Origin of the sequence: Sedimentitalea sp. (assembly GCF_039973035.1) — a bacterium.
In the GTDB taxonomy this organism is placed as follows: domain Bacteria; phylum Pseudomonadota; class Alphaproteobacteria; order Rhodobacterales; family Rhodobacteraceae; genus Sedimentitalea.
Window position 1 is genome coordinate 56,416 of the sequence record NZ_JBDWLR010000007.1, and the last position, 42,981, is coordinate 99,396.

At 54.0% G+C, this 42,981-nt stretch carries 34 protein-coding genes and 4 pseudogenes (1 of these 38 only partly in view); 27 read left to right on the forward strand and 11 right to left on the reverse strand.

Features of this window, described 5'->3' with window-relative positions; all coding sequences use genetic code 11:
• On the forward strand, nt 1–1,071 hold the 3' portion of the coding sequence (locus ABJO75_RS01065) for a hypothetical protein (RefSeq protein WP_348432331.1). 12 nt of this gene lie to the left of the window's left edge; the window shows 1,071 of its 1,083 coding nt (coding positions 13–1,083); its start codon lies beyond the left edge, outside the window; it ends in the stop codon at nt 1,069–1,071.
• Nucleotides 1,072–1,683 carry a hypothetical protein gene (locus ABJO75_RS01070; protein ID WP_348432332.1) on the forward strand — a complete coding sequence of 204 codons (612 nt, stop codon included), beginning with the start codon at nt 1,072–1,074 and terminating at the stop codon, nt 1,681–1,683.
• Between the two features lie 4 nt (nt 1,684–1,687).
• Here ABJO75_RS01070 and ABJO75_RS01075 read toward each other — a convergent pair whose 3' ends face one another.
• From ABJO75_RS01075 to ABJO75_RS01085, 3 genes are all read right to left on the reverse strand, one after another.
• Nucleotides 1,688–2,341 (reverse strand): glutathione S-transferase family protein, encoded by a 654-nt coding sequence (locus tag ABJO75_RS01075; RefSeq protein ID WP_348432333.1) that lies wholly within the window; start codon nt 2,339–2,341, stop codon nt 1,688–1,690.
• 1 nt (nt 2,342) lies between these two features.
• Nucleotides 2,343–3,770, reverse strand: coding sequence for a trimethylamine methyltransferase family protein (locus tag ABJO75_RS01080; protein WP_348432334.1), 1,428 nt, complete (start codon nt 3,768–3,770; stop codon nt 2,343–2,345).
• A 63-nt stretch (nt 3,771–3,833) separates the two neighbouring features.
• Nucleotides 3,834–5,432: an ABC transporter substrate-binding protein gene (locus tag ABJO75_RS01085; RefSeq protein ID WP_348432335.1), complete on the reverse strand. Its 1,599-nt coding sequence runs from the start codon at nt 5,430–5,432 to the stop codon at nt 3,834–3,836.
• 219 nt (nt 5,433–5,651) lie between these two features.
• Here ABJO75_RS01085 and ABJO75_RS01090 point away from each other — a divergent pair, with 219 nt between their 5' ends.
• The 9 genes from ABJO75_RS01090 to ABJO75_RS01130 all read left to right on the forward strand — a co-directional run bounded on the left by ABJO75_RS01090 (nt 5,652) and on the right by ABJO75_RS01130 (nt 17,102).
• Entirely contained in the window at nt 5,652–6,314 is a 663-nt protein-coding gene (locus ABJO75_RS01090) for a GntR family transcriptional regulator (protein ID WP_348286054.1), read from the forward strand.
• Between the two features lie 107 nt (nt 6,315–6,421).
• Nucleotides 6,422–7,375, forward strand: coding sequence for an ABC transporter permease (locus ABJO75_RS01095; RefSeq protein WP_348286052.1), 954 nt, complete (start codon nt 6,422–6,424; stop codon nt 7,373–7,375).
• 41 nt (nt 7,376–7,416) lie between these two features.
• Entirely contained in the window at nt 7,417–8,235 is an 819-nt protein-coding gene (locus tag ABJO75_RS01100) for an ABC transporter permease (RefSeq protein ID WP_348432336.1), read from the forward strand.
• Between the two features lies 1 nt (nt 8,236).
• Nucleotides 8,237–9,886: an ABC transporter ATP-binding protein gene (locus tag ABJO75_RS01105; protein WP_348432337.1), complete on the forward strand. Its 1,650-nt coding sequence runs from the start codon at nt 8,237–8,239 to the stop codon at nt 9,884–9,886.
• A gap of 45 nt (nt 9,887–9,931) precedes the next feature.
• Nucleotides 9,932–12,337: an FAD-dependent oxidoreductase gene (locus tag ABJO75_RS01110; RefSeq protein WP_348286047.1), complete on the forward strand. Its 2,406-nt coding sequence runs from the start codon at nt 9,932–9,934 to the stop codon at nt 12,335–12,337.
• A 109-nt stretch (nt 12,338–12,446) separates the two neighbouring features.
• A complete protein-coding gene (locus tag ABJO75_RS01115; protein WP_348432338.1) occupies nt 12,447–13,970 on the forward strand; it encodes a trimethylamine methyltransferase family protein in 1,524 nt (507 codons plus the stop codon).
• A complete protein-coding gene (locus tag ABJO75_RS01120; protein WP_348432356.1) occupies nt 13,963–14,853 on the forward strand; it encodes a DMT family transporter in 891 nt (296 codons plus the stop codon). Before ABJO75_RS01115 ends, ABJO75_RS01120 begins: the two co-directional genes overlap by 8 nt.
• Complete coding sequence (locus ABJO75_RS01125; protein ID WP_348432339.1) at nt 14,853–15,863, forward strand: succinylglutamate desuccinylase/aspartoacylase family protein; 1,011 nt, start codon at nt 14,853–14,855, stop codon at nt 15,861–15,863. The genes ABJO75_RS01120 and ABJO75_RS01125 overlap by 1 nt, the downstream gene beginning before the upstream one ends.
• A gap of 90 nt (nt 15,864–15,953) precedes the next feature.
• Nucleotides 15,954–17,102 (forward strand): aromatic ring-hydroxylating dioxygenase subunit alpha, encoded by a 1,149-nt coding sequence (locus ABJO75_RS01130; protein WP_348432340.1) that lies wholly within the window; start codon nt 15,954–15,956, stop codon nt 17,100–17,102.
• 66 nt (nt 17,103–17,168) lie between these two features.
• Here ABJO75_RS01130 and ABJO75_RS01135 read toward each other — a convergent pair.
• The 3 genes and pseudogenes from ABJO75_RS01135 to ABJO75_RS01145 form a co-directional block, all read right to left on the reverse strand.
• A pseudogene (locus ABJO75_RS01135) lies at nt 17,169–18,069 on the reverse strand (FAD-dependent oxidoreductase).
• Nucleotides 18,064–18,533, reverse strand: a pseudogene (locus ABJO75_RS01140) (alcohol dehydrogenase catalytic domain-containing protein); the annotation flags it as partial. The pseudogenes ABJO75_RS01140 and ABJO75_RS01135, both read right to left, overlap by 6 nt.
• 98 nt (nt 18,534–18,631) lie before the next feature.
• Nucleotides 18,632–19,339 (reverse strand): GntR family transcriptional regulator, encoded by a 708-nt coding sequence (locus ABJO75_RS01145; RefSeq protein WP_348412821.1) that lies wholly within the window; start codon nt 19,337–19,339, stop codon nt 18,632–18,634.
• A 71-nt stretch (nt 19,340–19,410) separates the two neighbouring features.
• Between ABJO75_RS01145 and ABJO75_RS01150 the strand changes: the two genes are divergently transcribed.
• The gene (locus tag ABJO75_RS01150) at nt 19,411–19,965 is read left to right on the forward strand and encodes a HutD family protein (RefSeq protein ID WP_348432341.1); all 555 of its coding nucleotides are present in this window, start codon (nt 19,411–19,413) and stop codon (nt 19,963–19,965) included.
• On the opposite strand, the gene ABJO75_RS01155 is transcribed toward ABJO75_RS01150, so the two are convergent.
• Complete coding sequence (locus tag ABJO75_RS01155) at nt 19,962–21,320, reverse strand: formimidoylglutamate deiminase (protein WP_348432342.1); 1,359 nt, start codon at nt 21,318–21,320, stop codon at nt 19,962–19,964. The genes ABJO75_RS01150 and ABJO75_RS01155 overlap by 4 nt on opposite strands.
• 91 nt (nt 21,321–21,411) lie before the next feature.
• Between ABJO75_RS01155 and hutI the strand changes: the two genes are divergently transcribed.
• The 6 genes and pseudogenes from hutI to ABJO75_RS01185 form a co-directional block, all read left to right on the forward strand.
• Nucleotides 21,412–22,623: an imidazolonepropionase gene (gene hutI / locus ABJO75_RS01160; protein ID WP_348432343.1), complete on the forward strand. Its 1,212-nt coding sequence runs from the start codon at nt 21,412–21,414 to the stop codon at nt 22,621–22,623.
• Nucleotides 22,620–24,158, forward strand: a complete 1,539-nt coding sequence (gene hutH, locus ABJO75_RS01165; protein WP_348432344.1) for a histidine ammonia-lyase — start codon at nt 22,620–22,622, stop codon at nt 24,156–24,158. Before hutI ends, hutH begins: the two co-directional genes overlap by 4 nt.
• The gene (gene hutG, locus ABJO75_RS01170; RefSeq protein WP_348432345.1) at nt 24,155–24,946 is read left to right on the forward strand and encodes an N-formylglutamate deformylase; all 792 of its coding nucleotides are present in this window, start codon (nt 24,155–24,157) and stop codon (nt 24,944–24,946) included. The genes hutH and hutG overlap by 4 nt, the downstream gene beginning before the upstream one ends.
• Nucleotides 24,943–26,610, forward strand: a complete 1,668-nt coding sequence (hutU, locus tag ABJO75_RS01175; protein ID WP_348432346.1) for a urocanate hydratase — start codon at nt 24,943–24,945, stop codon at nt 26,608–26,610. Before hutG ends, hutU begins: the two co-directional genes overlap by 4 nt.
• 333 nt (nt 26,611–26,943) lie before the next feature.
• Nucleotides 26,944–27,057: pseudogene (locus ABJO75_RS01180) on the forward strand (IS3 family transposase); the annotation flags it as partial.
• A 226-nt stretch (nt 27,058–27,283) separates the two neighbouring features.
• Nucleotides 27,284–27,433 (forward strand): annotated as a pseudogene (locus ABJO75_RS01185) (SDR family oxidoreductase); the annotation flags it as partial.
• Between the two features lie 31 nt (nt 27,434–27,464).
• On the opposite strand, the gene ABJO75_RS01190 reads toward ABJO75_RS01185, so the two are convergent.
• Together ABJO75_RS01190 and ABJO75_RS01195 are read right to left on the reverse strand one after the other, a co-directional pair.
• The gene (locus ABJO75_RS01190; protein WP_348432347.1) at nt 27,465–28,133 is read right to left on the reverse strand and encodes a GntR family transcriptional regulator; all 669 of its coding nucleotides are present in this window, start codon (nt 28,131–28,133) and stop codon (nt 27,465–27,467) included.
• Entirely contained in the window at nt 28,133–29,041 is a 909-nt protein-coding gene (locus ABJO75_RS01195; RefSeq protein WP_348432348.1) for a hydroxymethylglutaryl-CoA lyase, read from the reverse strand. Before ABJO75_RS01195 ends, ABJO75_RS01190 begins: the two co-directional genes overlap by 1 nt.
• An 83-nt stretch (nt 29,042–29,124) precedes the next feature.
• Here ABJO75_RS01195 and ABJO75_RS01200 point away from each other — a divergent pair, with 83 nt between their 5' ends.
• The 9 genes from ABJO75_RS01200 (at nt 29,125) to ABJO75_RS01240 (ending at nt 41,465) form a co-directional block, all read left to right on the forward strand.
• Nucleotides 29,125–30,333, forward strand: a complete 1,209-nt coding sequence (locus tag ABJO75_RS01200; protein WP_348286016.1) for a CoA transferase — start codon at nt 29,125–29,127, stop codon at nt 30,331–30,333.
• A 14-nt stretch (nt 30,334–30,347) separates the two neighbouring features.
• Nucleotides 30,348–31,289: a hypothetical protein gene (locus ABJO75_RS01205; RefSeq protein ID WP_348432349.1), complete on the forward strand. Its 942-nt coding sequence runs from the start codon at nt 30,348–30,350 to the stop codon at nt 31,287–31,289.
• A 48-nt stretch (nt 31,290–31,337) separates the two neighbouring features.
• A complete protein-coding gene (locus ABJO75_RS01210) occupies nt 31,338–33,548 on the forward strand; it encodes a hydantoinase/oxoprolinase family protein (RefSeq protein WP_348432357.1) in 2,211 nt (736 codons plus the stop codon).
• Between the two features lie 17 nt (nt 33,549–33,565).
• A complete protein-coding gene (locus ABJO75_RS01215) occupies nt 33,566–35,458 on the forward strand; it encodes a hydantoinase B/oxoprolinase family protein (RefSeq protein ID WP_348432350.1) in 1,893 nt (630 codons plus the stop codon).
• The gene (locus ABJO75_RS01220) at nt 35,458–36,093 is read left to right on the forward strand and encodes an isochorismatase family protein (protein ID WP_348286012.1); all 636 of its coding nucleotides are present in this window, start codon (nt 35,458–35,460) and stop codon (nt 36,091–36,093) included. Before ABJO75_RS01215 ends, ABJO75_RS01220 begins: the two co-directional genes overlap by 1 nt.
• A 21-nt stretch (nt 36,094–36,114) precedes the next feature.
• Nucleotides 36,115–37,200 (forward strand): sugar ABC transporter substrate-binding protein, encoded by a 1,086-nt coding sequence (locus ABJO75_RS01225; RefSeq protein ID WP_348286011.1) that lies wholly within the window; start codon nt 36,115–36,117, stop codon nt 37,198–37,200.
• On the forward strand, nt 37,197–38,774 hold the full coding sequence (locus tag ABJO75_RS01230) for a sugar ABC transporter ATP-binding protein (protein WP_348432351.1): 1,578 nt from the start codon (nt 37,197–37,199) through the stop codon (nt 38,772–38,774). The genes ABJO75_RS01225 and ABJO75_RS01230 overlap by 4 nt, the downstream gene beginning before the upstream one ends.
• 8 nt (nt 38,775–38,782) lie before the next feature.
• Nucleotides 38,783–39,832, forward strand: coding sequence for an ABC transporter permease (locus tag ABJO75_RS01235; RefSeq protein ID WP_348432352.1), 1,050 nt, complete (start codon nt 38,783–38,785; stop codon nt 39,830–39,832).
• A gap of 406 nt (nt 39,833–40,238) precedes the next feature.
• Nucleotides 40,239–41,465, forward strand: coding sequence for an MFS transporter (locus ABJO75_RS01240; protein ID WP_348286008.1), 1,227 nt, complete (start codon nt 40,239–40,241; stop codon nt 41,463–41,465).
• A gap of 278 nt (nt 41,466–41,743) precedes the next feature.
• Here the strand turns inward: ABJO75_RS01240 and ABJO75_RS01245 are convergent, their stop codons facing one another.
• Both ABJO75_RS01245 and ABJO75_RS01250 read right to left on the reverse strand, forming a co-directional pair.
• Entirely contained in the window at nt 41,744–42,382 is a 639-nt protein-coding gene (locus ABJO75_RS01245; RefSeq protein ID WP_348286007.1) for a glutathione S-transferase family protein, read from the reverse strand.
• Nucleotides 42,383–42,602: 220 nt separating this feature from the next.
• The coding region (locus ABJO75_RS01250; protein ID WP_348432354.1) for a transposase at nt 42,603–42,981 on the reverse strand (379 nt) is incomplete at its 5' end.

A 42,981-nucleotide genomic window follows, 5' to 3' on the forward strand; every position in this document is an offset into this window, starting at 1 on the left:
ACCTTGGACGAACTAGAGCCGGGCGCCCGTAATTTGCTCATAAATTGTGCTGGGGCACAGCCGGGTGACAAAGTTCTGCTTGTCGGCGAACAAGGCGAGAATTTGTATTTTGAGCCTGAGCTATGCCGTGATGTCGCGCTGATTGCAGAAAGTCTTGGCATGAGGCCCACGGTTATTCTGGCTAAGCCTGTCAAAAACGCAGCCGAATTTCCTGACAACGTGCGTCACGAAATGGAGATTGCTGATCAGATCATCTTTTTCTCGCGTCTGGGGGACCAAGTCAGGTTTTCACTGGATGCCGGAAACAAGAAAACGGTGATGACATACACTCTGGACCGCTCTTACCTCGCATCGCCGTTTGCATCTGCGGATTTCACGATGATGAAACGCATGCACGATGCTTTGTTGGATGTCGTTCTTAATGCAAAGAGCTATACGATCACGGCTGCCAACGGAACAAACCTACATGGAAAGATACATGCAATCGGGAAAGACGCAGTATCAGAGTTCGCGCTTGAACTGTTTCCAGTCATGATCTTTCCTCCGGTCAACTGCTATCAGCTGAATGGTAAGCTGGTGATTGATCATTTTGTCACGTCTAGCTCAACCAATGCCTATGAAGGCAGCACATTGGTGATGGACAGCCCGGTGATGGTAACGGTGGTCGATAGCCGGATCACTGACTTTAAGGGACCAGATGATCTGGTTGAGAAGTTCAAAGTGCAACTGATAAAGGCTGCGGCTGTGACAGGGGGCGATCCGTACCTGATCAATTCGTGGCACACTGGGATCAATCCAAATACCTACTACAAGGGCGACCCCTATGGCGACTTGGAGCTTTGGGGCACAGTTGCCTATGGATCTCCGCGATACACACACATCCACGCCGCAGGAATTGATCCCGGAGACGCGGCTTTCCATTTTATGGACGCTACCATTGCATTTGATGGTCAAGTTTTGTGGGATGAAGGACGATTTGTTTTTATAGACAGGCCGGAAATTCAAGCCATGATGAACATAGACCAACGCGCGCTGCTGAACTCGGCTGTGCGCCACAGCATCGGGATGTAGATGAGCGAAAACAAAACCAATCCAATAGCGTGGGTGGACGTCACGACACAGGATGCAGCGACTGGTGAATTGGCTGCTGCCTACGATGCGGTGAAAGGTCCGGATGGACGTGTCGAAAACCTGTATCTCGCGATGTCACAAACGCCAAAGGCGATTGTCCCTGCGGACGCGCATTATTTGGCGTTGCTACACAACCCTGACAATCCGTTGAAACCGGCGCTGGCTGAATTTATCTCAACCTACGTCGCGATCCTTTGCGGCAGCGCATATGCAGTGGCGAACCACGGCGAGAATTTCTGCCATTACATGAATGACCGTCCGCTTGCAGACAAAATGCTAGCTTCGCTGCACGACGAGACTTGGCCTGTTACGCTGCAAGACCCGGGCTTCCTCGCGGCTGTTCGTTACGCTCAGAAACTGTCTCTGACCCCACAAGACATGAACGCAAAGGATGTCGAAATCCTGCGCGATGCTGGATTTTGCGACAAGGGCATTTCCTATATCATCCAACTGGTCGCATCGTTCGCCTATTGGGCTCGGATGATCAACGGATTGGGAACGCAGCTTGGTGCAGACGTTGGCTTGACCCAAACGCCGCATCCTTCCCAGTAGCGCCTTAAGCCTTTTGTTGAAGCCGTTCACGTTCAGCGGCATGTTGGGCAACCATCCGTTGCGTCGCTGGTAGTGCGTAAATCGCGTCACGTTGACGGGCGATGTTTGGATAACGGGTAATGTCCTGATCAGGAAAGATCACATCCCAAATGGTTTGTGTCGCGAGGATGAAGTCGGGCACAGTTGGCGTGTCGCCAAAGAAATACGGCCCATTTTCCAACGCGCTTTCGAGTGTCGCAAAAACGCCTTCTAACCGTTCCATCGATGCCGCCTTGAGGCGCGCCTGATCACCTGTATCAGCAAAGTAGAATTCAGGATGGAACTGGATGATCACATCGGGCTGCAATGTGGTGGCGAGGTAGAGAAGCCATTGCAAAAACACCCCGCGTCGGGGATCACCTTGCGGTATCGACAAGCCAGAGTCCGGGTGTTTTTCCGCAACATAGAGCGCCACTGCACCGGTCTCGAAAACCGGCCCATCCGGCCCCAACAGGGCCGGTGTGCGGCAATGGGGGCTGGCAGCCAAAAATGCCGGATCAGGGGCCGCTTGGAAAAGTTCGACCCAGTGCGGGGCATAGTCGGCACCGACATGTTCAAGGATCGCATGTGCAGACATCGCATAGGTGTCCGGTGCGCAGAACAAAGTGTATTCGGTCATTTCATGAGCCTTGCATCAGTGTCAGTGTTTTCTCTTTTAGACGCGCAGACATATCAAGCGCATCAGATTCCTGCCAGTTCTCCAGCCCCTCGCGTTGGAAAAGCTCCGGTATCCACATTTCGGTCTGATACCGATCCAACGTATGTTGGTCTGTCAAAAAACTGTTATCCAAGGCAGCTCGCGTCACAACCTCGGTTGCGATGGTTTCTTTGGTGACAAGGATGCCGGCGCTGAACCTGCTTGCCATCGCGGCCATTTCATCGCACGCAACCAGCATTTCCATCGACCCCGTTCGCCCGCTGGACAGGACGCCAAGGTTATGTGTCAAAGCGGTTGATGAAACACTGGTCCCATGAAGGCTCGCGCTCACTTCGGCAAATGCTTGCGGGCCAATATCATGCGCATCGGTACAGCCCGACCCTACCCAGCTGGGAATGCCAAGATAGTCAAAAATATCTGCCGCCCCCAAGCCCGCCAAAGTATATTCTGGTGATCCAATCGCCATGTCAGCGCGACGCATGTCCATTGGCATCACGGACGACCCTGACATGACGGGCGCACCTGGCGACACCAGTTGGCTTAGTACAATCCCGGCAAGTGATTCTGCCGTTGCTTGGGTGATTGCCCCCGCCAGAGTGAGGGGGCAGGCCATGCCGGGGAAAATCGCGGGATAACATACAACGGGCAGATGCAATTGCGCGGCCATGATCAAGCGCTGGCATGTTTCCTCACCCAGCTTCATGGGCGAAATCGGGCCGATAAGATCCAGCCCAATTGGCTTGTCAGCCAGCGCGGTCATACCCCCAACCCGCTGTCCCATTTCTTCCCAGATGGCGCGGACACCATGTTCATCATGGCCTGTGAAAAAAATCGGTTTTCGGGTTGTGTTCAGCAGGGCACGCGCACTTGCCAATGCTTCATCTTCGGCACCAATGTCGCTGGGATATCCAAGCGATGCGGCCATGTCGATGTGTGGCAACGCGTCTTGAAGCCGACCATGATCAGAAATGTCTGAAAGTACGCAAGGGCGATAGATATCAGTACGCGGGTCAAGAACTTGGACACAATTTACGGCAGTGCCAAAGCGAGGCGTCTTATCATCAGTGGCAAAAGCGAGATGTCCGTCTTGGTTAAAGAACTCGATACGGCGCGGGATGGTTTCCATGGTGCGTCGGACCAATTCGGGGGGGTAATACGTCCTGTGCCCATCTTCGCGGCACCCGCCGTCTACCAGAATTTGACGCGCCTGCGGGTCGTCGACTTGCATGCCCAAATTGCCAAGTAGATCTAAAACCCCTGAGAAGATCATCTCGGCGGAATCTGCATCAATTGTTCTTAATTGGTTGCGCCGCTCATGGCGTTGAACAGGAACAGACCCTGCGCGATCTTGCGCAGCCTTGCGGCCCCGAGAATGTGCACGTCTCGCCATTGCGCGTTCCTCAAGAAAAAGAGGCCGGCATGAATGCCGGCCTCATTCACTTTGGGTTGGAGCTTAGCTGTCGATCCAAGCCGTCCGCTGTGCTTGATAGAAACCCAATGGACCAGACCCGTGTGGGGTGATGCCCTGAACTTCGTTCGCGGCAGCGTCAACAAAGTTGCGGAAGCCAAGCGTCGCGTGGCCACCGTCATCGTGCAACATCAACTGCATTTCGTCGTAAAGCTCTTTGCGTTTCGCGAAATCAAGGGTGCCACGCGCTTCAAGCAGAAGCTTTTCAAAGGTGTCATTCTTCCAGAGTGTCTCATTCCAACCGGAAGCCTTGGAAAATGCGATCGAGAAGATCAAATCCGGCACCGGGCGGGGATCCCAGCCGGATGTGATCATTGGCTTTTGGATCCAAACAGCTGACCAGAAACTGTCAGCAGGCGGATTGATTACATTCAGATCGATCCCCGCCGCTTTTGCGCTTTGCTGCAGGTGTTGTGCTGCTGCCAATGCACCTGTACCGGCGACATCCGAACCGTAGATGTCAATCGGGGTATTCTCCAAACCGGCCTTCTTGATGTGGAAGCGCGCTTTTTCTGGATCGTAGACGCGTTGTGGAATGTCGGCGTTGTAATAGGGGTCAATGGGCGAAATCGGGTGATCGTTGCCGACAGTACCCAGTCCCTTAAGGATGTTGTCCCGAATACCTTCACGATCGATTGCGTGCTTGATGGCAAGACGGAAATCAGGATTGTTTGTCGGTTCACGGTCCAGCATCATCGCGAGGTTTAGGAACGCGCCACTTGGTGCGTTGATAACGTAGGACGATCCGCTGTTTTCGATTAGCCGTGTTGCTTTTTGGTCCAGTTGCAACAGGACATTAATGTCCCCTGCAATCAACGCATTGATACGTGAGGTGTTGTCGGCAATCCCGATGAATTCCACCTCGTCAACATAGGGACCATCACTGCCCCAATAGTTGTCGTTGCGTTCAAACACATAGCGACTGCCCGGTGTAAATTCGACGACCTTGAATGGTCCCAGACCCGTGGGCTTGCCAGTGAAATCTTCCAAGCCCGCCTTAGTCATATGCACGCGCGTATCGCTCAGCACCATCGGGAAGTCCGCATTTGATGCGGCAAGATTGAAACGAACTTGATGTTCGCTCAACTTGTCCATGCTGGTGATTTGGCTCAGAAATGATTTTGCGGGCGCTTCTGAATCTTCGCGGGTGTAACGGGTGATTGCGTAAATCACATCGTCAGCGCCGAACTTTGATCCGTCGTGGAATTCCACGTCGTCGCGCAGATCGAACACCCAAGACGAAGCGTCAGCGTTGGATTCCCAACTGGTGGCCAACCATGGTTGGGCTTTTAGTTCTGCGTCCCGGTTCACCAGCACGTCATGTACGGAATATCCCATCTGGATATTCGCGGTGCTGAAGTATTTCCCGGGGTCTAAAGTGTCCTGTGCTTGGGCGGCTTCGATACCAATAGCCAACCGTCCACCTTTTTTCGGTGTGGCCGCTGAGGCCCGCTTGGCGGTCATCCCAGTGATCACACTGGCCGTCGCACCGGCTGCAGCCATCGTACCCATAAATTTCCGTCGCGAAATTTTGTTGGCTACATACTGGCCGAAAAGGTAGTCGTTGAATTCGTCGTCTGACATTCGCATTTCTCCCTTGCATGGTGATCCAGAAAGTCTGCCCTCTGACGACTTTTCTTGCCCATTTTTGGCTTGCTGTCACCTTGTGATCTCTAACTGTGATCACAGTCAAAATCCAAAAGCAAGTCCTTTGATCCGCTCGCGATGCTGGTGAAGTTGCCTTTTCACAAGAAGATGTACTAGGTTCAGCGCTTACACAAATTGAAGCAGGCACCCAGAAAAATGAATGACCCAGAGAGCACAGGGGATGATCTGTCAGAAAATCTGAGCAGTAAAATCTATTCTGGGTTGCGCATGGAACTCATTGTCGGCGACCTAAAGCCCGCCGCGAAACTATCGATCCGAAAGTTGGCGGAAAAGTTTGGTGTCAGCGCAATGCCGGTGCGCGAAGCGTTACGTCAGCTCGCTACCGAACACGCTTTGATTGGTGCCAAAAAGAAAGCGTACCGGGTTCCCGACCTTAGGTCTGCTGAAGCATCAAACCTGTTTTTTGTGCGTGCTGTTTTGGAGGGCGCTGCCGCTGAGATCGCAGCACAGCGGGTCAACAATCAAGATCTAGAAATCTTGGAGCGCTTTGCTAACGAGATGGAAATCGCGTGGCAGAAGCAGGACGCAAGTTCATTTCTTGCGAGTAACTTCCGATTGCACTCCCATGTCTATTCACTGACCGGAAACCACGCACTGCAGTCGATGATCGAGTCACTTTACGTGCGAACAGGCCCTTGGCTGGCGCATGGTATCGTCAATTTGGTCAATCCAGACAATTGGATGGGTGAGCATTTGGAGATTATTGATGCGCTGCGAAGAAGGGATGGCGCTGCGGCGCGGCGTCTTATGGAAGAAGATGCAGAATGGGGTGTGCATCTTTACAATCGGATAGGCTGAAGCAGACGGTTGGTCACTTTATCGCACATTTTACTTGCTATTTCTAAAAACTGTGATCACAGTTGGCTGATCTCCAGTGCGTGGCCGCCACTTGGAAAGGGGATCAAATGAGCCTGATGGAAATCCTTGGAAAGCGGCTTTTGATTGGTCTCGCGACTTTGATCTTCGTCTCTATTCTTGTATTCGTGGGAACAGAGATTTTGCCAGGGGATGTCGCACATGCGATCCTCGGGCAGGGGGCAACACCAGAATTGCTGGCACAAGTAAGAGACCGCTTAGGTCTAAATGAACCGATGTATGTTCGTTACTTTGTCTGGCTCACAAACTTCGTTGTGGGTGATTTTGGCACTTCACTTGCGAACGGTGCTGACATCGGTACAGAAATTGCACGCCGGGGCAAAAATACGGTCATATTGGCGACCTGCACTGCGCTTATCGCGGTCCCTTTGGCAATTACGCTTGGCCTTCTGGCCGCAACAAAGCCAGGCGGATTGGTTGATCGTGTTGTCACTTCGACATCCCTTGCACTGATTTCCTTTCCGGACTTCTTGGTCGCCGTCATTCTTGTCACGGTTTTCGCGGTCAAGCTGCATTGGCTGCCTGCGATTGCTTCAATTCGACCAAGCTATGATATCTTTGACTGGATACGTATTCTGATCCTTCCCGTTGCCGGGCTGACCTTTACGATTCTGGCACACATGGTGCGGATGACCCGCTCTGCGGTCCTAAACGTGCTTTCCAGTCCTGCGATTGAGATGGCAATTTTGAAAGGTGTTCCACGACGGCGTTTATTGCTTCGGCATGCCTTGCCCAATGCGTTTGGGCCGATCGTAAACGTGGTCGCATTGAACCTTGCATATCTGATCAGCGGTGTCGTCGTTATCGAAACCCTTTTCAATTTTCCGGGTTTGGGCCGCTTTATGGTCGAAGCAGTCACGAACCGCGATGTTCCAATCGTGCAGACCTGTGCAATGATTTTTTGCTCGTTCTACATCCTTCTGAACATGAGCGCCGATATCCTTTCCATTATGGCAAACCCGCGGGTGAGGTATAAGAAGTGAGTTCTGATTCAAGCACATGGCATAAAGATCTCCGAGAGGTGTTGTCTGACCTGACACCAGGTGTCACGGTTTGCCTTCTGATCTTGATATTTGTCTTTATTGTTGGCGCGCTTGCCCCATGGATCGCACCCTATGACGAGGGGGCAATCCTAACTAACAACAGTTTTGAATCGCCAAGTGCGGCCATGTGGCTGGGCAGCGATTATCTGGGCCGTGATATTCTATCGCGTATGATATTCGGCGTGCGGGTGACATTGTTCCTTGCTTTGGCAATCACGTTTCTGTCGTTCTTTGCCGGTGTTGGCCTGGGCTTTCTGGCCGCGGCGTTTGGCGGGAAAGTAGACTCGTACGTGAGCCGCTTGAACGACGCGATGTTGTCGTTCCCGTCTTTGATGCTGGCGCTGATCGTCATCAACTCGCTGGGCAGTTCGTTTGTGGTTCTGGTCTTTACCATCGCATTCATCGACATGACCCGCGTGTTTCGTGTCGCAAGGGCACTGGCCGTGAACATCATGGTTATGGATTATGTCGAGGCCGCCATTGTCAGAGGGGAAGGCAAAGGTTGGATCATTTGGCAAGAAGTTCTTCCCAATGCGCTGACACCTCTGGCGGCAGAGTTTGGTATCCGCTTTACCTATGCAATCCTGTTTATCTCGGCGCTAAGTTTTCTGGGTCTTGGGGTGCAGCCGCCGCAATCTGACCTTGGGGTCATGGTTAAGGAAAACATGCAGGCCATTCTTTACGGCGAATATACCACGCTTTACCCCGCAATTTGCATCGCGCTGATCGCAATTTCTATGAACGTCTTTGTCGATTGGTTGCTTCAACGTTCAAGCGCACAGCTTCCGGATGAGATCTGATATGACTGAACCTCTTTTGAAAGTGCGCGACTTCGATGTGTCAGTCCGTGACAAGAAGGGTCACGAATTCAAGATCGTCGATGGTATCTCATTTGATGTGCAACCGGGGGAAGTCATCGCATTGATAGGTGAATCTGGCTCGGGCAAAACAACAATCTCGTTGGGGTGCATGGGTTACACACGGCCGGGGTGTCACATTACTTCTGGGTCGGTGACCTTGGAGGGTCAAAACGTGCTGGAGCAATCGTTAGCGGACCTGCAAAAGCTGCGTGGAAATGACATAACTTATGTGGCGCAATCTGCAGCGGCGTCTTTCAACAGCGCAATGACCATCGATGCGCAAGTGACCGAAATTCCCGTGATTACCGGCAGCATGACCCGTCCAGACGCGTTGGCAAAGGCCGCCAAGCTATACGCTGCACTTGAGCTGCCTGATCCAGAAACCATCGGGTCACGCTATCCGCATCAGGTGTCGGGCGGACAACTGCAACGCTTGATGGCAGCTATGGCGATGATCAGTGATCCACGGTTTCTAATTCTTGATGAACCAACCACGGCACTGGACGTGACAACACAAATCGAAGTGTTGGCGAGCTTCAAGAAGCTGATCAAAGATAACGGTACCGCTGCAATTTATGTCACCCATGATCTGTCATTGGTTGCACAGATCGCAGACCATATTCTGGTGCTAAAAGATGGCAAGATGGTTGAATATGGCGCGACTGAACAAATCATATCAGACCCGCAACACGACTACACAAAAGCACTGATGGCAGCGGCACATGTGATGCCTGATGAGATCCATGCACCACCCGCGAATACCAGCGTCGAGGTTCCATTGCTGGAAGTGCGCAATGTCACTGCGGGTTATGGCCCCAAACAGGAGGCCATTGCGCTCAAAGACATCAATATGACCATCAACGCAGGCGAGACTGTGGGCGTGATTGGTGAATCCGGCTCTGGTAAAACCACATTGGGTCGGCTGATATCCGGCCTGATGAACGCGCGCGAGGGCAACGTCTTTCTGGATGGTAAGCAACTTGCCCAAAGCGTTTCCGGGCGTAGTCATGGCGAATTGCAACAAATCCAGTTTGCGTTTCAGATGGCGGATGTTGCATTGAATCCGCGTCACCGACTTAACAAAATTCTATCCCGCCCCATGATGTTCTACCGTGACTTGTCGCAAAAAGACGCGGATCGCGAAGTCGCACGGCTGTTGGAACGGGTGGACCTACCAACAGATTTTGCCAAACGTTTCCCCCCTGAATTGTCTGGCGGGCAACGGCAACGGGTCAATCTGGCCCGTGCCCTAGCTGCGGAGCCGCGCCTGATCATCTGCGACGAGATTACGTCGGCGCTGGATACGATTGTTGCCCAACAAATTCTGGACCTGTTGGAAAGCCTGCAAGATGAACTAGGGCTAAGTTACATGTTCATTACGCACGACATTGCCACAGTTTCCAAGATATCGGAGCGGATTGCCGTGATGCGATTGGGTGAGATCGTGGCCCAAGGTCCGGTGGATGAGGTTCTGACGCCACCCTGCCACGACTACACACAGCTATTGCTGAATTCCGTACCGGAGATGCGCACGGATTGGTTGGACGAAGCTGTCATCGAGCGCCGTAAGCTTGTGGCTGCATTGGGTTAAACAGAGGCTGACGCCTCAGCTAATTTTAAGAATAGGGCTACTCATATGGAAACGACTGCACGGGTTGTTGTGATCGGCGGCGGCGTCGTCGGGTGTTCGATCCTGTATCACTTGGCCAAGAACGGCTGGAACGATGTGACTTTGTTGGAACGCCAAGAATTGACCTCTGGATCAAGTTGGCACGCAGCAGGCGGTCTCTTTACGGTCGTGCGGCCAAATTCCGCCGCGGAAATGCACCGCTATACTTTCCAGATTTATCGCGAGTTGGAAGAAAGCGGGCAGGCATGTGGGTTCCATTCGACCGGAGGGTTGAACATTTGCCGCACCCAAGAAGAAATTGACAGCAACTCGATGATGCAAAGCGCCTGTCGCCGATTGGGGATCGAAGGGCATTTCATCTCGCTTGAAGAGGCGAAACAGAAGGCACCAGTGTTGGACACGGACCATATGATCGGTGCATTTTGGGAAGAAGAGGGCGGTCATGTTGATCCCGCATCCGCCACCCAAGCCTTTGCCGCGGCTGCCCGCCAACTGGGCGCAACCATCCATCGCCATACGCCGGTAACGGCCACCAAACAACGCGCTGATGGAACTTGGGATGTCGTGACCGAAAAGGGAACGATCCATGCGGAATACATCGTAAATGCCGCTGGCCTTTGGGGGCGCGAAGTCGGGCGTTTGGCGGGAATTGAGCTGCCCCTGATGCCAGTAGAGCACCACTATCTGGTCACTGAAACCATCCCGCTGGTCGAAAACCTAGGATTTGAGCTGCCCCAGATTAATGACAATGAAACCGGCTGTTATGCCCGTCAGGAAGGCATGGGGATGTTGTTGGGTGCCTATGAACACACCTGCACCCATTGGGCCAAGGATGGCACGCCTGCGGATTTCGGGCATGAATTACTGCCCGATGACCTAAGCTGCATGGAATGGAATTTTGAAAAATCAGTAGAGATCATGCCCTGTCTTGCCGAGGCAGGTGTGAAGCGGGTCATCAACGGGCCGATGATTTTTTCCCCCGATCTGAGCCCTTTGATTGGCCCACACCCTGCTTTGCGAAACTACTTTTGCGCTAACGGCATAATGGCTGGGTTCAATCAGGGAGGTGGTATTGGACGCGTGATGGCGGAGTGGATCATCGGGGGCGAGCCCGAGATCGACATTTTCAACTGGGATGTTGCCCGTTTTGGCGATTTCGCGACACAGAAATACACCGAAGACATGACCCGCTATTTCTATGAAAACAGATCTGAAAAGATTTTCCCTTACCAGAGTTTTCCAGCGGCGCGGCCGCAGGCGAAATCTCCGGTGCATGATAAATTAGCGGCACAGGGTGCGGTGTTCGGAACTGGATTTGGCAGTGAGCACGCAACGTGGTTTGCCCCCGAAGGCGTCAAAGCAGAAGACAGCCTGACCTACCGCCAACCAAACTGGTGGGGACCTGTCGCTGAGGAAGGTAAACGCCTGCGCAGCGGTGTCGGGTTGTTTGAATTTTCTGATATGGCCAAGTTTGAGGTATCAGGCCCGAAGGCCGCAGAGTGGCTTGATCACATAATGGCAAACCGTTTGCCAAAACCGGGGCGGTTATGCCTATCGCCGATGCTGTCTGACAGCGGTCGCGTGATTGGCGATTTCACGATTTCCAACCTTGGAGATCGCTATTTGCTAGTGTGCACTTACGCGATGCAATTGGCGTATTTGCGGCATTTCCGAAAATACCTGCCAGCGGATGGCGTCGAATTGCGGAACCTGTCTGATGATCTGGCGGGATTAAGCATCGCAGGTCCGAATGCCAAAGCCCTGATATCAAGGCTTACCGATCACGACATGAGCACGAATGGTTTTCCGTTTCTAAGTGCTGGTGAAATCACGCTTGCCGGAATCCAGAACGTAATCGCATTGCGGGTCTCTTACACAGGTGAAACGGGGTACGAGCTTTATTTACCGCGCACAGATCAACCCGCCCTATTTGATGCGCTGGTTGCTGAAGGGGAACAATATGACCTGTCGCTGTGCGGATTGCGCAGCCTGATGATGTTGCGACTTGAGAAAGGCTTTGCCGCTTGGGGAACAGAATTGACATCGGATTACTTCGCCCATGAATGTGGCATGATGCATCATGTTAAACTAGACAAAGGTGACTTTGTTGGACGTGTTGCGGCCCAAAACTACGGCGCTGCGCGCGAACGGCCCATCACCCTGACCGTGGACGCTGGCGATGACGCAATCTGGGGGGATGAGGCTATTTTCCTAGATGGTGAACCGGTTGGATATGTCTCCTCTGGTGGTTGGGGGCCGGTTACTGAACATCACATCGCCTTGGGATATGTTCCCGTAAATTCTTACCACGAGGGGGGTGCCTACAGTGTTGAAATACTTGGTCGACTTTGTCCGGCACAACTGCAGCCCAACCCGCTGTTTGACCCCGCTGGTTCCCGAATGAGAGAATAAGAAATGGTCAATCGACGCAGAACAGAAATAGTAGGCGAGGAAACTTGGGCAGGAGCACTTGGCGGTCGTGCTTTGCCCATAACCCAACCTCTTTTTCAGGAATATTCAAATGGCCCGTCGATCCCGCCCAAACCGCACCTCTCGTACGTCAGGATTTAAGCAGCTTCCCTTCAGCGAAGTCCGGAACCCTTTGCCTCCAACCGAGCTGATCTCAACCGATCAGGTTGAGGTCATTCATCACGCCAGTCTGCGTGTTCTTCGCGATGTCGGATTGAAGGTCGACAGCGGCGTCGCACGGAAATTGCTTGCCGGTATCGGTGCCGACGTGGATCGGTCCTCTCATCGCGTTCGGTTTGATCCCGCTTTGGTCGAAGAGATGCTGGTTGGTATTCCTTCGGAATTTACCATCCATGCCCGCAATCCTGAAAAGACGGTGCTTGTTGGTGGCAATTCTCTGACTTTTGCAACGGTTTGTGGCCCCTCGTTCGTCTCTGATCTAGATAAGGGGCGCCGTGCAGGAACGCTGGAAGACGTGCATAATTTTGTGAAGCTGTCGTCGTCGCTAAACATCTTCCATCACGAAGGAGGGGCAGGTTGCGAGCCATTGGAATTGCCCCCTGAAACGCGCCATCTGGATATGATGTTGGCGCAAACAACGCTGTGCGACAAAGGCTGGCAACCGTGTTGGATGAACACTGCGGATCGCGCGCGCGATTGCATCGAAATGGCGAAAATTGCCCTGCAAACTGACGATGACGGACTGCGGGCGCGACCAGGGATATTGGGCGGGATCAATACCAATTCACCACTGTTGCTGGACGATGGCCAAGCCGAAGCAGTGATCGAATTTGCCCGCGCAGGACAACCTGTACATATCACACCCTTCACATTAGCTGGCGCGATGAGTCCGGTCACAATTGGCGGATCGTTGGTGCAACAAAATGCCGAAGCTTTGGCAGGGATCGTGCTCGGCCAAGCCGCCTGTCGCGGTGCGCCTGTTTTTTACGGCCATTTCACGTCCAATGTTGATATGAAGACCGGATCCCCTGCGCTTGGCACACCCGAATATGCGCAATCCGTTATGATTTCTGGCCAGATGGCGCGCCGCTACGGACTTCCGATCCGATCCTCAAACACCACGGCATCCGCTTGTGCCGATGCGCAGGCAACTTATGAAAGCAACATGTCCATCAACGCCTGCGTTCAGGGCCATATCAACGTGATGATGCACGCCGGTGGGTGGCTCGAAGGAGGGCTAACGTGTTCATTTGAAAAGTTGATATTGGATGCGGAGCTGCTGCAAATGCAAGCTGCCATGCTAAAGCCGATTGATCTGAGTGACGATGCTCTTGGGCTGAAAGCCATCGCAGAGGTTGGACCGGGAGGACATTTCTTTGGGACAGCCCACACACTTGCCCGCTACGAAACCGAATTTTACGATCCAATTCTATCGGACTGGCGGAATTTTGAAGCATGGGAACAGGACGGGTCCAAGACGGCAATCCAACGGGCCAACGAGATTTGGAAACGCTTGCTGAGGGAGTACGAAAAGCCACCAATTGATCCAGCCGTCGAAGAAGAACTGGAGGCTTATGTAATCCGACGTAAAGAAAAGATTGCGGCTGATGAATAGTAGTCGATCCTATCTTGTTGCCGCCGGACTCGCGACGGCATCGCTCGTCGTTTTTCCGCTGGCGGATGCGATCACAAAATCCCTAAGCGGTGCCGTTCCGCTGTTGGTTCTCGTTTGGGTAAGGTTCATGGGCTCAGCACTGTTGATCACACCATTGATCTTGGTGACACGATCCTTCAAGCGACCCAGCAAACAGGCACTGATATTCGAAACCTTGCGGGCTTGTATCATCATCGTGGCGTTTGGATCTTATGTTTATTCTTTCCAAACAATCCAGTTCTCCGAAGCGGCAACCTACTATTCCTTCGCGCCGATCATGAGCGCGGTGCTTGCAATTGTCTTCCTCAAGGAGCGGATCAACAAAGTGGGGATCTTTGCACTTGTGATGGGGATGATGGGCGTGCTGGTTGCCCTAAATCCACAGGTCACTCCCGCGCCAGGGGCCTATTTTGCTATCGGGACGGGGGTTTTGTTTGGCTGCTATCTGTTCCTAAACCGCGTGGTGGCCGTGCGTGGGGATCCTAACATGGCATTGTTCTTGCAGTTCTGGATCGGAGCCGCTTTGTTGATGCCGTTTGTATGGCCCTTGCTCACTCAAACGACCCTGCAACACTGGATTGCTTTTTTGGCAATCGCTGCTGTATCTGTCACTTGCAATGTAATGTTGATAAATGCCTACCGGCTGGCGCGTGCGAATTTCCTTGCGCCTTTCTTATATGTCGAAATCCCATCTGCGCTCATAATGGCTGCCGTGTTTTTTGGCGAAACACTCACTTGGAATATCATTGTGGGGGCGGCCCTTATTTTGGTCGCCGGGATTCTGGTCTTGCGCGAAATATCGGAACCGGTGGACAATGCGCCATCTATGCGAAGGGAAAGCTAATGCTTCACCATGGTGGCGTTCACTCAAATCTGGATTTTGACAGTTTGGGCAAGCGGGCAGGGTTCCTGGATGTCACCCATTCAGACGACCGGCATGCATTTAGCACCATCAAAGTGCCTGCCGGAGTGATACATGGCGGCAACGGGGCGACATTACTGCTGACGGCTGGCAGTCATGGGGATGAGTACGAAGGGCAGATCATTCTGCGTAAACTAATGCAGGAGTTGCAGCCGGATGCGGTGAATGGACGGATCATCATATTGCCCGCTTTCAATATGCCTGCGGTCATGGCTCGCTCGCGAATATCTCCGATTGATCAGAGCAATATGAACCGCAGTTTCCCTGGCGATGTTGGGCAGGGTCCAACGGATGAAGTTGCGGCTTTCGTTACAACGCACCTCATCCCTCAGGCGGATGTCATTGTTGATTTCCACTCAGGTGGCACGGCCACGCAATATGTCGACTGCGGGTTCACATGCCGTGGCCCAAACGCGGAATTGAACCGTAGGAATTGGGAGTTGGCAAATGTGTTTGGCGCACCCTTCACCATGCTTTGTGACATTGATGGCACCGGAGGAGATTTTGACACAACAGCACATAATCTGAACACCGCATTTCTGGCGTGTGAACTAGGAGGACTTGGCCGTTTTTCCCAATCCTCTTTTCAGTTTGGCTGGGCGGGACTGCACCAAGTGATGGGGCATTTGGGGATTATTGAGAAACGCCCTCCAGCGCCTGCAACCCGGTTTATCGCCGTCAATGATAGTGCTACGCACATCACCAGCACCAACTACGGGCTCGCTGAATTTCATGTGCTGCTGGGGGACAATGTTCGCAAAGGCGATCCTGTCGTCACCTTGTACGACATGCACAATCTTCAATTTGAGCCCATAGTGATGCCCGCAACTCAAAACGGGGTCATTGCTGTTGTGCGTCGCAATCCGTTGGTCGAACCAGGTGATCATTTGTGCCTTATCGCGCCTGAAATATCTCAACCCACAATTGCTTAATCGGTGCGCATTGCATTGCTAATTCTCTTGGCGGTACTCGATTTTAGTGTTAGTTATCTGTGATCACAGTTTTAGAGTCAGAGGAAGCTCATGTCGTACGCGAAAGTAAACACAGCCGACGCACTGCGTCAGGAACTTACGGATCTGAAATCCTTGGATCGGGAAAATGCCCGCACGATGCATCCAAGCTTTTACACCTCTGATGATTTCCATGAGCTCGAACGCGAACATGTCTTTCGCCGCGAGTGGGTTTGCCTTGGTCACGTCGGTGAAGTGCCAAATGCAGGTGACTTTTTCACGACTGAACTGGTGGATGAGCAATTGTTGGTGTCGCGTGGTCACGACGGCGAGATTTACGTTTTGTCAAACGTCTGCCGTCATCGTGGCAACATGGTCGAGACAGAAGCGCGCGGCAATCGGCGCAGCTTTGTTTGCGGTTATCATGCGTGGACCTACAATACGGACGGCGCGCTAAAAACAGCCCCTCTGATGAAAAAGATCCAAACCCTTGATCCTAAAAGATGTGCGCTGCCACAACTAAAAACCGAAATTTGGAACAACTTCATCTTCGTCAATCTGGACGGCAACGCCGATCCGCTTGCGCCGCAGTTGGGTAAACTTGATGACATCTTGCACAACTACCACAACGAAGGGCGCAACCTGCTGTTTAGTGAAGAAACAGTGTGGAACACCAATTGGAAGAACCTGACTGAGAACTTCATGGAAGGGTATCACCTGTTCGCGACACATCCAAAAACGTTGCAGCCAATGACGCCGACGCAGCTTTGCAAGAAAGTTCCCGGTGAAGATCGTTGGACTGCTTATCGGTCCTATTATGATCCGGCATTCCCGCCGCGCGGTCCGTTCCATGAGGACATGACCGAAGATGAACAACGTAACTCAGTATTGTTCAACATCTTCCCAAGTTTTGTAACGGCCGTCGCGGCCAATTATACCTTGCACCTGTGTTTGCGCCCTGCTGGCACGGATAAGGTCGCGATCAGATGGGGGGTTTCTGGATTTAAGACAGACCCCGAAGATCCCGAAGTTGTCGCATATGTTGACCTGTGCAAATCCTTTAACGCTGAAGACAAGGCAAAACTTGAGACGCTGCAAAAATCACAAAATACACGCTACATGCAGCATGGTTTTCTAGCACCTGAAGATCTCGAGGGCACAATTTGGGATTTCCTAGGGTATATGGGAAAGATGTTGGGCGCAGACAAAGTTGATACTTGATCGGCGGCCCCAAAGCACTTGAATAATGCAGATGCCGTGCGCGCGATTGAGGGTGCGCGGCATTTCTTACAAGAGTGATTTCAGAACAGTTTCAGGCAGCGCTATAACGTCAGGGTCAGGCGATTTTCCTGCCTCGATCAACCGCTTGCCAACCATGAATTCACGTGGCGCGTTCATAGCATCCACCGCCAGAAATTCTGCCCCGCGATAGTACCAGTGAGACACCGATCCCGGCTTGTCCCCCGGACGCGTAATCACGTTGTCGTACCCTGTATTCAATCCGGTAATCTGCAATTCCACATCGTACTGATCCGATCAGAACCACGGTTTCGCAACATAGGCGGTTTTTGCGCCCAGGATGTTAGCAGCGACCACTTCGGCTTGATCAATCGCATTTGGGACGCTCTCAAGGCGGATACGCGTGTCGCCCATTGGGAAGGACGCGCAACAACCGCGGCCCAGACGTTTGCGGTGCGGCAACCCGCTGCAAAATCCGTTCGGCCATTTCTACAATCGTGACAGTCAAACCAAGCTTTGCGGCAACGGCTGCTGCCTCAAGTCCGATATAGCCGCCACCGACAATCAAGACGCGCTGTCCCTCATGAAAGTTTGGGGCCATCGCATCAATGTCGGCAAGGGTACGCACACAGAATACACCCTCCAGATCGCCACCAATTGCGGCAGGAAGGCAAATTGGGCTGGAACCTGTCGTCAAGATCAATTCATCATATGAGACGACTTCGTCACCGATGGATAACTGCTGGTTTGTTGGATCAATGTTGGTGACTGTCGCGCCTAGACGTACAGTTATGTCCGCGTCGTCGTAGCCCGACTGAGGTTTTAGAAACAGGCTTTCGCGGGTCATGTCACCTAGGATATAAGCCTTTGATAACGGTGGCCGTTGATAGGGTAGAGCGGGCTCGCCTTAGATCAATGTGATTGCCCCGAGGTGCCCAAGTGCGCGCACTTTGGCCAACGCGATTTTGGGCACAACGGTGTGGATGGCAAAGGTAGAGCAGCCCATGTAACGATGGATCGGCGTGCCATCCAGCATCGAAAATCGTGTTGTGCCGTCTGGCAGATGGCCACGGCCTTGCGTGACGCGGATTTTTTGGCACAGGTTGGTTTTGCCCGACAGGCAGTATTCGCATTCGCGGCATTCCGGCGTGTAAAGCGGGATCACGTGATCGCCCTTTTCCAACTTGGTCACGCCTTCGCCGACCTCCAACATTATGCCAGCACCTTCGTGGCTTAGAATGGCGGGAAAATCCCTTCGGGGTCATCGCCTGAACGAGTGAATTCATCTGTATGGCACAGGCCCGTGGCCTTGATCTCAACCAAGACCTCGCCGCGCTTGGGGCCTTCTAGATTGACGTCCATAATCTCAAGCGGTTGGCCTGCTTTTACGGCGACTGCGGCGCGGGTTCTCATCATGATGGCGCCCCTTCATTAAGCGCATACATATTATTTATATGCCCATCTTAATTATAGAAGACCTGTCAATTCACGCCTGCATTACAAAGCCACTTTCAGTATCGTGTCGTCATGCTGTGACCTTGCCTGAATGTCATGCGAACATAGGTAACGACCTTGCTGTCTAGCCACGTCGTGCGTTCTAACCGAAAGAGCGGAGTTCCCTGCGAGGTAGCCAAAAATTCGCAGAGTGCCGCATCAGCCGCGACGGAAGACAGCGTGATTTCAGCGTCGGTGAACGGGACCTCGTTCAAAAGCCACTCATTTGGGCTTTGAGTTTCCAGATCGGCCTCCAGAATAGCTGGTACGGTTGATATTATGATCCAACGCTCTTCGTACTGAAAAGGGCGATTGTCGGCATAATGCATGCACTTTATGTGCGCTACCTGCTCGCCTGGGCCCAGTGAAAGTTGCGAAATAACCCAATCTGGCGCGGCCTCGATTGATTTGTGGACCAAGGCATATCGATACTTTGCCCCCATGTCTTCGACAGCTCGTCGCACCAACTCAATCTCGAAACGGGCGTATCTGACAGGGGATGTCTTGACCCGCGTTCCGCTTTTGCGCTTGCGTTCTACCAATCCTTGTTCCGCAAGTTCGCGCATCGCGCGATTAACCGTTGCCCTTGCGCATCCGAACTCGGCGGCAAGCTCAATCTCTGTTGGCAGCAGGCTTCCGGGGGCCCAGATGCCACGGTGTACACGGCGGATGACCTCCTGTTTGATGTCATGAAAGCCGATCTTTGCGTCAGATGCATTACCCAATGTACTGTCCAATATGTCTATTCAATATTACAATACCAGATAAGTGCTTGAAGCAAAGGCTAGGAAACATGATGCGGATTCTGAAAAGAGCGGACTTGATCGATGTGCCTTGGAAAAACGGGGGCGGGATAACCCGCAATATCGCTTCGTTAATGGACAAAGACGATATTGTTTGGCGGTTGAGCATGGCGGATGTCGCAACACCCGGACCGTTTTCCAGCTTTGCCGGGCTGACCCGCATCTTGACGGTAATTGAGGGCAACGGAATGAAATTGCACAGCGATGGCGAGGTCTGGCCTGCGGATTTTGCCGTACCAGTTACCTTCGATGGTGCAGCACCTGTCGTGGCAACATTGGATGATGGACCGATCTGTGATTTCAATTTGATGTTTGATCCCACGCGCTATGCAGCTACCGCGCATTGCGTGACGCATAAGGGCGCACATGATTTGGGGACATTGGGGCAGACCGCAATACTGCATATCATTCAAGGCAACGTAACATTGGTCAAATCGGATGACCGCTTGGGCGCAGGCGATACCGCAATGTGCGCCACTGCGCCCATGGCCTATGAATTAGGCGAAGACGCCTGCGTTTTAGTAATCACGTTGAGCCCACTTTCCTAAATCGAAGCGAGCAATTGCGACACAGCAGCGCGGTAACGCGCAGTGATCGCATCACGGGCGATATGACGTCCACCTCTGACGCAATGGCGGCCGGCGGACCATTGATCGGTCACAACAGTGTCCTTTGCCGCAAAAACCAACCCATCGAGGATTTGGTCCTGCGTCAGCGCACACAATGCCATAGAGTCCGTATTGATCGCCACAAGATCGGCCAGCTTGCCTATGGCGATTTCGCCTGCATCACGCCCCAGCGCTTGTGCGCCACCGCTTGCGGCACCTGTATACAGTGTGTGCCCAACGGACCCTTCACCAACGATCATGACATTGCGGGCCCCATCGCGCAGGCGCTGGGAATATTCTAACGTGCGCAATTCTTCTGTGAGCGAAATATTGACGTTGGAATCCGACCCGATACCAAAGGCTCCGCCCGACTCCAGATAAACCGGGCCATTGAATGGACCATCCCCTAGATTGGCTTCTGTGATTGGGCATAGGCCAGCCACAGCGCCAGAGGCTGCCATAGCGCGTGTTTCGTCATCTGTCATGTGCGTGGCATGGATCAGGCACCAGTTCGCGGCGACGTCGTTATTCGACAACAGCCAATCTATCGGACGCGCGCCCAGCCACGCTTGGATATCGCGGACTTCTTTGGGTTGTTCGGAAATGTGAATGTGAACCTGATCGCCTTTGTGTGCAGCAATGACAGCGGTCAGATCGTCGGGTGATGTGGCACGCAAGGAATGTGGTGCAATACCTATCTTTGCATCGTTGGGCAGGTTGGAAAGCCCAGTACGGGCGCCTTCCACCAGCGCGTTGTATTGCTCAATGTCATTGCCAAACCTGCGTTGACCTTCTTCTAGCGGGACCTGACCCGCGCCACCGTATGTGTACAACACCGGAAGATGGGTAAGCCCGATACCAGATTGCGAAGCGGCGGACATAACACGTAACGACAGCTCTGCCAGTGCATCATAGCGCATCCCGCCACGCTGGTGGTGGACGTAGTGAAATTCACCGACACTGGCATACCCTGCTTCCTGCATTTCCATGAAAACAAGGGCGGCAATTGCTTCAAGCTGGTCGGGGGTCAAGTGATCCATAAAGCGGTACATCAGATCACGCCAAGTCCAAAAGCTGTCTCTACCTGATTTGCGCACTTCGGTCATACCAGCCATTGCGCGTTGGAAGGTATGGGAGTGCAGGTTGGCCAAAGCTGGTAGCAGCGTATCAACGCAGATATCGCCCGCCTGTGCATGCGCATCTGTTTCGATCTTCTGGATGCATCCGCCGATAAGCGTGAGGCGTACGTCTTGCGCCCAACCCGTCGACAACAAGGCCTGATGTGCAAAGATCATTATATACCCTACTTATTTTGTATTTATGTATAGACATATTGCACAATGGTTTTTACAAGAAAAGGAGAAATATGACAGAAAGGACGATGCAATGCCCCAAACGCCTCAGCTTTTGACGGATCTGCATGCGGCCACAATGACCGCCACCGGCACCCCCTACGGTATGATCGAAAACGCAGCGATTGCGCTGGAGGGTGGTCTGATTGCTTGGGTCGGTCCAGAGGCAGAGGTGCCAAGTTCGTATATCGGATTTGCAAAGCACAGCATGAGTGGGCGGATCGTTACGCCGGGGTTGATTGATTGCCACACGCATATTGTGCATGGCGGGGATCGGGCGGTTGAATTCGAAATGCGGCTAAACGGTGCAAGCTATGAGGAAGTCGCGCGGGCAGGGGGCGGGATTGTGTCCACCGTGACAGCCACGCGAAAAGCAAGTGAAGAGCAACTGCTTGAAGATGCCCTGCGCCGTGTTGATGTGCTGATCTCCGAAGGCGTGACATGCATCGAGATTAAGTCTGGTTATGGTCTGGATTTAGAAACTGAACTGCGCATGTTGCGTGTTGCCCGCCTGATTGAGGTAAACCGGCCCATTCGTGTCAGAACAACGTTTCTAGGCGCGCATACAACGCCAGCGGAATATGTAGGGCGGGATGACGCCTATATTGATGAGATTTGCATCCCGACATTACGTGCAACGCATACCGAAAGTCTGGTCGATGCGGTCGACGGGTTCTGCGAAGGCATTGCCTTTGATCCAACACAGATTGCGCGTGTTTTTGATGTCGCCAAGGAATTATCGCTGCCCGTCAAGCTGCATGCCGAACAACTTTCCAATCTGGGCGGTGCGAAACTGGCAGCAAGCTATGGCGCATTATCAGCCGATCACATCGAATATCTTGATGAAGAAGGTGTTGTGGCGCTTGCACAGTCTGGCACAGTCGCTGTGATCTTGCCGGGTGCGTTCTATACGCTTCGTGAAACTCAAGCGCCGCCGATAGATCTGCTGCGCAAATATAATGTGCCGATGGCGCTGGCGACCGACATTAATCCGGGCTCTTCGCCGCTCAATTCGTTGTTGTTGACGTTGAACATGGGCTGCACGTTGTTCCGTATGACACCGGAAGAAGCGTTGCAGGGTGTCACGCAACATGGCGCACGCGCGCTTGGGCTGGACGATGCAGGTGCTATTGCAAAAGGCATGTGCGCAGAGCTTGCCGTTTGGGACATCAAGCACCCAGCCGAGTTGAGCTACCGCATCGGGTTCAATCCTCTTTACAAACGTATTTTTGGAGCGCTGACATGATCAACCTTACTTTGACGCCCGGTCAAGTGACCCTTTCTGATCTTGCGCAGGTCTTTCGCGATGGCGCTGCTGTGACGCTGGATCCATCCAGCCATGCAGGCATCCAAGACGCGCATGCCCGCATCGAGGCGGCGGCAAGCGGCACTGAGGCGGTCTATGGTGTGAACACCGGTTTTGGCAAACTTGCCTCGGTCAAGATTGAATCCGAGGACACTGCGACACTGCAACGCAATTTGATCCTGTCGCATTGTTGCGGTGTGGGTGAGGCAATTCCGCAGGCGCATGCGCGGCTGATGATGGCACTCAAGCTATTGTCGCTGGGGCGTGGCGCATCTGGTGTGCGGATGGAACTGGTAGAATTGCTTGAACAGATGCTTGCACGGGGCGTAACACCGTTGATCCCGGTTCAAGGTTCGGTCGGAGCCTCTGGTGATTTGGCCCCGTTGGCGCATATGGCTGCCGTGATGATGGGCCATGCCGAAGCCACATACGAGGGTGAAACATTATCGGGGGCCGAGGCCCTAAAGCGCGCTGACCTCACGCCTGTTGTGCTAGGTGCAAAAGAAGGTCTGGCGCTGATCAATGGTACGCAATTCAGCACTGCGTTTGCGCTTGCTGGTCTGTTTGGCGCTTGGAACGCGATGAACGCCGCACTCGTCACTTCTGCACTCAGCACCGATGCGATCATGGGGTCTACCTCACCTTTGCAGCCTGAAATTCATGCGCTTCGCGGTCATGCGGGCCAGATTGATGCGGCAGCGACAATGCGGGCATTGCTTGATGGGTCCGTGATCCGCGAAAGCCACCTGGAAGGCGATATGCGCGTTCAAGACCCGTACTGCATTCGGTGCCAGCCACAGGTGACAGGGGCGGCGATGGATGTGTTGCGCATGGCTGCGCGCACGCTTGAGGTTGAGGCCAACGCAGCGACGGACAATCCACTGGTGCTGACCAAGGCCGGCCTGATCGTATCGGGGGGTAATTTCCACGCTGAACCCGTAGGCTTTGCCGCTGACATGATTGCGCTTGCCCTGGCCGAGATTGGTGCGATTGCACAGCGCCGGATCGCGCTGATCGTTGATCCGGTCCTAAGCCATGATTTGCCGCCTTTTCTGACACCAAACCCCGGCTTGAATTCTGGCTTTATGATTGCCGAAGTGACCACCGCCGCGTTGATGTCGGAAAACAAACATCTGGCAAACCCTTGTGTGACTGATAGCACACCGACGTCGGCCAACCAGGAGGATCACGTAAGCATGGCCGCACATGGTGCTGTCCGGCTGTCACGGATGATTGTAAACCTTGAGCGTATCTTGGGCGTTGAATTGCTCTGTTCTGCGCAAGGCATCGAATTTCGCGCACCTCTGGCAACGAGTGGGCCATTGCGCGCTGTTGTCGCTGCTCTTCGCACGCATGTTGATACGCTGGAAGACGACCGTTACCTTGCGCCGGACATCGAAAAAGCCACAGAACTGGTTGGCAACGGTACAGTCACTGCCAGCACAGGTATCACGATGCCGGAACTTCGTGCATGAAACCCGTAGAGACCATACGCGGCGACAGCCCAATCGTTCTGGGCCTACCACACACGGGCACTTATGTACCAAACGAACTGCTTGCGCAGCTTAACGCGCGCGGGCGCGGGTTGGATGATACGGATTGGCATATTCACAGGCTCTATGACGGGCTTTTGGAAGGTGTCACGACAGTGCGCGCAACCTTTCACCGTTATGTGGTTGATGCCAATCGTGACCCTGCGGGCATCTCACTTTATCCCGGACAGAACACAACCGGGCTTGTTCCATTGACCGACTTTGACGGAAACGACATTTGGGAAACCGCGCCGACACCAGCTGAAGTAGCGCAGCGCCGCGCCACGTTTCACGCGCCCTACCATGCTGCGATGGAGGCGGAACTGACCCGCGTGCGTGCCCTTCATGGGTTTGCAATTCTGTATGATTGCCATTCGATCCGGTCGCATATTCCCTACCTATTTGACGGTACGCTGCCTGACTTCAACATTGGCACCAACATCGGAACAACCTGCGCGCCTGAAATTGAAAGCACCACGCAAGACATATGCGCTTCGGCGGCTGGCTATACATCTGTAACCAACGGGCGTTTCAAAGGCGGTTGGACTACGCGGCGCTATGGACGGCCGGCTGAGGGTCTGCACGCCATCCAAATGGAGCTGGCACAAAGCACCTACCTCAAAACACAATGCGCACCTTGGGAATACGACGATGCCAAGGCCGACCAACTGCGCCCTCATCTTCAAACTATATTGGCAACATTGGCTGCTACTTTGAAAGGCACATCATGAGCAATTCTCGTAAGAACACCCGTGACATCTATCCTGCCACCGGCACCGAAATCACAGCGAAAAGTTGGCTGACCGAGGCACCAATGCGCATGTTGATGAACAATTTGCACCCAGACGTCGCAGAGAACCCACATGAATTGGTCGTCTATGGCGGCATCGGCCGCGCTGCTCGTACTTGGGAAGATTTCGATAAGATCGTTGCAACGTTACAGGACCTGGAAGAAGACCAGACGCTACTGGTGCAATCGGGTAAACCTGTCGGTGTGTTTGAAACGCACAAGGATGCGCCTCGGGTATTGATCGCCAACTCGAACCTTGTGCCACATTGGGCGACGTGGGACCATTTCAACGAATTGGATAAGAAAGGGCTGGCGATGTATGGTCAGATGACCGCCGGCTCATGGATCTACATCGGCAGCCAAGGCATCGTTCAAGGCACCTACGAGACATTCGTCGAGGCAGGGCGTCAGCATTATAACGGCTCGCTTGCAGGTAAATGGATCTTGACTGGTGGATTGGGCGGAATGGGTGGCGCGCAGCCTTTGGCAGCTGTGATGGCCGGCGCGTGTTGTCTGGCCGTTGAATGTAACCCCGAGAGCATCGATTTCCGACTTCGGACCAAATACGTAGATGAAAAGGCCGAGACGCTTGACGAAGCGCTAGAGATGATCGAGCGGTGGACAGCCGCAGGCGAAGCCAAATCCGTAGGCCTGTTGGGCAACGCAGCGGATGTCTTTCCCGAACTTGTCCGGCGCGGCGTTCGCCCTGACATCGTGACCGACCAAACGTCAGCGCATGACCCTGTCAACGGGTATCTGCCGCAAGGCTGGACGATGGGCCAGTGGAAAGACAAACGCGAAAGCGCCCCGAAAGAAGTCGAAGAAGCCGCACGTGCCAGCATGAAAGTGCAAGTCAAAGCGATGGTCGACTTCCACGCTGCTGGCATTCCAACAGTCGATTACGGCAACAACATCCGCCAAATGGCGTTGGAAGAAGGGCTTGAAAATGCCTTTGATTTCCCCGGTTTTGTGCCTGCTTACATCCGGCCACTGTTTTGTCGTGGCGTCGGACCTTTCCGCTGGGCGGCTCTGTCGGGAGATCCCGAAGACATCTACAAAACGGATGCCAAGGTGAAAGAGATCTTGTCTGAAGATCTGCACCTGCACAACTGGCTGGACATGGCGCGCGAGCGTATTGCATTTCAGGGGCTGCCCGCGCGGATTTGCTGGGTAGGTCTGGGCGTGCGTCACAAGCTGGGGCTAGCGTTCAATGAAATGGTCCGCAACGGCGAGCTGAAGGCGCCGATTGTTATTGGGCGTGATCATCTTGATTCAGGCTCCGTCGCGTCACCAAACCGCGAAACGGAATCCATGAAAGACGGTTCTGACGCTGTATCCGATTGGCCGCTGCTGAACGCATTGCTGAACACCGCGTCAGGAGCAACATGGGTATCGCTGCATCACGGCGGCGGCGTGGGAATGGGCTTTTCCCAACATTCTGGCATGGTGATTTGCTGTGATGGGTCGGAAGATGCAGATCGTCGCATCGCGCGGGTTCTCTGGAATGATCCTGCTACTGGCGTAATGCGCCACGCTGATGCGGGATATGAGGACGCAATTGAATGTGCCCGTGAGAACAAATTGAACTTACCGGGAATTTTATGAAATTGCCGGATGGCACCGGTTTGCGAGAGCACCCTCTCACTTAAATCACGTATAGATGAGGGTGCAGTGGGGATATTTGACTGTGGCCAATCAGTTTTTCGAAAACCGACGGATCATCAACTCGGGTTGATGGCATCCACACCTACCTAGATGTTGAGTTTCGGCATCTGGTGGATCGGGCACAGGATGAATCGGTTTGGGAATAAAAAGAAATATTGGGGATCATCTCATGTGTTGTTTCTTTCCCATGCGCACATTGGCGATCTCCAACGGTACTGAGCCTCCCCCTTTGAAGTGGTCCGCCCCTATAGTTAGGAAAGCGGAGGACCAGAGATGGCCATTAAGAGACCCAAGCCCGAAGAGATTGTCGTGAAGTTATGATAGGTTGAAGGTCTGATGGGGCAAGGCATGCCCCGGATTGATGCGATCAGACAGATCAGTGTGACTTCGTCTTCAGTCATTTGTTGTTGGCATTTGTTGAAAAGAGAAATTTTCCGTTCCGTAAGGTTGGTATTTTGAACAATTGCATTGAGATAACTGAAGTCGAAGTTCGTGAGTTCTACATCGGATCGATCCAATACTGGGCCTACCAATGCCGCCTCCGTCGCAACGCTGCCGCTGTCGAGATCAAGCGCATGTAGAATAGCTGATGGTGCGATTGTTAGAAGAAAGTATGGCACCCAGGTCACCGGATCAGGTGAAAACCGCAATGGTATCCAATACATCGTTGGGACGTTATGCAACGCCAGATGCGGTCGCGAACATTATATTGTTTCTAGCCAGTGATGAGGCGTCGATTGTTACGGGGTCAACCTATTTGGTTGATGGCGGAATGCTGGCGCGACACTCCACCGTTATTCCGTCGCTTCCTTATGCCTCTGAAAAGCGGAACTTGCCGCCGCTAAAACATGCGAGGACATCACACTTTCTGCCCACTCAGGCGCGTGTGCGGCGATGGCATCAACAATCTCATTGTGATGTTGTGCGCTGCGCAACAGGTCGGTCTCAGAATAGCTATAGTAGGTCCGTGCCACGACACCTACATCTACAGCTGACGCAATCAGTGCCGTCAGTCGGGGGGAACGCGCCGCTTCATAGATGATCCGGTGAAATTCCGTATTGGCCGCAGAAATGATATTGTATTCTTCTGGCGAATTTGGCGGCGTATGCTTGGACATCTGGTCTGACAGATGCCGCAATTGCGCTACCTCTTTGTCCGTTGCCATGGTTGCCGCACGCCCTGCGGCGTAACATTCCAGACGGCGTCTGATCTCAAACAGCTGGGCCAGTTCTTCTTCAGGAAATTCAGCAACCCGGGTGCTGTATCCCTGACCCTTCTCGACAAAACCCTCATGCAAAAGGCGACGAATTGCTTCGCGCACAGGTGTGCGGCTTAGGCCCAGAGCCTCGGCCAGCGCTTGTTCAACCAAACGCTCACCAGGGGCAAGCTCACCCGATAGGATACGCGCACGAAGGGCATCATAAGCGGTATCTGTCGCTGGGGGTCTGCTACCGCTATCCATTATGTTGTCTGTCCTCCAGTTGGGAATCCCCCGGCTTTCATGACCATACCGGGTGCTGTCTTTTCAAGCTGTTTTTCCAACCATTCCGCAGCTTCGATCGCTTTATCCAGCGATACATTCGTGCGTATCCCGGACCGATCTAGCATATAGACCAGATCCTCGGTGGCGATGTTTCCGGTTGCTTTGGGCGCAAAGGGGCATCCACCCACGCCGCCCAAAGACGCATCTAGGCTGCTGGCGCCAGCCTCTATCCCGGCCCACGCGTTGGCGAACCCCGTATTGCGCGTATTGTGCAAGTGCAGCCGCAGCCGCACGTCGGGAAATGCATTCTTGACAGCTGCGACCCGGTCTTTCACGTCCTTAGGGGTGGCGACACCAATGGTATCTGCCAATGCAAGTTCAAACGGGTCATGCGCCATACAGCCTTCAACCACCTGCATAAGTCGGCTGACGGGAACCTCACCTTCAAAGGGGCAGCCAAAGGCCGCACCAATCGTGATCCCGACGTCGATCTTTCCATTTCCCCGAGCTTTGGATTTGGCAAAGGCGTTGATGCTCTCTTGGGTCGGGACACCTTGATTGCGTTGGTTGAAGGTATCAGAAGCAACAACAACGAAATTCGCTTCATCCAGTTCCGCCGTCATCGCGCGCTCAAACCCGCGTGTATTTAACGTCAACCCGATAAACCGCGCATCTGTTGTGCGGGGTAGCCCAGCGGCAACCTCATCGGCATCGGCCATCTGTGGGACGCGCTTGGGATTCACAAAGCTGGTAACCTCAAAACGCCGCAACCCCGCGTCAATTCCACGCTGAATCAGCTCCAATTTCGTATCCGAACTTAAAATCTTGGATTCGTTTTGTATTCCGTCTCTTGCTGAAACCTCGATAATTTCCACAAAATCAGACATTTTCGTTTTTCCTTGCAGATTTTTGTATACAGATTACGAATTGTTTGGAATCATGCAAGCGTAAATCAGGGAGAGGTACTCAGATGTCAGCACCAAAAGGCGACAGCGCACTCAGCGATCTTCGGGTGTTAGAGATGGGTCAATTGTTGGCGGGGCCTTTCTGTGGGCAGCTTCTTGCGGACTTTGGTGCAGAGGTCATTAAGATCGAAGCGCCCGGTGTTGGCGACCCCATGCGGCAATGGGGGCGTGAGAAACCATATGGGAAATCGTTGTGGTGGCCCGTTGTGGCGCGCAACAAGAAATCGCTGACCCTGAACCTGCGCGAGAAAGATGGACAAGATATTGTCCGTCAGTTGGTCAAGGATACAGACATCCTGATAGAGAACTTCCGCCCCGGCACGATGGAGCGTTGGAACTTGAGCTATGAAGAGCTGTCCAAGATTAACCCGCGTCTGGTGATGGTGCGGGTCACGGGTTTTGGCCAGACGGGCCCCTATTCGAAACGCGCAGGCTATGGTGCGATTGGGGAGGCAATGGGCGGTCTGCGCTATGTTGTCGGTGACCCCTCCACGCAGCCCAGCCGCATGGGCATTTCCATTGGCGATGAACTGGCGGCGATCCATGCCTGCATGGGCGCGATGTTTGCCATCCATGCCCGCGAGCGAACTGGCAAGGGGCAGGTCGTCGACAGCGCGATCTACGAGGCCGTGCTGAACATGATGGAATCGCTGGTCACAGAATACGACGTCGCAGGGTATGTCCGCGAGCGCACAGGGGCAATTTTGCCCAATGTTTCTCCGTCGAACGTGTTTGATACGGCGGATGACAAACTGCTGCTGATTGCTGCGAACCAAGACACAGTGTTCAAACGTCTGGCCGAAGCCATGGGTCAACCTGAATTGGCCGAGGATGAGCGTTACGCGACCCATTCCGCACGAGGCAAATATCAAAAAGAGCTCGACGGGTTGATCAACGAATGGACACGCACGATCCCGCTGACCAAGCTCGAAGAGCGAATGAACGAATTTGGTGTGCCTTGCGGTCTGATCTACAAGGCAGAGGATATGCTGGAAGATCCGCATTTCAAGGCGCGCGAGGCGATTGTGGATGTTGAACACCCCGATTTCGGCCCTATCAAGATGCAGAACGTGGCACCACGCTTGTCAGATACGCCCGGTGCCGTGCGCCATGTTGGCCCAACGCTGGGTGAGGACAACAATTATGTTCTTGGTGAATTGTTGAACCTTGATGATGATGAACAGGCGCGTCTCAAAGACGCGGGCATTATCTAAGGGAACATGACTGCATGAATCCCCGTTCCGCCCAATCTGGTTTGCAATTTCTGTCCGTCGCCGAAGCGGCGGACAGATTGGGTATGTCGCGGATCAAGATCAGGGATGCAGCAGCACGAGGGCTGATCCCCTCCCAGCGGGACAACGAAAACCGGCTCCGATTGGATATCTCTGATGTCGGCAAGGGCGATCTGAGCGGCGGTAAGGTTGATCAGGCCGCATTGATGAACCTGCTTTTTGACGAGGTTGAAGAGCTGTCTGATGACATGCACGCGCGCTTGGCAGAGATCGATGCACTAAGGAGCATTGCCGATCGACAGGCAGATGCCTTGGACAAAGCGGCAAGCCAGATCGAGCAAGACGCAGCGGATAAGGCGCGCTTGTCTGATTTGCTGGAACGCGCCTTGGCGCATTTGGAAGGTCGCGAAGGGAATGACGACAACGCACGTTTGGCAGACGTTTCTGGCCGGGCATTAAATGCGCTGGAAGCAACAGAGGATCGCCTGGAAAGCAGCTTGTCACAAAATGCACGCTTTGATGCGTTGCTGGAAAGGGCGCTGGAATATGCCGCAGCGGGCAAAGCCGCCGGAGAGACTGAGGCAAAAGCGATGGGTGAGACTGCGGATCGCGCATTGGCGATGCTGGACGATGTGATTGGCGGGGCTGAGAAAAGCCATAACGCCACGAACCGCGCGCTGCAAATGTTGGATGTTGCCATCCGCGACGCAGAGCAAAGTCAGCAAGCCGTCGCGCGCACGGGTGATATGCTTGATCGGGCGTTGCAGGCAGGGGAGCGTCTAGAAGGCGAAATTGCTGAGAGAGACCGCAAAATAGAGACTAAAACAGCCACCGTCGAAAAGGTGCTTGAGATGTCGGAACGGGCTGTGGCCCTTGCTGGGTCAAATGACGCCAGCCCGCGCAAACGCAGCTTTTGGCAGTGGCTGATAGGGAGATGAGGGTGACCCCCTCACGTAAAGAAATAACAGGGAGATGGGTTGAAGCATATGTCAGGAACGGATGATCTGATCCGCCAGTACGAGGCCCGCTTGGCCGCGTTCGAGGAGCGGTTGCAAAAAATCGAAACCACAGGTGGATCGGCGACAGCCGCTTTGTCCCAACAACGCCGCTCTGGCCCGCGTGGGACAGGTTTGCGTCTTGGTGTGGATGTAGGCGGGACGTTTACGGACCTGCTGTTGCTTGATGAAAAGAACGGGCGCACATTTACGGCCAAGGTGCCATCCACCCCGGCGGATAGTTCCATCGGCGTGCTCAACGGTATTGAGAAGATTTGCAAGACTGCCGGGATCAGCACGACCGACATTACCGAGGTGCTGCACGGCACAACCGTTGCAACCAATACAGTTTTGACCAACTCCGGCGCGTTGGTCGGGCTCGTTACCTCCAAAGGCTACAGAGACACGCTGCAAATTGCGCGTTCCTTTGTGCCCGGCGGTTTGGGCGGCTGGGTGATCTGGAACAAGACGGAGCCATTGGCCCCTCTTGAGCTGACCATCGAAGCAAACGAACGGATGGACGCCCAAGGCAATGTGTTGGTGCCGCTGGACGAGGCACAGATCCGCAAAGACCTGAAAACGCTCCTGAAGTCAGGCATCGAGGCGCTGACGATTGCGCTGTTCAACGGGTATACAAACGACGCGCACGAACGCCGGATCGCTGAGATAGCGCAAGAGATCGCACCGAACATTCCGGTCTCTACCTCGGCAGCGGTTATGCCAGAGATGTATGAATACGAGCGCACGGAAACGACCGTCGTGAACTCTTATGTGCGTCCCGTGGTTGAGAAATACGTCGACAACTTACAGGCCGAATTGCGCAAGCGCATGGGCAGTGATGTGCTGTTGCAAATCCTGCGTTCTGATGGGGGCCTTAGCTCGGCTCAGGCCGCGATGGAGCACCCGGTCAACCTGCTAATGTCTGGACCTGCGGGCGGTGTATCCGGGGCGCTTTGGATTGCCAAACAGGCGGACTTCCAGAACCTGCTGACCTTTGACATGGGGGGCACATCCACGGACGTGGCCCTGATCCAAAACGGTGTCGCGCGTACCCGGCGCGAAACGCGGGTGGGTGACGTCACCGTACGTGCACCCTCAATCGATGTGCGCACGGTGGGGGCGGGCGGAGGCTCAATCTCCTACGTGCCGGAGTTGACGAAGGCCTTGCGTGTTGGCCCGCAATCGGCGGGCGCGGATCCGGGGCCAGCGGCGTATAATAAGGGTGGCGAAGAACCTACTGTGACGGACGCCAATGTGGTGCTGGGTTATTTGCCCTCTGGGGCCAAGCTGGGCGGTGACATGGAAATCAGCCATCCCAAGGCAGAGGCTGCGGTCAAGAAAATCGCGGACGCCATCGGCACCTCGCTGGAAGACGCTGCGGAAGGGATCATTCGCATCGTCAACGAAAACATGTGTGGTGCGCTGCGGCTGGTCTCGGTTGAGCAAGGCTATGACCCGCGTGATTTTGCGTTGATCGGGTTTGGCGGAGCGGGACCATTGCACGCCAATGCGCTATCGCGATTGGTCGGGTCATGGCCGACAATCATTCCGCCGGGTCCGGGCGTGCTGTGCGCTTACGGCGACGCCACAACGCGCCTGCGCAACGAGGCAACGCAGACCTATGTAACACCCGTCAGCAACACCAGCGACGCCGAAATTTCGCGGATGTTGAAAGAGCTGGAACAAAGTGCCGGCCAAGACCTCGCCGCCGAAGGTGTGTCTGCTCATGAACAAGATGTGTTCTACCAGATCGACATCCGCTACAAAGGCCAAGGCATGAAACTGACTGTTGATGTCAGCCCCAAAGACTTTGCGCGGGATGGGCTTGCTGGTGTCGCCAGCAGCTTTGACGCCGAGCATGAGCAGCTATTCACCTTTGCGCTGGATGCGGAGCACGAACTTGTTGGCCTGCGCGCGGTGGTGCAGGGAGCAGAGAAGAACTTTATCAATACTGAAGGTGCCAAAGCAGGCAAAGATGCCTCTGGCGCGCGGGTCATGGCGACCAAGATGTATGCGGATGCTGGTTGGCATGACGCGTATATCTATGACCGGTCCAAACTCAAACCCGGCAACGAAGTCCAAGGCCCTGCCGTGGTGACCGAAATGGACAGCACCTCGGTCATCCTGCCAGACCACATTGGTGAAATCGACGACGTCGGGAACATCCTGATCTGGCCCACAAGCCACAATAGAAACCGCTGAGACGAGGAGAGAAAACAATGGTAGCACAGGTAATTGAGACCAATTCCACACCGTTCTCTCGGGTTGATGTGGACCCCATCACGCTTGATATCGTAGAGAACGCCCTGCGCAATGCGCGCAATGAAATGGACGCAGTTCTGTTCCGCACGGCGATGAGCCCCGGTATCCGCGAACAGCACGACGCGTTCCCGTTGATCGCCAATCAAGATGGCAAGATGGTGGTCGGACAGTTCGGCAGTTTCCTTTATGGCTTTATGCAAGGCTACGAGGGCACGGTGGAAGATGGCGACATATTTATCACCAACGACCCTTACTCTTGTAATGGTGCAGTCAGCCATCTGAACGACTGGCTGTTGATGATGCCCATCTTTCATGAGGGCAAGCTGGTCAGCTGGGCCGCAATGTTTGGTCATATGACTGACGTGGGCGGCAAAGTGCCGGGATCGCTGCCGACAGACGCCAAGATGATCTACGAAGAGGGCATTATCATCCCCCCCACCAAGATTTATCGTGGTGGCGAACTGCAATCCGAACTCTTGAACATCATGCTGCACAACACGCGGATGCCAGAGTGGAACAAATCCGACTTCTTTGCCATTATCGCGGGTCTGCGTCTGGCTGAACGGCGCGTGCGCGAGAACATCGAACGTTTTGGCACAGACATCTATATCAGCGCGATGGAGGATATGCTGGACCGGAACAAAGCGGCCATGGGCGCGATCATTCAGATGATCATTCCCGAAGCTGTGGATGGCAAGAAGGCTTACTTCGAGGATTGGATTGACGACGATGGGATGGGCAATGGACCCTACAAGATTGCCTGTCACCTGCACCGCGAGGGAGAAATTGCGTACTTTGATTTCACCGGCTCGGACCCGCAGTCGTTCAGCTCGATCAATTTCCTGCTCAACGAAGAAATGTTCAAGATGTTCTTCGGGGCATTTACGATCAACCTGTTTGATCCGCAGATTCTGTTCAACGATGGGTTCTATGACCTGGTTGAAGTCTACATCCCAGAAGGCTGTATCCTGAAACCACAAAAGCCCGCTGCGCTGTCCTGCCGAACCCACATGCTGGGTCGGATTTTTGATCTGATGGGTGGCTTGCTGGGGCAGGGGGCACCCGATGCGCTGAATGCTGCCGGCTTCTCTGATTCACCCCACTTCATGTATTCTGGGTTCGATAAGGACGGTGACTGGTATCAGCTGTTCCAGATCGGCTTTGGCGGTGTGCCGGGGCGGCCTGCGGGCGATGGTCCTGACGGGCATTCCATGTGGCCAGCGTTTACCAACGTGCCCAATGAATTCCTTGAGGCGTATTTCCCACTGCGCATCCGTGAATATGCGACCATCCCAGACAGTGGCGGCGCGGGTATGCATCGCGGCGGCAATGGCATCACAATTGCATATGAAATGCTGGAGGCGGGCGAGGTTTCGATCCACGATGATCGTTGGCTGACTTATCCTTGGGCCGTGAACGGTGGAGAGCCGGGCATGCGGTCCACCAAGCGATTGGTGCGCGTTGACGGGAGCGAGGAAAATATCCCCTCCAAATGCGACCGGATCGCGGTGCAGCCGGGGGATATCTTGTACTTCAACACTTGGGGTGGCGGCGGCTGGGGCAACCCGCTGGAGCGTGATCCCGAACTGGTGCTGAAGGACGTCAAGCGGGGGCTGGTGACGGTCAACGGGGCCAAACGTTACGGTGTCGTGGTCAAATCCGGCAAGGTCGATACCGCAGCCACCACCAAGCTGCGCGAGACCATGGAAAGCAAACGCGGGGAGCCGGAGCTGTTCAATCGCGGGTTCTCCTCCATCGAGGAGCTGAAGGGTCGTTGCCTGAAAGAGACCGGGTTTGAGCCCCCCGCAACCCCAGTGTTTCGGGGCCAATTCGCACGGGCGGCTGAGTAATGGCAGAGAACCTTGACCAGAACTATGAAAAGGCGGGGTATCATGCCCGCCAATCATGGGGCAAACGCCCCGCAGTGGTGCTGGTTGATTTTGCCAAAGCCTACTTTGATCCTGCGGCACCGCTTTATGGTGGGGAAGGTTGCCAGATCGCTTTGGACAATTCTGCGATACTGGCGGATGCTGCCCGTGCCGCAGGTGTTCCGGTGATTTTCACGGAAGTGAAATACCAGCCCGGAGGCAGTGATGGCGGCGCATTTTATGCGAAAGTCCCCGCACTTTCCTGTTTCGACGCTGGGGCTGAAACCCAGAAACTGATGCCGCCGTTAGAGATCAAGGAAAACGATATCTTGATTTCCAAACAATACCCCAGCGGTTTCTTTGGCACTTCGCTGGCCTCGACATTGCACTTCATGAACATCGACACGTTACTGCTGTGCGGTGTGACCACATCCGGCTGCGTGCGCGCGACTTGCATCGACAGCATCAGCCACGGCTTTGTGACGCTGGTGGTTGAGGACGGCGTTGGTGATCGTGCGGATGAACCGCATCAAGCCAACCTGTTCGATATGAGCGCAAAATACGCTGACCTCGTCACCACCAAAGGTGCAATCGATTACTTCGACAGTCTAAAATAATAAACCAAAGGGAGAGAAGAAATGAAACGTTTGATGACAGCCGCCGTCGCGGCACTGGCTTTGGGAAGCCCGGCACTTGCGGATATGGACGCGGCCAAAGCGTTGATCGCAAAACACAGCCAACTGCCCACCTTTGAGGCCCCCGGCCCTGCGTTTGATGCAAAAAGCTGCATGGCGGACAAGAAGATGTTCATCATTCCTCTGACCAACGCAAATCCGTTCAACGCAGCGATCAGCCAAGGTTTTGTGGATGCGGCTGCTATGGTCGGGTTTGAACTGCGCGACTGGGAAACCCAAATGGACCCAGCCGGGTGGATCCAAGGCATTAACACTGCCGTGGCCGAAGGGTTTGACCTGATCGACATGCAGGGTGGTTTGCCCCCTGAGTTTTTGGTGCCACAAATCACTGAGGCCAAAGCCGCAGGCGTCAAAGCCACAGCGACCCACAACTGGGATGCGACCACGCAAGAAACACCTGAGTTCATGGATGGCGCGGCCAATACCGACTACGTGACCATTGGCAACATCATCGCCGCATGGGCTATGGTGCAAACTGAAGGCAAGGTAAACGCATTGGTGCTTGGCCCGGATGAGATCACACCCACAGGCCCGCTGCGCGATGCAATCCTTGGCTATCTCAAGGACAACTGCCCCGATTGTCAGACCAAATACATCAATGTGCCGGTCAACGATTGGGCAACCCAAGGTCAGTCAGCGGTGCAGAACGCGCTGCTTGCAGACCCAAGCATCAACTATGTGCTGCCCGTTTATGACTCCATGTCGCAGTTCATCGTGCCCGCGATCCAGATCGCCAGCTCAAACGCTAAGATTGTTAGCTACAACGGCACGCCTTTCGTGCTCGACATGATGCGCGAGGCGGACATCGTTGAAATGAACGTGGGTGAAAGCCTTGGTTGGGTTGGCATGGCGGGCACAGACGCCAACATGCGCCTGCTTTGCGGTCTGGATCCTGTCACCAAGCTGAACACGCCGGCCTATATCTTTTCGGATGAAAACGTGGCAACGGCGGGTACCCCAGCGACGTTTAACGACGGTTACGGAGACGTACACACCGCGGGCTTTAAAGCGCTCTGGGGCCTAGAGTGAACGTAACCGACCATACACGCGGCATCCCTTTTGGGGGTGCCGCACTTGAGATTGAACACCTGTCAAAGCAGTTCGGTGGCACCTATGCACTGAACGATGTGTCTTTGCATGTAGCCCGTGGCGAAGTTCACGGGTTGCTTGGCTCTAACGGGTCTGGAAAATCTACCTTGATCAAGGTTTTGGCCGGGTTTCATACCCCAGAGCCAGGGGCGTCGATCCGCCCCTATGATCAGTCTCTACCCTTGCCGGTGTCGGGTGTGAAAGCCCGCGCGATGGGTCTTGCCTTTGTCCACCAGCACCTTGGGTTGATCGGCTCTCTTTCGGTAACGGAAAACCTGTTTTTGAACAAATTGGCGACGGAAGACGGTTGGGGCCTTAACTGGAATGCGCTGCATCGCGAAGCCTCTGATATTTTTTCGCGCTTCGATCTTGCGATCAATCCTCGTGTTGAAGTCGCGCAACTTTCACCCGTCCAACAAGCTCTGCTGGCCATTGTACGCGCCTACGAAGAGCTGCGCCATGCCAGCGAAGACCATGCCGACCGCCCCGGCGTTCTGGTGCTGGACGAACCCACGCCCTTTCTGCCGCGCGCAGGTGTTGAGCAATTGTTCCGCCTTGTGCGCCAATGCACCGACCTTGGTGCGAGTGTCATTTTCGTGAGCCACGACGTGGATGAAGTGCGCGAAATCACGGATCGTGCAACCATCCTGCGCGATGGGCACCTGATCGACACGGTCGAGACAGCGCACACCTCGCACGACGGATTTGTCGAACGCATCATCGGACGTTCTCTGGAAGACTACGGCGGCCATGCAAAATCCCTCAATGATGCGGAAACACGCGTGCGGGTCACTGATCTCGCGGGGCCGGGGGTGGGGCCGCTTAGCTTTGACATTGCCAAGGGGGAGATCCTTGGTCTCACGGGATTGATCGGATCTGGCTGCGATGAGGTGCCAGCACTCACCTATGGTGCGCGGGCAGCAGGCGCTGGCACGATTGAGCTAGACGGAGAAACAAGACCTCTTGCGCAGATGATCCCAGAGGAGGCTCTGGATTGGGGCATGGCATATCTGCCGGCTGATCGATTGGGGGCTGCCGGGGTCGGATCATTGCCCGTAGCGGACAATACAGCAATGCCCGTCTTTGATCGCCTGCGCAAAGGTCTGGGCCTGACCACCCGCGCTATTGAGCAACATGCCCATAGCATTGGAGCAAGGGCAGGCGTGAAGCCAAACGTGCCCGCACTTCCGCTTGAGGCGCTTTCGGGTGGTAATGCCCAAAAAGCCCTGATGGCGAAATGGCTGCAGATTGAACCACGCGTGCTGTTGTTGGATGAGCCCACCCAAGGCGTAGACGTAGGTGCGCGCCAACAATTGTGGGACGCGCTGGATCGTGCGGCAGAGGGTGGCGCGTGTATCCTCGTTGGTTCGACCGACTATGACCAGCTTGCGCAAATCTGTCACCGCGTACTGATCTTTGCCCGTGGTCAGATCGTAGCAGAACTCTCGGGCGCAGAGTTAACACAAGAAACGATTGCCGAACATTGTTATCGCTCGATGACAGAGTTGGCCTGAGGATGAGTATGGACCAAAATAACTACGAAGACCGCGTTGCCGCGCTTGAACAGCGCATCCGCGATCTGGAAAACCAGACAGCGCAGCACAACGCGACACCTCGTGAAAGCTGGAAATCATGGGCCGAGAAATACGGCCTCGTGGTTGCGTGGATTGTGATCATCCTTGTGCTTGGCATGTTTAAACCTGCGCAGATGTTTGCATGGAATTCCTATGCCACCATGTTCGGATCCAACGCGATGGTGGTGGTGCTGACCCTAGCCTTGATCATCCCACTGACCACGGGGGATTTTGACCTGTCTGTAGCAGGCACCATGGGGCTTAGCTCGATGGTGATTGCGGTGTTGAATGTGAAGTTGGGCTTGCCGATCCCCGGCGCCATTGTCATTGCTCTGCTCACAGGGGCGTTGGTGGGCGCGATAAATGCGTTCTTTATAATATATTTCGGTGTGTTTTCACTGATTGTGACACTTGGCACAGGGTATTTCATATCGGGTATGATCCTGTGGATCGCGGACAGTGGCACCGTTGCGGGCGTGTCTATGGGGCTGGTCAAAGCAGTGATCCTAACCCGTTTCCTAGGCATACCTGTGGGGTTCTACTACGCGCTGATCCTCACAGTCGCGATCTGGTATCTGTTTCAGTACACCGCCCTTGGGCGACGCATGTTGTTTGTGGGCAGGGGGCGTGAGGTTGCGCGGCTGTCAGGGGTCAACGTCATCCGCATGCGCACTGGCGCGCTGATTGCGTCCTCTACTTTGGCGGCCTTTGCTGGCGTGCTATACACAGGCATGCGCGGCGTGGCTGATCCATCCTCCGCGTTGGCGTTCCTGTTGCCAGCCTTCGCAGCAGCCTTCCTTGGGTCGACGGCAATTTATCCCGGCAGGTTCAATGCGCCGGGTGCTTTTGTCGCGGTCTACTTCCTGTCTACCGGGATCATGGGCCTGAACTTCCTTGGCGTGGACAGCTTTGTACAAAACCTGTTCTATGGCGGCGGACTGGTGATTGCGGTTGCTATCTCGCAATTGATCCGGGGCCGCAAATCTATGGATGGTTGATGGAGCTTAACCTCGCTGGGAAACATCTATTGGTGACCGGTGCCTCCGCGTACCTATAATCGCCCCTTTCTGTCCATTTTCGTATGGCTGGAGGACATTAATTCCATCTGCCGGCTCGTTCCGTTCCCCGACCGGGAAGAAATTGAGAGTAATCTCTGGTGCAACGCGCTGTGAAGATGCAGCTGACGTTGGATCTGAATTGGCGAATGGCTGCAGAGTCCGCATAGCCGACCTTGAAGAGCGATCAGCGCCATCCGATCTTGACCGAAACTGTCAAATGACTGGTTTGAGCCCATAGTTACCAATGCTGCGGCAAGAACGAATGTCGGCTTTCACGTTAGGCTTGCTTCATTTGACGGCCTAGTTGATGACTGAGTGCTAACACGCTCTCGAAAGAACACATTGAATGGTCACGTCCCGCTCAACAACAATTACTATCATCGCAATCCTAAGTTGCGCTGCACTTTTGTTTGCGGGTAATGGTCTTTTCCAGACGTTGCTGCCAATACGTGCGACTCAGGAAGGGTATTCAGGCGCACTGATCGGCTGGCTTGGTACCGCATATTTTGGCGGCTTCACAATCGGCTGCTTCCTCGGCCCCAAGATCATCAAGAGCGTCGGTCACGCCCGAACATTTGCAGGTGTCACGGCGTTGCTGACAGCGACCTTCCTCGCCTTTCCGCTGTTCATTGATCTAGCGTTTTGGGGGGGGCTTCGCCTCATAAGTGGCGCGTGTTTGGCCATACTCTACGTCGTGGTCGAAAGCTGGCTAAACGACAGCACAAGCAATGCTAACAGAGGTCAAACGCTGTCTATCTACATTATTATTACCAACATCGTCACTATGGCGGGGCAGCTAATGGTCAATTCGTTTAACACGCTAGATGCGACATTATTCATCTTGGTCGCTATCCTCATTTGTCTGTCCATAGTACCGATCAGTTTAACACCAACACCTGCACCATCTCCGGTGCCATTTGCGAAACTTGATCTCAAAGCGCTTTATAAAGTGTCACCTGTGGGGGTTGTCGGTTGTTTGCTCGCGGGTATCGTCGAAGGTGCCTTTTGGACGCTCGGACCTGTTTTTGCGCAAGATCGCGGCATGGAGACGGCTGACGTGGCGTTGTTGATGGCGGCTTTTGTGCTGGGCGGAACGGTATCTCAATGGCCGCTCGGCTGGGCGTCTGATCGGATTGACCGCAGAATCGTTATTTCGTTAATTTCATTTGGCACAATCATAACGGGTCTCATTATCGGTTTCGATATGGTACCAGAAGGACTCGCAACTTTTATTGTCGCAGGGTGTCACGGGGCATTGATGGTTCCAATTTACGCACTGTGCATTTCTCACGCGAACGACGTTGTTCCAAACGCCCGTATGGTGGAAACAAGCGGTGGACTGCTGTTATCGTTCTCAATTGGAGCTACTGCGGGGCCGATCACGGCATCAATGTTTATGCGCGAAGGTCAACCGGGTGGCCTCTTTATTTTCATCGGCGCGGTTCTATGTTTGCTCGGTGTGTTTGTGTTCTATCGCCTACTGACGGACAACAACAAAAGGCCGCATGAAAAGCATCAATACTCACAGACATCGGCAGCTTCGCCCGCAATCTTTCCAAACGACGCTGAATAGTCAGCCCAACGATAGTAGAAATCTCTAACCAGCCGTTCGTGACTACCTCACCAAGGTCTGTTGAGTCCCGCTAAGCCGACATCTAAGAGAAAAAGGGGTTGAAAATCGCTCGCAAGTGCAGCGAAGTCTAGAACGAGCCCACTTTGACCGAAGCTGCACAACGCATGGATGGCCGCAATGGTGAACGCGAGGCGACCTGTGAACGGCTCCGTAGGGCAGTCCTTTCGGGGCCGCATGTTCTATACGCCGCGACTTGCCTTTTAGTCAGCCTATTGCGTCTAATACTCGGGGTTCTTTATCCATGGTCGATAGACCTGCTGTATACTCGGCCTTTGCAAGACTTTATCGGCGATGCGTTTGGCATTCGGAAATTCGACCATTGCGGGATGCCCCTTTGCAGTACGCAACCAGGTGGTCAGCATGAATAGGTAGATATCGGCTGCACTGAACTGATCGCCAAGAATCCATTCCTTGTCGCCAACTTGTTCGTCGATGACTGCCCAAGTCTCTTTCAGCCTCCGGTTGCCGCGCTGCTGCGCACTTGGCTCATCCTTGGGATCATCAACAAATCGATCTGGGTAATAGGTAAGCTGAAAGGCGTTTTGCACCGAGTTGGAAAAGTAGACCAAAGTTTGTAGAAATACCGCGCGCGATGGATCGTCGATGGCGGGCGCTAACTGTGCCTCGGGGTGACGATCACCCAGAAACATCGTGATGGCTGCGGCTTCGTACATCGCACCATTTTCCCAGAGCAAAACCGGAACCCAGCCATTGGGATTAACTGCGAGCTGCTCTGGCGGTCGCGGCGTATCCTTATCTACTGAAGTTTGAATGAGCTCGTAGGGCGCACCAATCTCTTCCAACAGAACGCGGATGCCCATTGAGGCGCTTTTCAAAGAGTAGAATAGTTTATACATCCCAAAGGCTCCTGAAGTATCCAACTTACGTGTTTGGTCCACCATACAGATACCGCGAGACATACCGTCTTTGTCAACAATCTGACGAGGACGGGTAGAGCAACGCCTTTGGCACTCGAAATTTGTTTAACTGGATGCCAATTCCTTGCAAAGAAACTGTATCCGAAAGAGTTGGCGCTGTGGTAATACCCCCATTTTTAATGGGGCTCAGCCGTAGAATTCACGCAGCTGTTTTCAGTTTCATGGCGGGTGTGATGCCGCCGATGCCCATGTTGGGTCGTTCCTTGTTGTAAGTCCAGGGCCATTCGGTTGCCTCATCCTGTGCCTCCTCGATGGTTTCAAAGATGTATTGGCTCAGCCATTCACCGCGAACGGTGCGATTGTAGCGCTCAATGTAGGCGTTCTGCTGTGGTTTGCCTGGTTGGATATGTTCAAGCCGAACACCTTGTTTCTCTGCACTGGTCTTGTCGCGTTTTAGTTCCGTTTTTTTCGAGCAATGTTTGCTATGAAGCAGATTGAGAATGGCAAAGAGATATACCGACGCGTTTCGGCGTGATGCAGTGCCCATGGCCGCAACCAGTGGCTTAACGCGGCCCCAG

Coding starts and splice junctions, on each gene's coding strand:
- ABJO75_RS01220 (WP_348286012.1), top strand. CDS start 35,458: ATGGCAGAGAACCTTGACCAGAACTATGAAAAGGCGGGGTATCATGCC.
- ABJO75_RS01225 (WP_348286011.1), top strand. CDS start 36,115: ATGAAACGTTTGATGACAGCCGCCGTCGCGGCACTGGCTTTGGGAAGC.
- hutI (WP_348432343.1), top strand. CDS start 21,412: ATGCCCCAAACGCCTCAGCTTTTGACGGATCTGCATGCGGCCACAATG.
- ABJO75_RS01120 (WP_348432356.1), top strand. CDS start 13,963: ATGAATAGTAGTCGATCCTATCTTGTTGCCGCCGGACTCGCGACGGCA.
- ABJO75_RS01130 (WP_348432340.1), top strand. CDS start 15,954: ATGTCGTACGCGAAAGTAAACACAGCCGACGCACTGCGTCAGGAACTT.
- hutU (WP_348432346.1), top strand. CDS start 24,943: ATGAGCAATTCTCGTAAGAACACCCGTGACATCTATCCTGCCACCGGC.
- ABJO75_RS01155 (WP_348432342.1), bottom strand. CDS start 21,320: ATGATCTTTGCACATCAGGCCTTGTTGTCGACGGGTTGGGCGCAAGAC.
- ABJO75_RS01190 (WP_348432347.1), bottom strand. CDS start 28,133: ATGGATAGCGGTAGCAGACCCCCAGCGACAGATACCGCTTATGATGCC.
- ABJO75_RS01210 (WP_348432357.1), top strand. CDS start 31,338: ATGTCAGGAACGGATGATCTGATCCGCCAGTACGAGGCCCGCTTGGCC.
- ABJO75_RS01080 (WP_348432334.1), bottom strand. CDS start 3,770: ATGGCGAGACGTGCACATTCTCGGGGCCGCAAGGCTGCGCAAGATCGC.
- ABJO75_RS01105 (WP_348432337.1), top strand. CDS start 8,237: ATGACTGAACCTCTTTTGAAAGTGCGCGACTTCGATGTGTCAGTCCGT.
- ABJO75_RS01200 (WP_348286016.1), top strand. CDS start 29,125: ATGTCAGCACCAAAAGGCGACAGCGCACTCAGCGATCTTCGGGTGTTA.
- ABJO75_RS01240 (WP_348286008.1), top strand. CDS start 40,239: ATGGTCACGTCCCGCTCAACAACAATTACTATCATCGCAATCCTAAGT.
- ABJO75_RS01195 (WP_348432348.1), bottom strand. CDS start 29,041: ATGTCTGATTTTGTGGAAATTATCGAGGTTTCAGCAAGAGACGGAATA.
- ABJO75_RS01245 (WP_348286007.1), bottom strand. CDS start 42,382: ATGTATAAACTATTCTACTCTTTGAAAAGCGCCTCAATGGGCATCCGC.
- hutH (WP_348432344.1), top strand. CDS start 22,620: ATGATCAACCTTACTTTGACGCCCGGTCAAGTGACCCTTTCTGATCTT.
- ABJO75_RS01085 (WP_348432335.1), bottom strand. CDS start 5,432: ATGTCAGACGACGAATTCAACGACTACCTTTTCGGCCAGTATGTAGCC.
- ABJO75_RS01205 (WP_348432349.1), top strand. CDS start 30,348: ATGAATCCCCGTTCCGCCCAATCTGGTTTGCAATTTCTGTCCGTCGCC.
- ABJO75_RS01115 (WP_348432338.1), top strand. CDS start 12,447: ATGGCCCGTCGATCCCGCCCAAACCGCACCTCTCGTACGTCAGGATTT.
- ABJO75_RS01215 (WP_348432350.1), top strand. CDS start 33,566: ATGGTAGCACAGGTAATTGAGACCAATTCCACACCGTTCTCTCGGGTT.
- ABJO75_RS01075 (WP_348432333.1), bottom strand. CDS start 2,341: ATGACCGAATACACTTTGTTCTGCGCACCGGACACCTATGCGATGTCT.
- ABJO75_RS01150 (WP_348432341.1), top strand. CDS start 19,411: ATGCGGATTCTGAAAAGAGCGGACTTGATCGATGTGCCTTGGAAAAAC.
- ABJO75_RS01090 (WP_348286054.1), top strand. CDS start 5,652: ATGAATGACCCAGAGAGCACAGGGGATGATCTGTCAGAAAATCTGAGC.
- hutG (WP_348432345.1), top strand. CDS start 24,155: ATGAAACCCGTAGAGACCATACGCGGCGACAGCCCAATCGTTCTGGGC.
- ABJO75_RS01235 (WP_348432352.1), top strand. CDS start 38,783: ATGGACCAAAATAACTACGAAGACCGCGTTGCCGCGCTTGAACAGCGC.
- ABJO75_RS01095 (WP_348286052.1), top strand. CDS start 6,422: ATGAGCCTGATGGAAATCCTTGGAAAGCGGCTTTTGATTGGTCTCGCG.
- ABJO75_RS01110 (WP_348286047.1), top strand. CDS start 9,932: ATGGAAACGACTGCACGGGTTGTTGTGATCGGCGGCGGCGTCGTCGGG.
- ABJO75_RS01125 (WP_348432339.1), top strand. CDS start 14,853: ATGCTTCACCATGGTGGCGTTCACTCAAATCTGGATTTTGACAGTTTG.
- ABJO75_RS01070 (WP_348432332.1), top strand. CDS start 1,072: ATGAGCGAAAACAAAACCAATCCAATAGCGTGGGTGGACGTCACGACA.